The organism is Streptomyces barkulensis, assembly GCF_002843305.1.
GTDB lineage: Bacteria > Actinomycetota > Actinomycetes > Streptomycetales > Streptomycetaceae > Streptomyces > Streptomyces barkulensis.
Window position 1 is genome coordinate 1 of sequence record NZ_PGSG01000061.1, and the last position, 57,671, is coordinate 57,671.

The 57,671-nt window shown below is 74.7% G+C and carries 42 protein-coding genes and 2 pseudogenes (1 of these 44 running past the window's edge); 23 read left to right on the forward strand and 21 right to left on the reverse strand.

Annotation, left to right across the window (positions count from 1 at the left end; translation table 11 throughout):
- Nucleotides 1-388 precede the first annotated feature (388 nt).
- Together CUT83_RS12295 and ptsP are read left to right on the forward strand one after the other, a co-directional pair.
- Nucleotides 389-838 carry a PTS sugar transporter subunit IIA gene (locus CUT83_RS12295; RefSeq protein WP_093850224.1) on the forward strand — a complete coding sequence of 150 codons (450 nt, stop codon included), beginning with the start codon at nt 389-391 and terminating at the stop codon, nt 836-838.
- Between the two features lie 111 nt (nt 839-949).
- Nucleotides 950-2,620: a phosphoenolpyruvate--protein phosphotransferase gene (gene ptsP / locus CUT83_RS12300; RefSeq protein WP_101256020.1), complete on the forward strand. Its 1,671-nt coding sequence runs from the start codon at nt 950-952 to the stop codon at nt 2,618-2,620.
- A gap of 71 nt (nt 2,621-2,691) precedes the next feature.
- Here ptsP and CUT83_RS12305 read toward each other — a convergent pair whose 3' ends face one another.
- Together CUT83_RS12305 and CUT83_RS12310 are read right to left on the reverse strand one after the other, a co-directional pair.
- Complete coding sequence (locus CUT83_RS12305; protein WP_101255891.1) at nt 2,692-3,618, reverse strand: DUF8829 domain-containing protein; 927 nt, start codon at nt 3,616-3,618, stop codon at nt 2,692-2,694.
- A gap of 78 nt (nt 3,619-3,696) precedes the next feature.
- A complete protein-coding gene (locus CUT83_RS12310; RefSeq protein ID WP_101255892.1) occupies nt 3,697-5,730 on the reverse strand; it encodes an acetoacetate--CoA ligase in 2,034 nt (677 codons plus the stop codon).
- A 251-nt stretch (nt 5,731-5,981) separates the two neighbouring features.
- Between CUT83_RS12310 and CUT83_RS12315 the strand changes: the two genes are divergently transcribed.
- The 5 genes and pseudogenes from CUT83_RS12315 (at nt 5,982) to glpK (ending at nt 13,557) form a co-directional block, all read left to right on the forward strand.
- The gene (locus CUT83_RS12315) at nt 5,982-8,363 is read left to right on the forward strand and encodes a glycoside hydrolase family 31 protein (protein ID WP_101255893.1); all 2,382 of its coding nucleotides are present in this window, start codon (nt 5,982-5,984) and stop codon (nt 8,361-8,363) included.
- Between the two features lie 164 nt (nt 8,364-8,527).
- Nucleotides 8,528-9,322 carry a M15 family metallopeptidase gene (locus CUT83_RS12320; RefSeq protein ID WP_420882403.1) on the forward strand — a complete coding sequence of 265 codons (795 nt, stop codon included), beginning with the start codon at nt 8,528-8,530 and terminating at the stop codon, nt 9,320-9,322.
- A 310-nt stretch (nt 9,323-9,632) separates the two neighbouring features.
- A pseudogene (locus CUT83_RS12325) lies at nt 9,633-10,817 on the forward strand (EAL domain-containing protein); the annotation flags it as partial.
- Nucleotides 10,818-11,193: 376 nt separating this feature from the next.
- Nucleotides 11,194-11,928: an MIP/aquaporin family protein gene (locus CUT83_RS12330; protein ID WP_101255896.1), complete on the forward strand. Its 735-nt coding sequence runs from the start codon at nt 11,194-11,196 to the stop codon at nt 11,926-11,928.
- A gap of 108 nt (nt 11,929-12,036) precedes the next feature.
- Complete coding sequence (glpK, locus tag CUT83_RS12335; protein ID WP_101255897.1) at nt 12,037-13,557, forward strand: glycerol kinase GlpK; 1,521 nt, start codon at nt 12,037-12,039, stop codon at nt 13,555-13,557.
- Between the two features lie 75 nt (nt 13,558-13,632).
- Here glpK and CUT83_RS12340 read toward each other — a convergent pair whose 3' ends face one another.
- The gene (locus tag CUT83_RS12340) at nt 13,633-14,298 is read right to left on the reverse strand and encodes a GTP-binding protein (RefSeq protein WP_101255898.1); all 666 of its coding nucleotides are present in this window, start codon (nt 14,296-14,298) and stop codon (nt 13,633-13,635) included.
- Nucleotides 14,299-14,506: 208 nt separating this feature from the next.
- On the opposite strand from CUT83_RS12340, the gene CUT83_RS12345 reads away from it, so the two are divergent.
- A complete protein-coding gene (locus CUT83_RS12345) occupies nt 14,507-15,496 on the forward strand; it encodes a Rieske (2Fe-2S) protein (RefSeq protein WP_101255899.1) in 990 nt (329 codons plus the stop codon).
- Nucleotides 15,497-15,581: 85 nt separating this feature from the next.
- Here the strand turns inward: CUT83_RS12345 and CUT83_RS12350 are convergent, their stop codons facing one another.
- Both CUT83_RS12350 and CUT83_RS12355 read right to left on the reverse strand, forming a co-directional pair.
- Nucleotides 15,582-16,004: a DUF742 domain-containing protein gene (locus tag CUT83_RS12350; protein ID WP_101255900.1), complete on the reverse strand. Its 423-nt coding sequence runs from the start codon at nt 16,002-16,004 to the stop codon at nt 15,582-15,584.
- 125 nt (nt 16,005-16,129) lie between these two features.
- Entirely contained in the window at nt 16,130-18,724 is a 2,595-nt protein-coding gene (locus CUT83_RS12355) for a sensor histidine kinase (RefSeq protein ID WP_420882404.1), read from the reverse strand.
- A gap of 235 nt (nt 18,725-18,959) precedes the next feature.
- Here CUT83_RS12355 and CUT83_RS12360 point away from each other — a divergent pair, with 235 nt between their 5' ends.
- On the forward strand, nt 18,960-19,274 hold the full coding sequence (locus CUT83_RS12360; RefSeq protein ID WP_101255901.1) for a hypothetical protein: 315 nt from the start codon (nt 18,960-18,962) through the stop codon (nt 19,272-19,274).
- Between the two features lie 17 nt (nt 19,275-19,291).
- Here CUT83_RS12360 and CUT83_RS12365 read toward each other — a convergent pair whose 3' ends face one another.
- The 5 genes from CUT83_RS12365 to CUT83_RS12385 all read right to left on the reverse strand — a co-directional run bounded on the left by CUT83_RS12365 (nt 19,292) and on the right by CUT83_RS12385 (nt 30,007).
- Complete coding sequence (locus CUT83_RS12365; protein WP_101255902.1) at nt 19,292-24,061, reverse strand: coiled-coil domain-containing protein; 4,770 nt, start codon at nt 24,059-24,061, stop codon at nt 19,292-19,294.
- 44 nt (nt 24,062-24,105) lie between these two features.
- Nucleotides 24,106-25,032 carry a hypothetical protein gene (locus tag CUT83_RS12370; RefSeq protein ID WP_240957802.1) on the reverse strand — a complete coding sequence of 309 codons (927 nt, stop codon included), beginning with the start codon at nt 25,030-25,032 and terminating at the stop codon, nt 24,106-24,108.
- A complete protein-coding gene (locus CUT83_RS12375; protein ID WP_240957804.1) occupies nt 25,029-26,552 on the reverse strand; it encodes a hypothetical protein in 1,524 nt (507 codons plus the stop codon). The genes CUT83_RS12370 and CUT83_RS12375 overlap by 4 nt, the downstream gene beginning before the upstream one ends.
- A 123-nt stretch (nt 26,553-26,675) precedes the next feature.
- Entirely contained in the window at nt 26,676-28,220 is a 1,545-nt protein-coding gene (locus CUT83_RS12380; protein ID WP_101255903.1) for a hypothetical protein, read from the reverse strand.
- 278 nt (nt 28,221-28,498) lie between these two features.
- Complete coding sequence (locus CUT83_RS12385; protein WP_101255904.1) at nt 28,499-30,007, reverse strand: DNA-binding protein NsdB; 1,509 nt, start codon at nt 30,005-30,007, stop codon at nt 28,499-28,501.
- 268 nt (nt 30,008-30,275) lie between these two features.
- Here CUT83_RS12385 and CUT83_RS12390 point away from each other — a divergent pair, with 268 nt between their 5' ends.
- Both CUT83_RS12390 and CUT83_RS12395 read left to right on the forward strand, forming a co-directional pair.
- Nucleotides 30,276-31,379 (forward strand): aminoglycoside phosphotransferase family protein, encoded by a 1,104-nt coding sequence (locus tag CUT83_RS12390; protein ID WP_439144999.1) that lies wholly within the window; start codon nt 30,276-30,278, stop codon nt 31,377-31,379.
- A gap of 332 nt (nt 31,380-31,711) precedes the next feature.
- Nucleotides 31,712-33,649 carry an N-acetylmuramoyl-L-alanine amidase gene (locus CUT83_RS12395; protein ID WP_101255906.1) on the forward strand — a complete coding sequence of 646 codons (1,938 nt, stop codon included), beginning with the start codon at nt 31,712-31,714 and terminating at the stop codon, nt 33,647-33,649.
- A 101-nt stretch (nt 33,650-33,750) separates the two neighbouring features.
- Here CUT83_RS12395 and CUT83_RS12400 read toward each other — a convergent pair whose 3' ends face one another.
- Entirely contained in the window at nt 33,751-34,248 is a 498-nt protein-coding gene (locus CUT83_RS12400) for a glycosyltransferase family protein (RefSeq protein WP_093850208.1), read from the reverse strand.
- A gap of 151 nt (nt 34,249-34,399) precedes the next feature.
- Nucleotides 34,400-35,227 (reverse strand): hypothetical protein, encoded by an 828-nt coding sequence (locus CUT83_RS31505; RefSeq protein ID WP_101255907.1) that lies wholly within the window; start codon nt 35,225-35,227, stop codon nt 34,400-34,402.
- Nucleotides 35,228-35,502: 275 nt separating this feature from the next.
- On the opposite strand from CUT83_RS31505, the gene CUT83_RS12410 reads away from it, so the two are divergent.
- The 3 genes and pseudogenes from CUT83_RS12410 (at nt 35,503) to CUT83_RS12420 (ending at nt 39,450) form a co-directional block, all read left to right on the forward strand.
- Nucleotides 35,503-36,636: an isoafricanol synthase gene (locus CUT83_RS12410; protein ID WP_194074707.1), complete on the forward strand. Its 1,134-nt coding sequence runs from the start codon at nt 35,503-35,505 to the stop codon at nt 36,634-36,636.
- Nucleotides 36,633-37,399 (forward strand): annotated as a pseudogene (locus tag CUT83_RS12415) (leucine-rich repeat domain-containing protein). Before CUT83_RS12410 ends, CUT83_RS12415 begins: the two are co-directional and overlap by 4 nt.
- Before the next feature lie 122 nt (nt 37,400-37,521).
- Nucleotides 37,522-39,450, forward strand: coding sequence for a serine hydrolase domain-containing protein (locus CUT83_RS12420; RefSeq protein WP_101255908.1), 1,929 nt, complete (start codon nt 37,522-37,524; stop codon nt 39,448-39,450).
- A 51-nt stretch (nt 39,451-39,501) separates the two neighbouring features.
- On the opposite strand, the gene CUT83_RS12425 is transcribed toward CUT83_RS12420, so the two are convergent.
- Nucleotides 39,502-39,795 carry an STAS domain-containing protein gene (locus CUT83_RS12425; protein ID WP_101255909.1) on the reverse strand — a complete coding sequence of 98 codons (294 nt, stop codon included), beginning with the start codon at nt 39,793-39,795 and terminating at the stop codon, nt 39,502-39,504.
- Complete coding sequence (locus CUT83_RS12430; RefSeq protein WP_101255910.1) at nt 39,792-43,913, reverse strand: SpoIIE family protein phosphatase; 4,122 nt, start codon at nt 43,911-43,913, stop codon at nt 39,792-39,794. Before CUT83_RS12430 ends, CUT83_RS12425 begins: the two co-directional genes overlap by 4 nt.
- A gap of 284 nt (nt 43,914-44,197) precedes the next feature.
- Here CUT83_RS12430 and CUT83_RS12435 point away from each other — a divergent pair, with 284 nt between their 5' ends.
- Nucleotides 44,198-44,554, forward strand: coding sequence for an STAS domain-containing protein (locus CUT83_RS12435; protein ID WP_093850201.1), 357 nt, complete (start codon nt 44,198-44,200; stop codon nt 44,552-44,554).
- On the opposite strand, the gene CUT83_RS12440 is transcribed toward CUT83_RS12435, so the two are convergent.
- Nucleotides 44,512-45,609: a serine/threonine-protein kinase gene (locus tag CUT83_RS12440; protein WP_101255911.1), complete on the reverse strand. Its 1,098-nt coding sequence runs from the start codon at nt 45,607-45,609 to the stop codon at nt 44,512-44,514. The two genes, CUT83_RS12435 and CUT83_RS12440, sit on opposite strands and share 43 nt — an antisense overlap.
- A gap of 245 nt (nt 45,610-45,854) precedes the next feature.
- Between CUT83_RS12440 and CUT83_RS12445 the strand changes: the two genes are divergently transcribed.
- From CUT83_RS12445 to CUT83_RS12460, 4 genes are all read left to right on the forward strand, one after another.
- Entirely contained in the window at nt 45,855-46,556 is a 702-nt protein-coding gene (locus CUT83_RS12445) for a phosphodiesterase (RefSeq protein ID WP_101255912.1), read from the forward strand.
- 132 nt (nt 46,557-46,688) lie between these two features.
- A complete protein-coding gene (locus CUT83_RS12450) occupies nt 46,689-47,096 on the forward strand; it encodes a DUF4383 domain-containing protein (protein ID WP_439145000.1) in 408 nt (135 codons plus the stop codon).
- Nucleotides 47,097-47,213: 117 nt separating this feature from the next.
- Nucleotides 47,214-48,077, forward strand: a complete 864-nt coding sequence (locus CUT83_RS12455) for an MBL fold metallo-hydrolase (protein ID WP_101255913.1) — start codon at nt 47,214-47,216, stop codon at nt 48,075-48,077.
- Between the two features lie 104 nt (nt 48,078-48,181).
- A complete protein-coding gene (locus CUT83_RS12460; RefSeq protein ID WP_101255914.1) occupies nt 48,182-48,445 on the forward strand; it encodes a hypothetical protein in 264 nt (87 codons plus the stop codon).
- Between the two features lie 32 nt (nt 48,446-48,477).
- Here CUT83_RS12460 and CUT83_RS12465 read toward each other — a convergent pair whose 3' ends face one another.
- From CUT83_RS12465 to CUT83_RS12490, 6 genes are all read right to left on the reverse strand, one after another.
- Nucleotides 48,478-49,773: a PP2C family protein-serine/threonine phosphatase gene (locus CUT83_RS12465; RefSeq protein ID WP_101255915.1), complete on the reverse strand. Its 1,296-nt coding sequence runs from the start codon at nt 49,771-49,773 to the stop codon at nt 48,478-48,480.
- Nucleotides 49,774-49,780: 7 nt separating this feature from the next.
- Entirely contained in the window at nt 49,781-50,791 is a 1,011-nt protein-coding gene (locus CUT83_RS12470; protein ID WP_101255916.1) for a SpoIIE family protein phosphatase, read from the reverse strand.
- The gene (locus CUT83_RS12475) at nt 50,788-51,234 is read right to left on the reverse strand and encodes an anti-sigma regulatory factor (protein WP_101255917.1); all 447 of its coding nucleotides are present in this window, start codon (nt 51,232-51,234) and stop codon (nt 50,788-50,790) included. The genes CUT83_RS12470 and CUT83_RS12475 overlap by 4 nt, the downstream gene beginning before the upstream one ends.
- A 7-nt stretch (nt 51,235-51,241) precedes the next feature.
- Nucleotides 51,242-51,655, reverse strand: a complete 414-nt coding sequence (locus CUT83_RS12480; RefSeq protein WP_165869426.1) for an STAS domain-containing protein — start codon at nt 51,653-51,655, stop codon at nt 51,242-51,244.
- Complete coding sequence (locus CUT83_RS12485; protein WP_101255918.1) at nt 51,652-52,524, reverse strand: STAS domain-containing protein; 873 nt, start codon at nt 52,522-52,524, stop codon at nt 51,652-51,654. The genes CUT83_RS12480 and CUT83_RS12485 overlap by 4 nt, the downstream gene beginning before the upstream one ends.
- 407 nt (nt 52,525-52,931) lie before the next feature.
- Entirely contained in the window at nt 52,932-53,438 is a 507-nt protein-coding gene (locus CUT83_RS12490; RefSeq protein ID WP_101255919.1) for a MarR family winged helix-turn-helix transcriptional regulator, read from the reverse strand.
- Nucleotides 53,439-53,539: 101 nt separating this feature from the next.
- On the opposite strand from CUT83_RS12490, the gene CUT83_RS12495 reads away from it, so the two are divergent.
- From CUT83_RS12495 to CUT83_RS12510, 4 genes are all read left to right on the forward strand, one after another.
- Nucleotides 53,540-54,709 carry a PP2C family protein-serine/threonine phosphatase gene (locus tag CUT83_RS12495; protein WP_101255920.1) on the forward strand — a complete coding sequence of 390 codons (1,170 nt, stop codon included), beginning with the start codon at nt 53,540-53,542 and terminating at the stop codon, nt 54,707-54,709.
- Between the two features lie 350 nt (nt 54,710-55,059).
- Nucleotides 55,060-56,025, forward strand: coding sequence for a sensor histidine kinase (locus tag CUT83_RS12500; RefSeq protein WP_101255921.1), 966 nt, complete (start codon nt 55,060-55,062; stop codon nt 56,023-56,025).
- 224 nt (nt 56,026-56,249) lie between these two features.
- Nucleotides 56,250-56,606 (forward strand): rhodanese-like domain-containing protein, encoded by a 357-nt coding sequence (locus CUT83_RS12505; RefSeq protein ID WP_101255922.1) that lies wholly within the window; start codon nt 56,250-56,252, stop codon nt 56,604-56,606.
- Nucleotides 56,603-57,671 carry the 5' portion of an MBL fold metallo-hydrolase gene (locus tag CUT83_RS12510; RefSeq protein ID WP_101255923.1) on the forward strand. The gene runs 311 nt beyond the window's last position, so 1,069 of the gene's 1,380 nt are visible here — the first part of the coding sequence; the start codon lies at nt 56,603-56,605; its stop codon lies off the right edge, out of view. Before CUT83_RS12505 ends, CUT83_RS12510 begins: the two co-directional genes overlap by 4 nt.

A 57,671-nucleotide genomic window follows, 5' to 3' on the forward strand; every position in this document is an offset into this window, starting at 1 on the left:
TGTTGAGTTCTCAAGGAACGGACGCTTCCTTCGGCACCCCTTCCGGGGCCCCTCCGGGCGCTTCCCTTCGGTGTCTCCGACACTATCAGCCTCTCCTCCGAATTCTGAAATCCGGTCTTCTCTGCGAGCGTGCAGAACCGAACCGGATTCTCGGGAGAGATGAAGGTCGGACGTCACTGGCGCCACTGGCGCCGGACGGAGGTACGAGAGTACAGGCGGGTGGGTACGGAGGCAAATCGCTTCGGCTGCTCCGGACAGGCCGCCACGCGCGCGCTCACCGGAACCGGCGGTTCCCATGTCATACGCTTCAGACCAGCTCGCCGATTCAGGACAACTCAGGACACAAGACGACGGTGACCACTCGGTCTCCGCGCCTGGGAGGCTTTCCATGACCACCGTGACGTCCCCGCTGGCCGGACGTGCCATCGGCCTCGCGGCCGTGCCGGATCCGGTGTTCTCCGGAGTGATGGTGGGGCCCGGTACCGCCGTCGACCCGGCCCGTGGACCGTCCGTCGCCGTGGCCCCGGTCGACGGCATCGTCGTCTCACTGCACGCGCACGCCTTCGTCGTCGTGGACGCTGAGGGACACGGGGTGCTGACGCATCTGGGTATCGACACCGTGCAGCTGAACGGCCAGGGCTTCGAACTGCTGGCCGCCAAGGGCGACACCGTGCGGCGCGGTGACCCGATCGTCCGCTGGAATCCGGTCGAGGTGGAAGCCGCGGGGAAGTCTCCGGTGTGTCCGGTCGTAGCGCTGGAGGCCACCCCGGACGCACTCGCCGACGTGGCCGAGAGCATCGACGTACCCTCCGGCGGCACGCTGTTCACCTGGCGGTGACCCACCGCCCTCCCGCCGGCCGCGGGATCTTCGCGGGCGGCGGGCAGGAGGCGGGTGCGTCCCGCCCACAAGACGGAACCGGCCGGAGATCCGGAGACGGGTGAGGGTGAGATGGAGACAACGCTTCGAGGGATCGGGGTCAGCCACGGGGTGGTGATCGGCGAGGTGCGGCACATGGGCACCGCCGAGCTGGAGCCGCCGACCCGGCAGACCACCCGGGACGAGGTGCCGCACGAACGGAGGAGGGCGCGTCAGGCGGTGGAGGCCGTGGCCGCCGATCTGACCGCGCGGGGAAACCTGGCGGGCGGTGAGGCCCAGGCCGTGCTCGAGGCACAGGCCATGATGGCCCGGGATCCGGAGCTGATCGCCGATGTCGAACGGCGCATCGCCGTGGGCAGCACCGCCGAGCGTGCGGTGTACGACGCCCTTGCCGCCTACCGGGCGCTGCTCGCGGGGGCCGGCGACTATCTCGCCGGGCGGGTCGCGGATCTGGACGACGTGCGGAACCGGATCGTCGCCCGGCTGCTCGGTGTCCCGATGCCGGGGGTGCCGAACAGCGACAGGCCCTATGTGCTGGTCGCACGTGATCTGGCGCCCGCGGACACCGCGCTGCTGGATCCGTCGCTCGTTCTCGGTTTCGTGACCGAGGAGGGCGGCCCCACCAGCCACAGCGCCATTCTGGCCCGGTCGCTGGGGGTGCCCGCGGTGGTGGCTCTGCGGGGCGCCGTCGAACTGGCCGAGGGGACGGTCGTCGCGGTGGACGGCAGTACGGGTGTGGTCACCGTGGACCCGGACCCGGAGCAGCGGGAGGAGATGCTCAGGATCGCCGGGGAGCGCAGGGCCGCGCTCGCTTCCGCCACCGGCCCGGGCGCGACCTCCGACGGGCACAAGGTGCCGCTGCTGGCGAACATCGGCGGCCCGGCGGATGTGGCGGCCGCGGTGGAGGCGGGCGCGGAGGGGGTCGGGCTGTTCCGCACCGAGTTCCTGTTCCTGGACTCCGGTGGGAAGGCACCGTCGGAGAAGAAGCAGGTCGAGGCGTACCGGCAGGTGCTGGAGGCGTTCCCGGAGGGGCGTGTCGTGGTGCGGGTGCTGGACGCGGGCGCGGACAAGCCGCTGGAGTTCCTCACTCCCGCCGAGGAGCCCAACCCCGCGCTGGGCGTGCGCGGGCTGCGCACGCTGCTCGGCCATCCCGAGGTACTGCGCACCCAGTTGCGGGCGCTTGCCAGGGCCGCCGAGGGGCTGCCGGTGTATCTGGAGGTCATGGCGCCGATGGTCTCCGACCGGGCTGACGCCGGGGCGTTCGCCGACGCCTGCCGGGACGCGGGACTGCGGGCGAAGTTCGGCGTGATGGTGGAGGTCCCCTCGGCCGCGCTGAGGGCCCGGTCGGTGCTGCAGGAGGTGGAGTTTTTGTCTCTGGGCACCAATGACCTGGCGCAGTACACCTTCGCCGCCGACCGGCAGGTGGGCGCGCTGGCCCGCTACCAGGATCCGTGGCAGCCGGCGCTGCTGGATCTGGTGGCCATGGCCGCGGAGGCGGCCGGGGCCGAGGGCAAGGGCTGCGGTGTCTGTGGTGAGGCCGCCGCCGATCCGCTGCTGGCGTGTGTGCTGGTCGGGCTGGGTGTCACAAGCCTGTCCATGGGTGCGAAGGCCATTCCCTACGTGCGTGCGGAGCTGTCCAGGCGGACCATGGCCCAGTGCGAGCGCGCGGCGTCCGCCGCGCGCGCCTCGGACGGCGGTGAGCAGGCGCGGGCGGCCGCGCAGTCGGTGCTCTTCGGAGAGTGAGCGTTGCTGTCCGCCTGCGTGTGGGGTTCCGGCCGCCCCGCGGCGGGACGGCCGGAACCGGAGAGCGGGAGTCAGTGGTCGTCCTTCCGCCGCTTGTGCCGTCGGTCCTCCGTCGTGTGCTCCGGCAGCGGGAAACCGGCCCGGTGGACGAGACCGGGCTCGGGTGGGACCGGGTCTCCCGTACGGGCGTCGGTGCAGTAGGCGGAGAAGACCTCCGCCTCGGTGAGGGGGCGGAGGCGGCCGTCGTTCAGGCTCCAGCCGCGCACCTGCTCGTTCCCGTCGCGGATGGTGCGCATCACCACTCCCCCGGGCCGTCCGGTGGCCAGCCCCGCGGCGAGGACCGCGCGGAAGGCCGACTCCTCGGCTGTGGCCGGCTCCTTACCGCCGCGTGGTGTGCGCCCGGTGTGGAGGACGGCGACCAGGGGCCCGGTGGCGCCGGTGACGCTGCACACCAGATGGTGGGTGCCCGGGCCGGCTCCGGCGGTGAGCCGGTCCAGGATGTCGGTCGCGGCGTCGAGGGTCTCCTGCCCGAGATCCTTTCCGCAGCCGGGGCAGGGGCCGAGGCCGGCGAGGGTGTCGGCGGCGCGTTCCCCGGCCTCCCGGCGCTCCCAGCCGTCGAGCAGCAGGGGCAGCAGCCGGTCCAGGGGCTGGCCCCGGTAGCGGACGGTGGCGCCGGTCGCGGCGATCTCGGCCACGTAGCGCGCACGGCTGTCGGAGGTGTCGGGGTCGATCCGCTCCTGGGCGCAGAAGTGCGCGTAGTCGTCCGGTTCGAAGAGACCGACACGGGTGTGGACGCCCTGGGCGGTGAGCGAGCGCAGCAGTCCTTCCGTCTGCCGCAGGTAGTGGTGGTGGTCGTCGAAGGTGAACGTGGTGTAGCGGCGCATGGCCGCGAAGCCGGCCGGGTCGGCCACGACTGCGACCGTGCTGGGCGCCTCTCGGCGCAGGGCCCGTCGCGCCGTCTCCGGCCCGCGGCGGTCGCGCCTTTTGTGGTGTGTCATGTCGCCAGCCCCCTCGATTGCGTGTTCGCTTGGTGACTCAACGTAATCGATGGGGCTGACAACGGGCCTCGGAAAGGCTCAGGAGGCGCTGCGCTCCTGGGCCAGGCGTTCGTAGAAGCGCAGGAGTGCGACGTCGTCGACCGAGCCGGGGTTGACCGCCTTGTCGAGTTCGGCGCCCTGGAGGAGGCGTTTGACCGGGACCTCCAGTCGCTTGCCGGTGAGGGTGTGGGGGACACCCTCGACCTCGATGATCTCGTCGGGGACGTGCCGGGGTGAGAGCTGTTCGCGGATGGCCCGCCTGATCCGGTCGCGCAGGGCGTCGTCGAGGCGGGCGCCCTGGGCGAGGTGGACGAAAAGGGGCATCCAGTAGCCGCCGTCGGGCTGTTCCGCACCGATGACGAGGGACTCTCGGATCTCCGGGAGGCGTTCGACGACCTCGTAGATGTCGGCCGAGCCCATGCGGACGCCCTGCCGGTTGAGGGTGGAGTCGGAGCGGCCGTGGATGACGACGGTGCCGCGCGAGGTGAGGGTGGTCCAGTCGCCGTGCCGCCATACGTCGGGGAACATCTCGAAGTAGCTGTCACGGTAGCGGGAGCCGTCCGGGTCGTTCCAGAAGCGGATCGGCATGGACGGCATGGGGCGGGTGACGACCAGTTCGCCGACCTCGTCGACCAGCGGCCTGCCGTGCGGGTCCCAGGACTGCAGGTCGGTGCCCAGGCCGGGGGCCTGGAGTTCGCCGATGTGGACGGGGAGGGTGGGGACGGCGCCGGCGAAGCAGCTGCACACGTCGGTGCCGCCGCTGACGGAGGCGATCCACATCTCCTGGGCGACCTCGTCGTGGATCCACCGGAACCCGTCGGGCGGGAGGGGGGAGCCGGTGGTGGCGACGCACCTGACGCGGGAGAGGTCGAGGTCACGGCCGGGGTGGACGCCGGCCTTGCGGCAGGCCATGACGTAGGCGGCGGAGGTGCCGTAGAAGGTGGCGCCGGTGCGTTCGGCCACGCGCCACTGGGCGTCGGTGCCGGGGTGGCCGGGGCTGCCGTCGTAGAGGACGACGGTGGTGCCGGTGAGCAGGCCGGAGACGAGGAAGTTCCACATCATCCAGCCGGTGGAGGTGTACCAGAAGAAGCGGTCGCCGGGACCGAGGTCGCAGTGGAGGCCGAGCTGCTTGAGGTGTTCGACCAGGATGCCGCCCTGGGACTGGACGATGGCCTTGGGCAGTCCGGTGGTGCCGGAGGAGTACAGCACCCACAGCGGGTGGTCGAAGGGGACGGGGTCGAAGACCGGTTCGGCCTGCGTGCCGTCGGCGGTGGTCAGGGCGTCCCACTCCAGGGCGCCCTCGGGGGCCGGGGTGCCGAGCAGGGGGATGTGGACGACGGCGCGCAGGGAGGGCAGTTCGCGGCGCAGTTCGGCGACGGTGTCGGTGCGGTCGTGCTGCTTGCCGCCGTAACGGTAGCCGTCGACGGTGAACAGGACGACCGGTTCGACCTGCTGGAAGCGGTCCAGGACGCTGCGGGCGCCGAAGTCGGGGGCGCAGGAGGTCCACACGCCGCCGACGGCGGCGGTGGCCAGCAGGGCGACGGCGGCCTGGGGGATGTTGGGCAGGTAGCCGCTGACGCGGTCGCCTGGGCGCACCCCGAGGCGGCGCAGTTCGGCGGCGAGCGAGCCGACCTGGCGGCGCAGCTCCGCCCAGGTGACGGGGACCGGATCGTGGGTCTCGTCGACGTACAGCAGGGCGGGGGTGTCGGCGCGGTCCGGGTCCTCGCCGGCGCGCAGGGCGTGCTCGGCGTAGTTGAGGGTGGCGCCGGGGAACCAGCGGGCGCCGGGCATGGCGGGGTCGGCGAGGACGGTCTCGTACGGGGTGGTGAGGCGTACGTCGAACCACTCGGCGACCGCCTGCCAGAAGGCCGCGAGTTCCTCGACGGACCAGCGGTGCAGTGCGGCGTAGCTCGCGGCCGGGTCGCCGGGGGTGGCGGCCGGGGCTCCGAAGCGTTCGGCGGCCCACGCCTGGAAGCGGGTGATCCGGGCGCCCTCGATCCGGTCGGGGCCGGGGCTCCACAGGGGCTCCGGCTGGTCTGCGGTCGTCGGTGCGGCGCTGTGCGCGGCGGTCATGGCGGCTCCCGGGCTGTTTTCACGCTTCGTGTGCGTTCGCCTCCCCGCACCGCTCGGCCCCTGGGATGGTGGCCGGGGGCGTGCGGGTGCGCGGCGGCTGTGCAGGACTGTGCCATGTGATCGGTTTCCGCACCAGGGCCGCTCCCCCATACCGGGGGGCCGGACGGTGTGGTGCAACCACGGGGGGACGTCCGGTGAACGGCGGTTGAACGCGGCACCGGCCGCTCACCGGTGATGGCACTCTGATCAGCATGGATGCACGTGACCTGGTGCGGTCGGTGAGGTTGGTCGGTGCGGCGCGGGGGTTGCGTGCGGCCCGGGCCGCGTGGCGGGTGCGGCGTACGGACGCCCGGGCGCTGCCGCGCGGTGGTCGGGAGCGGGCGCGGGTGCCGGGTCCGGCGCGGGGGGCCGAGCCGCGGCCGGGCGGTGGCGTGGTGCACTTCGAGCGGTCGTCGCTGCGGGTCCGGGTGACGGCGGGCGGGATGGTGTTCTGCGGCTGGGACGGCGCGGCGCCCGAGCCGTCGTACGCGCTGGCGGGCGCGTATCCGCAGGCGGATCCGCGGGCGGTGCTGGAGCCGGACAAGGACGGCGGCTGGCGGGTGGTGTCCGAGCGGGTGCTGGTGACGGTGACCCGGATGGGTGCGGTGGAGGTGCGCACCCCGGGCGGTGTGGTGCTGCGCCGTGATCTGCCGCCGCGCTGGTGGGAGCCGGTGGACGGCGCGGAAGGCGGTGCGCGGGGCGGTGCGGGAAGCCGCTGGACGCAGCGCTCGGAGGTGCCTGCGGACGCACGGTTCTTCGGCCTGGGCGGGCGGGCCCCGGGGCCGAGGCTGCGCGGCGGCCCGTACCGGTTGTGGAACGCGGGGCCGGTTCCGTTCGGGGCGGGGCGCGATGCGCGGTCGCTGACGATGCCGGTGCTGTGGGTGGTGGCGGACGCGGGCGGCCATCTGGTCTTCCACGACAACTCCTGGGACGGCCTGGTGACGCTGCGCGAGGGCTTGGAGGGCGCGGGTTCCGGTCACGACCGGCCGGGCCGGTGCGAGGTGCGGATGTCGGGCGGTCCGCTGCGCTACTGGGTGCTGACGGGTGCGCCTTCGCGGGTGCTGCACGGCTGGCGGGCGCTGACGGGGGCGCCCGTACTGCCGCCCCGGTGGGCGCTGGGCCACCAGGCGGGCCTGTGGGGGACGGGGGGCGAGCGCGAGGTGCGGCGGGTGGTGGCGGGGTACGCCGAGCGGGGACTGCCGCTGAGCGCCGTGCATCTGGGGGCGGGCCACCACCGGGGGAGGCGGGGGTTCACGGTGGACTCCGGGCGGTTTCCGGATCTGCCGGCCCTGGCGGCCTCGCTGCGCGGGCCGGACGGGAGCGGGGTGCGGCTGGTGTCGTGCGTCGACCCCGCGGTGCGGGCGGAGCCGGGGGAGGCGGTGTACGACGGCGGGCTCGGCGAGGACGCCTTCGTCCGGGACCCGCTGGGCGGGCCGGTGCGCGGGCTGGGTCCGGCGGGCGAGGCGGTGTACCCGGACTTCACCGATCCGCGGGTGCGCAAATGGTGGGGAGGTCTGTACTCCGAGCGGCTGGCGCGGGGGTTCGCCGGGTTCTGCCACGAGATGAACGATCCGGTCTCCCTGGCGGCCTTCGGTGACGCGACGCTGCCGCGGTCGGCCGGGCACTGCCTGGAGTCGCGCGGCGGCGACCACCGGGAGGCGCACAACGTCTACGCCCTGACGATGGCCCGTGCGGGGTTCGAGGGGTTGCGGGGTCTGCGGCCCCACGAGCGGCCGCTGCTGCTGTCGCGCTCGGGCTGGGCGGGTCTGCAGCGCTACGGCGGCACCTGGACGGATCAGACGTCGGCCGGCTGGGAGGGGCTGCGGGACGCGCTCGCCCAGGTGATCGGCCTGGGGCTGTGCGGGGTGCCGTACTGCGGTGCGGACGTCGGGGGCCCGGCGGGGTCGCCGCGGCTGTCGCCGGAGCTGTATCTGCGCTGGTTCCAGCTGGCCGCGTACCTGCCGCTGTTCCGCACCCGGGCCGTGCCGGGTTCCGGGCGGCTGGAGCCGTGGGAGTTCGGTCCGGAGGTGCTGGAGCACGCGCGGGCGGCGCTGCGCGAGCGGGAGCGGCTGCTGCCGTACTTCGCGACGCTGGCCCGGCTGGCGCACCGCTCGGGGGCTCCGTATGTGCGCCCGCTGTGGTGGGCCGCGCCGAAGGACCGGGCGCTGCGGGAGTGCGAGGACGCGTTCCTGCTGGGGGACGCGCTGCTGGTGGCGCCGGTGCTGGAGCCGGGGGTGGTGCGCCGTACCGTGCGGCTGCCGCGCGGGTGGTGGTACGACACGGCGTCGGGGCGGTTGCACAGGGGCCCGGGCCGGGTGGTCGTCGAGGCTCCGCGGGCGCGTATCCCGGTGCTGGCCCGGGCGGGATCGGTGGTGCCGGTGGCCGGGCCGGAGGGCGGGATCGAGCTGGAGGTGTGGGCTCCGCCGCCCGGGCGTACGGGCGGCGGGGTGGTGGCCGCGGATCCGGGGGACGGTTTCGGGCGGGTGGAGCTGGAGCGGTTCTCGGTGCGGGTGCTGGGCCGGGAGGTGGTGGTGGCGCGGGAGGGAACTTCGGAAGTGGGGTACCCGGTGCGGGTGCGCGGCTCGGGGGCGTGAGCGGACGGGGCGCGGGCGTACCCGCGGGGCGCGCGGGCGGTCTTCCGCGACGCACCGGGCACCTGGTAGACGGAGGGGTCATGCCGATCAGGGAACCGATCACTTCGCCGTCCGCGCGGCCGGACGGGAAATCCTCCGGGCGAAGGCCCGGGGCGCGTGTGCCGGTGGCCGCGGTCCTCCTCGCGCTCACCGTGCTCCTCGCTCCGGCCGTCCTCGTCGCCGCGGCGCCGTCCGCGCGGGCCGAGCCGGAGCCGAAGGCGCCGCCGGAGTTCGTGGCCCTCTCCGAGGTGGATCCGACGATCCTCCAGGAGATCCGCTACACCACGGCGCACAACTTCGTCGGCGATCCCGTGGACGGGTACCGCAAGCCGATGTGCCTGCTGACCCGCGACGCCGCCGAGGCACTGCGCCGGGCGCAGTGGAAGCTGCTGTGGCGGGGGTACTCGCTGAAGGTCTACGACTGCTACCGCCCGCAGCGGGCCGTGGACCACTTCGTGGCGTGGGCCCAGGACCTCGGCGACCAGCGGATGAAGGGGGAGTTCTACCCACGGGTGGACAAGACGCGGCTGTTCTCCGACGGATACATCGCCGAACGCTCCGGGCACAGCCGGGGCAGCACCGTCGATCTGACCCTGGTGCGGCTGCCCGCCTGGCCGACCCGGCCGTACACACCGGGCGAGCCGCTGACGCCCTGCTTCGCGCCCCGGGAGGAGCGCTTCCCGGACAACTCGGTGGACATGGGGACGGGCTACGACTGCTTCGACACCCTCTCGCACACGCTGGACCCGCGGATCACCGGCGAGCAGCGGGCCAACCGGCTGCTGCTGAAGGAGTCGCTGGAGGAGGTGGGCTTCGTGAACTACGAGGCCGAGTGGTGGCACTACTCCTTCCGGCGGGAACCGTTCCCCGACACCTACTTCGACTTCCCCGTGCATCCCAGGTCGCTCACCGGGCGCTGAGCGGCATCCACCGCGGCCTCGTGTGCCGCCCGGTGCCGGTGTGCCGGGCGGAGCGGGGCGGGGCGGAGCCGGGCGGGGCGGAGCGGAGCGGCGGTACGGCACCACCCCCGTGGGTCCCGTACCGCCGTCGTCCGGTGATGGGGACGCGGCCCGCCCCAGGACGGTTCTGGATTCGGTGCGCTGTCACCCGTTCGCCACGTTTCCCGAGCCTTCCGCCGTCGCCCGGGGCGGCGGGCCCGGGCGCGGAAGTGCTCGTGAACTCTGCGCGAACACCCCCTCCCGGCGCCTTCGGTGGCAGCATGCTGGTGTCGTGCATGCCTGGACGAGCCAACTCCGATTCGCCTACCAGCCGGTCGTGGACCTCGGGACCGGTTCCGTGACGGCCCTGGAGGTCCTGGCCCGCTGCGGGCGAGGCGATGTCGTGGCCGAGGCGTGCCGTGATCCGGAGCTGGACGCCGAGCTGGCCGCACTGGCCCTGCGGTCCGCCGCGCGCCGGGAAGGACTGCTGCCCCTCCACGTCAACGTCTTCGCCGCCACCCTCGCCGGCCTCGGCGACCTCGCCGCGCTGCGCCGGGCCGTGCGGGAGGCCGGCCGCCGGCCGTGGGAGGTGACGCTCGACATCACCCCGCGGCCGACACCAGCGCCTCGTGGGGCGTCGGCGCCCCGGGAGGCGCTGGTGTCGGCGGTCGGCGCGTTACGCGAGGACGGCTTCCGGATCTGCGTGGACGGGATCGGCGCCGGGGACCCTCCGCTGCTGCTGCTCGCCGACCTCTCCCCCGATCTGGTCAAGGTGGACGCCGCCGTCGTGGCCGGGCTGCCGCACCGGCCCGCCTACCGTGCGGCGGTCGCCGGGCTGCGGCGGTTCTGCGACGGCGTCGGGGCGCTGCTGGCCGTGGAGGGGGTGGAGACCGAGCTGCAGTACGCGTCCGCGCGGGCGGCCGGCGCGCATCTGGCACAGGGGCATCTGTTCGCCCCGCCCGCGCGCCGTCCGGTCACCGAGGTCCGTGTGCCGGTCTGCCCGCCCGCCGCTCCGCCGGAGGGGAGGGGCTCGCAGGGGCCGCCGGTCTCGGAGTTCCTGCACCCCGCGGCCCTGCTGCCGCTGTCGGCCTCCGCCTCCCAGGTGCGGGCGCTGCTGACCGGCTCGCCGGAGTTGACCGGGGTGATGCTGGTGGATCCCGACGGGGTGCCGGTGCGCGCGGTGGACCGGGACCGCTTCCTGCTGGCCATGTCGGGCCGGTACGGCCACGCCCTGTACGCCGACCGCCCTGCGGTCCGGCTGGCGGACCGGCCGCGCACGGTCCGGGTGGGCGCCACCGCCTGGGAGGTGCTCGACGTGGTGGCCGCCGGGGACAGCGGCCGTACGGCCGACGACGTGGCGGTCGTGGACGAGGCGGGACGCTGCGTGGGAGTGGTGCGGCTGGCCGAGGTGGTCAGGGCACTGGCCGACAGCCGTATGGAGGACGCCCCGGAGTTGGACCGGCTCACCCGGGTGCCCCGTCCGGGCGCGGGCTGAGCCCCGACGGGCTGGACGCCGGGCCGTCGGACCGCCCGGCCGGGAAGGCCGGTGACCCGCCCCGTCCGCCTCTGAGACGTGCCGCGGGGCGCGGGACGGGAACGGGCCGCCTCGCCCTGCGGGTTGCCTTGACGGTCCTTCTCACCGGGGGAACACTTCCGATTATCAGACGGTATCGCCGCACGTCGGTCTCCGTGACCGGATGCTCCCCGGGGCGGTTCCGCCGGACACGCACGCTCGTCGCGGACGCCGGGCAGGGCGCGGTCGCGCCCTGCCGCCGGGTCCGCCCGCACCGCACAACGCACCCCGCAGGGACACCCGGGGCCGCTGCCCGGGGTGAGGGCACGGAGGAGCGGCAATGAACCTTCCCAACAGCGACATCTTCATCGGCGAGATCATCGGAACGGCACTCCTGATCCTCTTCGGAGCGGGGGTCAACGCCGCCATCACGCTCAACCGCTCCAAGGCGCAGAACGCGGGCTGGATCGTCATCGCCTTCGGATGGGGCCTCGGGGTACTCACGGGCGCCTACACCGCGGCGCCCCTGTCCGGGGGGCACATCAATCCCGCCGTGACCATCGGCATCGCCACCCAGACGGGTGAGAACTGGGACAAGGTCCCGGTCTACATCGCGGGGCAGATCATCGGTGCGATCCTCGGCGCCGTGCTGGCCTGGCTGGTCTACTACGCGCAGTTCGCGCTGAACCGCGACAAGGAGACCGCGATGCCGACCCTCGGCATCTTCTCGACGATTCCGGAGATCCGCAGCCCGGTGGCCAACCTGGTCACCGAGATCATCGCGACCGTCGCCCTGGTACTGCCGATCCTGGCCTTCGGCCTGACCAAGGGGCTGGGCGAGTCCGGCACCGCGCTCCTCATCGTCGCGCTGCTGGTCGTCGGGATCGGCCTGTCCCTCGGCGGCCCCACCGGTTACGCCATCAACCCGGCCCGCGACCTGGGCCCCCGCATCGCCCACGCGCTGCTGCCCATCCCCAACAAGGGCACCTCCGACTGGGGGTACTCCTGGGTTCCGGTGGTGGGGCCGGTCATCGGCGGCGTCCTCGGGGCACTCGTCTACAACCTCGCCTTCTGATCCGGGCCGCGAGGACCGGGAACAAGGCCGGAGAACAAGGCCGGAGAAGGACCGGGAAGAGCGGGAAGTACCGAGGACGACCAGCACAAGGGGACCGGAGGAACCGCCATGACGGACACCGCAGCCACCTACGTCGCCGCGATCGACCAGGGCACCACGTCGAGCCGCTGCATCATCTTCGACCACGACGGCGCGATCGTCGCCGTCGACCAGCGCGAGCACCGGCAGATCTTCCCCAAGCCCGGCTGGGTGGAGCACGACGCCACCGAGATCTGGTCCAAGGTCCAGGCCGTGGTCGCGGGAGCGCTCGCCAAGGCGGGACTGCGCGGCCGCGACCTGAGCGCACTGGGCATCACCAACCAGCGCGAGACGACCGTGCTGTGGGACCGTGCCACCGGCAAGCCGGTCCACAACGCCATCGTCTGGCAGGACACCCGCACCTCCGCGCTCTGCCGGGAGCTGGGCGGCGACGTGGGGCAGGACCGGTTCCGGGACCGGACCGGGCTCCCGCTGGCCAGTTACTTCTCCGGACCGAAGGCCGCCTGGCTGCTGGAGCACGTGCCCGGGCTGCGCGAGCGCGCCGCCGCGGGCGAGATCGCCTTCGGCACCATGGACTCCTGGCTGATCTGGAACCTCACCGGCGGTACCGAGGGCGGTGTGCACGTCACCGACGTCACCAACGCCAGCCGGACCATGCTGATGAATCTGGAGACCCTCCAGTGGGACTCCTCGATCCTGGAGGCCATGGGCATCCCCGAGGCGATGCTGCCGGAGATCCGCTCCTCGGCCGAGGTGTACGGAACGACCTCGGTGGGGACGAGCACCGGGGTGCCGGTGGCCTCCGCGCTCGGCGACCAGCAGGCGGCCATCTTCGGCCAGACCTGCTACGAGGTCGGCGACGCCAAGAACACCTACGGCACCGGTTCGTTCCTGCTGCTGAACACCGGCCACCGCCCGGTGGCGTCCAAGAGCGGACTGGTGACCACGGTGGGCTACCAGCTCGGCGGCGAGCGGCCCGTCTACTGCCTGGAGGGGTCGATCGCCATCACCGGCGCCCTGGTGCAGTGGTTCCGCGACCAGCTCGGGATCATCCGGGAGGCCTCCGAGATCGAGCCCCTGGCCGCGAGCGTGGAGGACAACGGCGGCGCGTACATCGTCCCGGCCTTCTCCGGCCTGTTCGCCCCGTACTGGCGCTCCGACGCACGCGGCGTCGTCACCGGTCTGACCCGCTACGTCACCAAGGCGCACCTGGCACGGGCCGTGCTGGAGGCGACGAGCTGGCAGACACGTGAGGTCGTCGACGCGATGTACCAGGACTCCGGGGTGGAGATCACCAGCCTCAAGGTGGACGGGGGCATGACCGCCAACGGGCTGCTGATGCAGCACCAGGCGGATGTGCTCGGGGTGCCGGTGATCCGGCCGGTGATCTCCGAGACCACCTGTCTGGGCGCGGCGTACGCGGCCGGTCTGGCCACCGGGGTCTGGTCGGACCTGGAGGAGCTCAAGGCGCACTGGAGGAAGGACGCCGAGTGGACCCCGCGGATGGACGCGGAGGTCCGTGAGCGGGAGCACCGCAACTGGCGCAAGGCCGTCGAGCGCAGCTTCGGCTGGGAGGAGGACGGCGACTGAGCGGCCCTCCGCGGCGGGCCCGGCTCCGGGCCGGGCCGGACCCGCCGGACCCGCCGGACGCCGGGGCGCGTGAGGTCAGGGGCGCGTGAGGTCAGGGGCGCTCCCGCGGCGCCCGGGGGCGCCGGCGGCCATGGCGTGCTCGACGACCGAGGCCAGCACCTCGCGCACGGAGCCGCGGTCACGCGCGTCGCACCGCAGGACCGGCACCGCCGCCTCCAGCCCCAGCGTGGCGCGCACCACCTCCGTCGGAGGCCGGCGGGCGCCGTCGGAGCGGTTCACGGCCACGGCGTACGGAACGGCGTGCCGCCGAAGGCGGTCGAGTGCGCCGAGGCAGTCCCGCGGGCGGCGGGGGTCGGCGAGGACCACCGCGCCGAGCGCCCCCTGCGCCAGCTCGTCCCACAGTGACCCGAACCGCTCCTGCCCCGGAGCCGCGAGGAGGCAGAGGGTCAGCCGTCCGCTCAGGGTGATGCGGCCGAAATCCATGGCGACGGTGGCGGCTTTCCGCTCGCCGGGGCCTTCCGCTTCCGCCGCTCCCCGCCCCTGCCCGGGTCCGCCGGACGGGGGAGGGGACCCGGCCAGGAACTCCTCGGTGCGCAGCGGCCCGACCTCGCTGGCGGAGCCGACCAGGGTGGTCTTGCCCGCTCCCGGACCGCCCGCCACCAGCACCTTCAGCGCCACCGGCGAGGCGACGGGAACGCTTTTCCGGTGCTTCCGGCAGGCGCCGGAGTCCGCGAAGACCATCGGTTCTTCCTCCGCATCTCGCAGTGCGGCCCGCGCTGTGCGGTGCCGCCCGTCGGAGCAAGAGATCGTTCCGTACCCGCGCGGTGACGACAAGTCCCCGAAGCGGCCGGGACGTGATCAGGCCAAGTACCGCCCAAGGCCGCCCAGTACATCCCCGCGCCACCTCCGCGGGTCGTTTATGGCCGGTATCGCCAGGGAACTGGGCGGTATGCCTGTTTCTCAGAACGTCCGCACAGCATTCTCAGCCGCCCGGTCCGCCGCCCGGTCCGCGCTTCCGGATTCCGAGCGTCCGGGGCGGATCCTGACCGCGGTGGAGAAGCTGGAGAGCACTCCGCGTCTCGACGCCGCACTCGGGCCACTGCGGCGCGCCGTACACGCGCTTCCGCTGGGCGGTGCGCGCGACGCCCTGCACGGCCGCTGGCTGGGCCACGCGGTGCACCCGCTGATGGTGCAGGTCCCCATCGGGACCTGGATGTCCGCCGCCGTGCTCGACCTGCTGCCCGGACAGCGCCGCGGCGCCGACGTCCTGGTGGGAGTCGGCCTGGCGGCCGCCGCCCCGGCCGCCCTGACGGGCTGGGTGGACTGGGCCGAGCTGCGCAAGCCGCAGATGCGGGTCGGCCTGGTGCACGCCGCGGCGAACGCCGCGGCCGTCGGCCTGTACTCGGCCTCGCTGGGCGCCCGGCTGCGCGGCAGGCGGGCCCGGGGCCGCCTGCTGGGGTTCGCGGGGCTGGCCGTGGTGAGCGCTGGTGGGGCTCTGGGCGGCCATCTGGCCTACCGGCAGGCCGCCGCCGTCAACCACGCCGAGCAGGTGCCCGCCGTGGTCGAGCCCGGCTGGCATCCCATCGGCGACATGGCCGACCTGCCGGTCGGCGAGCCGGTCCGGCGGTACGTGGGCGAGACGCCGGTGGTCGTCGTCCGCGAGACCGGCGGGCAGGTGCACGCCCTGGCCGACCGGTGCAGCCACATGGCCGGACCGCTGTCGCAGGGCACGGTCGCCGACGGGTGCGTACGGTGCCCCTGGCACGGCAGCGTCTTCCGCCTGGCGGACGGCTGGAACGTACGGGGCCCCGCGACCTCCCCCCAGCCGGTCTTCGAGACCCGGCTGGTGGACGGCCGGGTGGAGGCGCGCCTGATCCAGGATCCGGACCGGGCGCACCGCGCCGTGGCCGGATCGGCCGGGCCGGCCGGCCCGGCCTGAGCGGGCTGAGCGGGCTGAGCGGGCACCCCGAGGCCGCTTCGAGACGCCCGGGGTGTCCGGGGTGTCCGGGGTGTCCGGAAGGAGTTCAGAGCGCCCGCAGACCGTTGATCACGTCGCGCAGGATACGCTCGTCCGGCAGCTCGGCCGGGGGCACGGGACGGCTCACGCGGACCAGCTCGGCCTCGACGAGATCCCCGACCAGAACGCGTACGACGCCCACCGGCAGATCCAGTACGGCCGCCAGTTCGGCGACCGGCTGAGGGGCCCGGCGGCACCGGGCGACGATGTCGAGATGCTCCGGGCCGAGCACGCCGGTGCCGCCCGCGGTGCCGGCGGTGCCGGGGAAGGCCGGGGGCCGGGCTTCCCCGGCGGCGTCGGCCGGCGTCTCGGCGACCACCAGCGCGACCGGGTCGATACGGCTTCCGGTCGCACTGCGGGTGCGGCCGCGCGTCATGGCGTACGGCCGTACCACCGGCCCTGCGGCGTCGTCGAACCAGCGGTCCGTCATGGCGGGCTCACCCCGCGCCGGTCACGTCGTGCCGGATCTGCCCCTCCGGGGCGGCGCCGATCCGGCCGGACCGCGGCGTCCTGTCACCGGCCGGGCCCACCGAACCGTCCGGGAGCCGGTCCGGCTCACCCGTCGCCCGGATGGCGCCCTCCCCTGTGCCGTGCACTGCGGTCATCGGCCGTCCCCCTCCAGTGTGTCGGTCGCGGTGCCGTGTCCTCCGAACCGGTCCCACCGTCCGAGCCGTTCCCGTCCTTCGGGCCGTCCACACCCGTGCCGCCGGGGGAGTTCACGCTCTGCTGTCGGCCGCGCCGCAGTCCGTGCTGGAACGAGGCCATCCGGGCGCGCGCCCGGTCGGCGTCCGCTCCCCGCTCCCGGTTCCCGCCCTGGATCCGGTCCTGGCCCTGGATCCGGTCCTGGCCCTGGATCTGGTTCTGGCCCTGGTCCCGCTCCGGGGTCCGGGTAGCGCCGGGCCGGAGTTCCCGCACGAGCCCGGTGCCGCCGCCGGGCGGGCGGCGGGAAGGGGACCGCGGCACCGGATCGCCGCGGTGGCCAGCGGTCTGCCCGCGCAGCAGGGTCCCGACGTCCGCGCCGGTGCCCCTGGCCTCCTCGGCGGGCGGTTCTGGTTCCGGCCCGTCCGGGCCGCTCCGGCCCGCTGCTATGGCGGGCCGGGCGCCGCGCAGTGGGAGTCCCGCGGCGGTCCGGACGTGGTCGCCGGCGCGGTGCTCCCCGGTGTCCGCCTCCTCCCCCGGCGCCACGGCGCTTGGGGAAGCGCCGGGGATCTCGGTGAGCAGCGCGCCGGGGACGAGCACGACGGCGGTGGTGCCCCCGTAGGGCGAGGGCTGCAGGGAGACGCGGACGTTCTGGCGCCGGGCGAGCCGGGAGACGACGAACAGACCGAGCCTGTCGGTGTCGGAGAGCCGGAAGTCGGGCTTCTCGGAGAGCCGGAGGTTGGCCTCCAGCAGCGCGTCGGGGGACATGCCCAGGCCCCGGTCGTGGATCTCCAGGGCGAAGCCGCTGGGGACCCGCTCGCCGAGCACCTGGACCGCGGTGTGCGGTGGTGAGAACACCGTCGCGTTCTCCAGGAGTTCGGCGACGAGGTGGGTCAGGTCGGCGATGGCGGTGCCGTCGACCGCGAGCGGGGGCATCGGCCGCACCTCGATGCGCTCGTAGTCCTCCACCTCGGAGACGGCGGCACGGACGACGTCCATCAGGGGGATGGGCTTGCGCCACTGGCGGGAGGGCGTGGCGCCGGAGAGGATGACCAGGCCCTCCGCGTGACGGCGCATACGGGTGGTGAGGTGGTCGAGCCGGAAGAGGTCGGCCAGTTCCCCGGGGTCCTCGGTACGCCGCTCCATCGCGTCCAGCAGGGTGAGCTGGCGGTGGAGCAGCACCTGGCTGCGGCGGGCGAGGTTGACGAAGACCTCGGAGACGCCGCGGCGCATGTCCGCCTGTCTGACGGCGGCCTCGACGGCGGCCCGCTGGAGGGTGTTGAGGGCCTGTCCGACCTGCCCGATCTCGTCGCGTCCGTACTCCAGACGCGGCGCCTCGGTCTCCACGTCGACCTGCTCGCCCGCGGCGAGCCGCCGCATGACCCCGGGCAGCCGTACGCCCGCCGCCTCCCCCGCCTCCCTGCGCAGGGTGCCGAGGTCGCGGACCAGACCGCGGCCGATGCGCAGGGAGACGGCCACGGAGACGAGGACGGCCGCGAAGCCCAGGATCCCGACGACGGCGGCGCGCAGCAGCACGGAGGCGGCCTCCGGTTCGACTCGCCGGTGGTAGCGCTCGCCGGTCTCCCGGTCCATGCGTCGCAACTCCTCCAGGACGGTGCCGGAGGTCTTCTGCCAGCGCTCCGCGTCGAAGGCCTTCACCGCTCCCGCGGCGCCGGCGGCGATGATCTCGTCCTCGGCCGCGCGCAGGGCCCGGCCGTCGGTGCCGGACCAGAACGCCTGATATCTCTCCCGGTCCTCGGCGGGAAGCACCGACAGGTGCGTGCGGTAGGTGAGTTCGCGTTCGGCCACCCGGTCGGAGACGGCCCGCAACTGGTCCCCGGTCATCCGGCCGGCGGTGAACGCGGCGGCCAGCAGGGCATCCTGGCGGGAGAGGTGCTCGCGGGCGCGGGAGAGGCCGATGAGGGCGCGGCCCTCCCTCTCCAGCCGGACGTCGTCGACACCGCGCATGCCGGTGAGGAAGGCGTGGCACGGGTCGATGAGGGCGTTGTACGCGTCGTAGGCGTCCTGGCGTTCGACGGCGTTGTCCGTGACCCGGGCACGCACTTTCTCCAGCCGGTCGAGCGCGGCGAGGAGTTCGTCCAGGCGCCTGCGGGGATCGTCGTCCAGCTCGCCGCGGATCCCCTCGCCCCCGGCCCGGGCGCGCAGGGCCGCCACCGCCTCGTCGGTGGCCTGCCGGCCGTCGTGCAGGGCGGTCAGGGAGTCGGAGCGGCGCGGGTCGGCGAGGTGGACGAGGGTGTGGCGGCGCTCGGTCTGGAGGGCGCGGACGGTTTCCTGGACCGGTTCGCCGAGCTCGCCCATGACGGTCGCGGCGTCCAGCAGCCGGTCCGCCTCACGGCCGGTGATCACAGTGGCGAACGCCCAGATCGAGGTGAGCGCCACCAGAGGGACCAGCAGCAGCGCCACGATCTTCCGCCGGATCGACTTGCCGCGAAAGCGCATGGCCTCCCCTGTGTCCGTCCCGTCGAACGGGAGCATGGGTCCCCTCAGCAAACGGCGCGAGCCTACTACTGGCAACGGGCCGGCCGTGGGCGCGTCCGGGACATCGGGTACCCGTACGGCGCCTGTCGGGCGCTGTTGTGACGCTGTGTTGTGATACGCCGGATGCCGCACGGTGCGCGGGGAACGCGCGCACGGCAGGGCACGGGGAGACCGCATGGAGCTGAGCAGGGCCGACTGGGGACCGGGTGGATTCGATCAGTTCCGATCGGACCGGGATGAGGATGTGATGTACGAGGAGAGTGGAGATCCCGTGGGCGCCGGGCCGGGGCTGCCCGACCCGGTGCGGGCGGCGGCCGTGCGCGCGGTCGTTCTCGTGGCCGTGACCCTGGTGCTGGTGATGGTCGCCGTCCTGTGCTCCCTGGCGCAGGTGTGGCTGGCCCTGCCCATGGTGCTCGCGGCGGTGGCGGGCACGGTGGTCACCACCTGGGGGGTGCTGGACGTGTGGGTCACCCGGCAGATGTGGAACCAGCGCAACGGGGTGGTCTCCACACCGAGCAGCGTGGCGCGCGAGCGCGGCGCCTCCCGCCGAAGACACGGCTGAGGCCCCGGCCCGGGGCCTCAGCCGGAGGCGCCGGGGACGCTCGCCGTGGTGGGCTCCTCGCCGGGGGTGGCGGGCGCCGGGACGGAGGGCGCCGCCTCCTGCGCCCGGCCGGCGACGTCGGGGCGGCGGAACATCCGGGTGGCGGTGATCTCCCCGTGGACCGGTTCGGATTCCGGATCCCTCCTGGGCAGCCCGGGCCGCAGGTGTTCCTCGACGCTGATGTACTTCAGCCCCGCCCTCAGGTCGGCGTCGTTGCGCAGCCGGATCACCAGGGGGAACTCCGCCAGCGCCGTGGTGTCGAACAGACCGGTGGTGTAGAGGAGCTGGACGCCCAGCGCGTCGGCCACCGCACGCTGGAGCTCCAGCAGATAGGTGGCGTTGGCCCGGCCGATGGGGTTGTCGAGGAAGAGCGTGCCCGCGTGCCGGTGCCGGTCGCGGCCCCGGTCGTTGCTGCGCAGCGCGGCCATCGTGCAGTACAGGGCGATGGCCGCGGTCAGCAGCTGGCCGCCGGAGAAGACGTCCCCCATCTGCCCGACCGGCACCCGCTCGGCGCGCAGCACCGCATCGGGCTTGAGGATCTCCACCGACACCCCGCGCGGCCCAAGGGCGGCGTGCACGCCGCGCAGCAGCAGCGTCATGCCGTCCCGGCGCAGGTCTGAGTTGCGGCGCACGGCCGCCCGGGTGGCCTCGTCGATGACCTCTCCCAGCCACTCGGTGAGGGCGGCCTGGTCGGGATCTTCGAAGCGGATGCGCAGGAACTCCTGGCCGGACCACTCCCCCAGCCCGCCGGGGAGCCTGGACAGGCGCTGCGCGGAGCGGAGGGTGGCCAGTGAGGACTCCACCAGGCCGCGCAGCCGGTCCACGATGCTGTCCCGGTTGCGTTCCAGTTGCTCCAGCTCGTCGGTCAGGACGCGCAGCCGGGGCTCGAAGGCGGCGGCCCAGGAGGCGGCGTGGTCGGGCAGGGCGGCGGCCGGGAGTTCGCGGATCTGCTGGCGGGCGGGGGTGTGCACCTGCTCGTAGCGGGTGGAGTTGGCGTGCCGCACCAGGATGTCGCTCGCCTCGCGCACGGCCGACTCGGCGGCGGTGAGGTCGGCGGCGCAGCCGCGCAGGGAGCGGCGGGCCTCGGCGGCAGCCTGCCGGGCCTGGTCGAGGGCGCCGGCGTACGGCTCGGGACGCTCTCCGCCCTCCTCCGGGCCCGTGCCGCCCGCGCCGGACGTGCCGTGCGGGTCGCGCAGCAGGTCGCGGAGCATGGCGGCCAGCTCGTCGAAGGCCCCGGCGGCGTCCTCGGCGGCGCGCTGGGCGCGCAGCAGCTCGGCGTGGGCGGCGCGGGCGGCCTCCAGTTCGCCGGTGCGGGCGGCCAGTTCGGTGTTGGCGCCGCGCAGCAGGGTCTGGGCCTGCTCGGCGTCGGCGGGGACCAGTTCCTGCGGCAGGTCGGTGTAGGCGTCCCGGTCCTCGCCGGGGGCCAGGCGTTCGGCCTCGCCGCGCAGCCGGCCGAGCTGCTCGCTGGCGGCCGAGGCACGGGACTCCAGCATCTGGACCAGGGTCTCGGCGCGGGCCGCGGCGGCCTGCCGGGAGGGGCCGTCGGCGCCGTCGGGGCCTTCCAGGAGCTGGGCGGCTCGGGTGCGGACCTTGTTGGTGAGCCGGTCCAGGGCGGCGCGCGCGGCGCTCTCGTCGCCTTCGGCACGCGCCTGCTCGGCGCGCAGGTCGGCGCCGACCCCGACCTTCTCGTAGAGCTGGGAGGCCGCGCGGTACGCCTCGCGCAGGGCGGGCAGGGAGGCGGGGGGACCGGCGGACGGTGCGTCGGTGTCCGGGCCGTCGGCCGTGTCGAGCGTGTCGGGGGCGCCCGCGATCTCGGCGCGCTCGGCGCGCAGCGCGCGGGCGGTACGGCGCGCGTCGTCGGCGGCGCGCTGGGCCGCGCGCCGGTCCTCGTCGGCGGCGCGGGCCCGCTCCAGACAGGCGCCGGCCCGGGCCTCGGCCTCGGCCGCCTCGTCGGCCAGTTCCCGCAGCCGGGCCTGCCACTTGGCGCGCTCGCGCAGCCGGAAGGCGAGTCCGGCCAGGGCGTCGGCGGAACGGCGGGCCCGCTGGGCCCGTTCCTGCCTCTCCTCGCGTACGCGGGCGGCCTCGGCGGCGCTCTCCTCTGCCTCGGCGGCGGCGGCGCGCATCTCCTCCAGGTGCTGCCGGGCGGTCTCGGCGGCCTCGGCCGCGGCCCGGGCCCCGGCGGCCAGCTCGGCCAGGCGGCCGGGCGGGCAGCCGGTGCGCCAGGAGGCGATCCGCGCGGCCAGGGAGCGGTCGGCGGACAGCCTCGCGGCCAGGGAGCGGATCTCCTCGTCGCGGGCGGTGGCGCGCTCGCGCAGCCGGCGGCGCTCGTCGTCGGCCGCGTACTCGTCGTGCATGGCCGGGTTGGGCGGTACGAGGAACACGCCGGAGTCGTCCAGGGCTCCGGCGCTCTCACCGCCGGGCGCGGGGACGGGTGCCAGCAGCGCGGCGGCGGTGCCGACGGCGACGGCCGAGCGGGGCAGCAGGGCCGCGCCCGCCAGGACCTCCCGGGCGCGGGTGTGGCTTTCGGGGTCGGTGATGACGACACCGTCGACCAGCTCGGGCCGGGCGGCCAGGACGGCGGCGTGGTCGGCCGGGTCCACGGACTGGGCGAGGTAGCGCCAGCCGGGCAGGGCGGGAATGCCGTGCTCGCCCAGGTACTCGACGGTGGCCAGGACGTCGGGGCCGGGGGGCAGCAGTCCGCCGTCGCCGAGGGCGCCGAGGATGCGGGAGTCGTCGGCGGCGGCCGTGCGCAGGTCGAACAGCTGGCGCTCGGCGGTGGCGACCGACTCCTCCAGCAGCTCGCGCAGGGTTTCGGCGTTGCGGTCCAGTTCCTCGGCGTCCAGCGCGCCGGAGGGGCCGGGGTCGGCGGGACCGGGCTCCGGGGAGGCCGCCGACCGCTGTCCGCCGGGCAGTCCCAGCAGTTCGGCCGGCCGTTCCTCGGCGCCCAGGGCCTCGGCGGCGCGCCGCTCGGCGGCGTACGCGCTCCCGGCCGCCTCGGCGGCGTCCGCGGCGCGGGCCGCGGCCAGTTCGGCGCGGGAGCGGGCCGCGGCCGTCTCCCGGGCGCGGTCGGCGGCGCGCCGGGCGCTCTCGCGCGCGGTCTCCCACGCGGCGACGGCGGCCTTCTCGGCGTCGCTGGCGGCCAGGGCGGCGCGGGCCGGGTCGGCGTCGGGCGAGGAGCCGTCCAGCCAGCCGGCGCGTACGGCCTGGGCCGTCTCCTGCTCGACCTCGGCCAGGCGCTGTCGCAGATGCTCGCCCTCGCTGCGGGCTCGCTGGGCCTCGGTGGCGGCGGCGGTGGCGTCGCGGTGGGCGGCCTCCCCCTCGCCCTGCAGGGCGGTGGAGCGCTCCTCCTCCTCGGCCGCGAGGTGCTCGGCCTTCTCCGCGGCGGCGTGCAGGGCGCGTACCAGGTCGGTGGCGGCCCGGGCGCGGGCGGCCAGCGCGGGGGCGGCGTCGCGCTCGGCCTCCCGGATGGCCGCGGCGACCCGGGCGGCGCGGTCGGCCGCGGCGCGGTGCGCCAGCACCGTCTCGGCCGCCTGCCAGGCGGCGTGCAGAGTACGGGCGTCGCTCAGCTCCCGGCGCTGGGCGGAGGCGCTCCTCTCGCCGGCGGCCAGCGCCAGACAGGCGTGGCGGTAGGCGAGTTCGGCCGCGATGAGCCCGGCGCGCTCGCGTTCGCGTTCGGCGGAGGCGGCGGACCGGGCTGCGTGGTCGGCCCGCTCGGCGAGTTCGGCGGCTCGGCCGCGCTCCTCGGTGCCGCGGGCGGACAGCCGCCGGGCCAGGGTGCGGGTGCGCTGCTCGGCTCCGGCGTGGACGGCGCGGGCCTGCTCCCGGTGCCGGGCGGCCTCCTCGATGCGGCGCAGCAGGTCCAGCGACCCGGCGGTGAAGTCCTTCTCGGCGGTGAGTTCGGCGCGGCGGCCGAGCTTGTGGGCGAAGCCGTGCACCAGGTCGGCCAGCCCGTCGGTGTCGCGGGTGTCGGTGACGGCGCGCAGCAGCAGATCGGTGAAGTCGGAGTCGTTCTTGACGGCGAACAGGCCGGCGGCCTCTCCCTCGTCGGCGTTCATCTCCCGCTGATAGCGGAAGAGTTCGGGGTCCAGGCCCAGATGGCCCAGGTGCTCGTTCCAGCGCTCGTGGACCTCCTCCCAGACCACGTCGAGGTTCGGGTAGGTCTTGCCCGTCTCCACCAGGACGTCCCGGAAGCCCTTCATGGTGCGGCGCCGGCCGCGGGCGGCGGAGGCGCCCTCGGCGACGGGCCGCAGCGCGGTGGACTCGGCCACCGGCAGGGAGTCCAGGTTCATGCCCGGCCCGGGCCGGAAGCTGTACCAGGCCTCGGCGAACTTCCGCGGGTCGCTGGAGACCTGGCGGCCACGCCACTCGCTGACCTTGCCGACGACGACGGTCTCCCCGGTGAGGGTGTGCTGCCACTCCAGGGCGACGTGCCCGCAGTCGTCGGCCAGCAGGAACTTGCGCAGCACGCCGGAGCTGGCGCCGCCGAGGGTGTTGCGGTGGCCGGGCAGCATCACCGAGAAGATCAGCTTGAGCAGGACGGACTTGCCGCCGCCGTTCTCCAGGAAGAGCACACCGGCGGGCGCGGGGCGGCGCGGCGGGCCGATCGGCTCGTCCTCGAAGAAGTCCGCCTGGGCGGGGGCGGGGCTGGGCACCGGCTCGCCGACCCCGCGCAGGTCCAGCACGGTGTCGGCGTAGCGCGCACCGGCGGGCCCGATGGAGTAGAGGCGGATCCGGGACAGCTCGTACATGGCGGCGGGGCTCTCGTTGCTCTGGCGTCGCTGGGGACGGGGATTCAGCTGTGGAAGGGCAGTCCGGCGTCGGCCGCCGGTTCGAGGGCGTCGGGGTCGGGGGGCGGCAGCAGGGTGGCGCTGCCGTCGCCGACGGGCACCACGCCCAGCTCCAGCAGCTCGGCCATGGCGGCGCTGCCCGCCATGTCGCGCACCTGGAGCTGGTAGCGGGCGGTGGTGCGGTAGGTGCCCCCGGCGTCGTCGCCGGTGCGCTGGAGGAAGCCGGAGTCGGCGAGGAAGGCGGCGGCCTTGGCGACGATCCCGGTGGTGGAGCCGGCCAGCCGTCGGGAGTCCTTGGTGGCCCCGGTGGCGCTGCGCCGGGTGTACACCCGCCAGGCGGCCTCCAGGCCGGGCGCCTCGCTGGCCGGGTCGGTGTTCTCGCCCTCCTTCTCGGCGCGCTCCTCCAGTCTCCGGCAGGCCTGGCGGACGAAGGCGTCCACGCCGTTGACGGAGATCCTGCCGACGTAGCTGTCGTCGGCCAGGTCCTCGGGGCGGGGGAAGGCCAGGGCGGCGATGGCCAGATGGGCCAGGCCGTGCAGGAAGCGGTCGGTGGAGTCGGAGGTGGCGCGGCGGGCGTAGTCGCCCATGCGCACGGCGAAGACGGAGTCCTCGGCGGCGGTGACGGCCATCCCCGCGCGCGGGGAGACCTCCAGCACGACCAGCCCGAGGCCGGTGGCGACGGCGTCGGCGAGCCGGGCGAAGGCGGGCTCCTCCCGGTAGCGGCGCAGCAGCTGCGCGTACTCGGCGTCGCGGGCGGGCAGCAGCTTGGGCTGGAGGCCGAAGGAGACCAGCCGGGCGGCGTCGGCGGCGTCCGGCGGAGCGAGGGCGGCGGGCCGCTGCGCGGACTCCGGCGGGGCTTCCGTTCCGGGCCCGCCGGGTCCGTCCGGCCTCTCCTGCTCGCCGTGACCGCCGTATGGGCCGTACTCGTTCACGATGCCACCTCCGTACGGTCGGCCGCCATGCCGGCGGCGTCCAGCAGGGCCGTCCCCACCACGAGGTCGGCGCCGCCGAACTCCGGGTCGTCCAGTTCCGTGCCGTCGTCCACGGCGAACAGCAGGCGCCGCTCGCCCTGCCGGTAGGCGGTGCCGACCGGCGGGCTGGCGGCGTGCACCGCCAGCAGGGCCACCAGATAGGGCAGGTCCGGGTCGCGGCGGCGGGCCTCGGCCAGCAGGCCCGACAGCCGGCGCGGGGCGTCGGCGGGCAGCTCCAGCAGCTCCCGGGCGGCCTCCATCTGCTCCTCGCTGAACCGGCTGTCGTCGGGGGTGGCGACCAGGTCCGGCTCGGGCATCTCGGCGCCCAGGTGCTCGCGGGGCGCGGGCGGGGTGAGCAGCATCTCGGTCAGGTCCCCCAGCCGTACGGCCGCCGGGGTGCGCAGCCCGGTGCCGCGGGCGAAGAAGGCGTCGGTGACCTTGCCGGCCCGCTCCACCGGCAGCGGCAGCAGGGGCGCCAGCAGCTGCCCGTACAGATCCAGGCCGAAGGCGGTGGCGGGCGGGGCGAACGCCTGCCGGTCCTGCTCGGCGCGGAAGAGCGGTCCGGCCTCCAGCAGCCGTGACTGGAGCTGGGTGTGGCGCCGGATGCAGTCCTTGACGATGTCGACCAGTTCGGCGGCGCGCAGCTTGTGGCCGGGGTTCTTGTCGGCCGGGGCCTCGTCCCGTGCCCTGCGGATGTTGGTGAGGATGGCGTTCTCGTGGCGGTAGCGGTCGGCGACGTGGTCGAGCGCCTCGGCGATCATGTCGGGGACGGCGTTGAGCCAGTCGACCGCGCGGACGTTGCGCCGGGTGGCCTCCAGGGTGCGGCGCAGCGTCTCGGCGTACTGCACGGTGCGGTAGCGGGCCTGCTCGGCGGCGAGCTGGGCGTCGGCGAGGCGGCCCCGGCTGACCAGCACCTCCAGCTTGACCTCGGCGGCGATCTGCGCGCTGGTGACGTCGGTGTCCAGGGCGCCGACCAGGACGTTGACCGCCTCGTCGGTGGTGCGCAGGTACACGCCTCCGCCCGGCCCCGGCACCTCCTCGATCAGCTTGAAGTCGTAGTCGCGCCGTACGTACTCGCCGTCGGGGCCGAAGGTGCCGTAGACGGCACGGAAGCCCCGGTCGACGCTGCCGACGTTGATCAGGTTCTCCAGGACCCAGCGGGCGACGCGCTCGTGCTCGGCGGCGGGCCGCCGCGGGGCCTGGGCCGCGACCCGCGGCAGCAGCCGGGCCACTATCTCCTCGTGGTCGGCGCCGGTGTCGAAGTCCATGTGCAGGGTGACCAGGTCGATGGCGGCCAGCGCGACCTCCGCCATCGAGTATGTGCCGTACTCCCCGGCCAGGTTGGCCTTGCGCGCGTCCAGGTCGTGCAGGGGCGCGGTGCAGGCCAGTGCCCGCAGACGCCGGGCCAGGCCCTCGTCGGCGGCAGGGCCGGGGGCGGGCCGCCCGGGGCCGGGGGACGATGCGGATACTGCTGTGGTCACACGGCACAGATTAGGCGCTGGCACCGACAAAGATCGAAACGGCGGGTATGCGCCCGGCCCGCGCGGGTCTTCCCGGCCGGGGCGGTGCGCCGCGCCCCGGCCGGGAAGGCCCGCGTCGCCGGGTCAGCGGGCCGCGGCGCCGTCGGAGTCGAGCCGGCCGCGCACCGCGCTCTGCACGCCCTCCTCCTCCGCCGGGTCGGCGGCCAGCCGGCGCAGCCGCTCGACGACCCGGGTGTCGCCGGTGGCGGCGTGGCGGGCGGCGATCTCGCGGGTGGACTCCTCGCAGTCCCACAGGCACTCGATGGCGAAGCCCGCCGCGAAGGCGGGGTCGGTGGCGGCCAGGGCGCGGGCCGCCCGGCCGCGCAGCTGGGAGGAGGCGGTTTCGCGGTAGACGTGCCGAAGAAGGGGGGCGGCGCGGTGCAAGGCCAGCCGGCCGGCGCCGTCGACCAGCGGCCGCAGACCGTCGCAGTCGGGTCCTTCGGCACACACGGTGCGGCGCAGCGCGGCCAGCACCAGGGGGGCGTCCCGCTCCGTGCCGTGGCAGGCCAGCAGCGCGGCGGCCGCCGTGCCCAGGGCGTCCTCGCGCCGTGCCCACCGGCGGGCGCGGTCCAGCGCGGCGGCACCGCGCATCCGGGCGAGGGCCTCCAGCGCGGCCCGGGCGGCGGTGCCGGAGGGGACGCTCGCGGGGGTGGAGGGGCCCTGCTCCGCCACGGCGGCCTCGATCAGGTCGAGCGCGGCGGGGTCGCCGCGCTCGGCGAGGTGGCGCAGGGCGACGGCGCGCGCGATGTCGGGGCCGAACCGGGCGGCGTCGAGCAGTTCGGGGCGGTCCTCGGGCCCGGCGACGGCGGCCAGACATCGGGCCGCGGCGGCCTCACGGTGCCGCGGGTCGCGGCCCGGGGCCTCTCCGGGCACGGCGGACCCCGCGGGTTCGGCGGCGAGCGGTCCGCCGTCGGGGCCGGCGGAGAGGATCCGGTCGCCTTCCTGTGCCCAGTCGAGCACCGCGCTTACGCTCCAGCCTGGGCGTGGCCCGGCCGGCCTCATCTGGCGCTGCCAGCGGCCGAAGGAGCCCTGCTCACGGGCGTGCGCGAGGCGTTCGCCCTGTTCGGGGCGGGTCGGGTCCTCGGCCCACAGCCGCCAGGGCCTGGGTTCGAAGGCGTCGCGGACGGCCGCCGCGAGTTCGGCGTCGCCCTCGGGGGTGCGCGGGAAGCGCGCCAGGACTGCGGGGCCCAGCGGACGCAGGCCGGCGTCGTCGTCGCGGACGGCCAGTTCGTCCAGGGCCCAGCGCCAGTTGGCGCCGTGCGCGGCGTAGCGGCGCAGCAGCAGCAGCGCACGGCCGTCGCCGTAGGAGGTCAGGTGCCCGAGGACGGAGAGGGCCAGTCCGGTGCGTTCCTCGCCGGTGTCGGTGAGGTCGTCGGGGCCGAACAGGTGCTCCTCGATGTCGTCGAGCCCGGCGTCCAGCTCCACGTGGAGCCGTGCGTAGTACAGGGAGCGGTGCTCGAGCCGCCAGTCGCGCCGGGGGTCACAGCGCAGGCAGTGGCTCAGCGCGGCGAGCGCTTCGGCACGCGGGGCCGCGAGAGCGTGCAGCGTGCCGTCGCCGCGGCCCCTCTGGAGGAGGCCGAGCAGCGTACCGCTGGGCGCTATGTCGGAATCGACGGAATCGGCGAACATAAGGTCAGCATCCGGTGCGGGGCGAGGGACTGGCAACGGGATTTCCGCTCTCCGGCGTTCCGGCCGGTCACCGCGGGTTCGTCCCCCGTTCGTCCGGGGTCCTCCCGCGGGTTCCCGGCACCGTGCGGAAAGCGGTCACCTCCGGCCGCCGAAGGATACCGGGACCGCGGCGCCGCGCCGAGTCCGCGCGCACGGGCGGTACGCGAAGCGGCGGTCCCGGGGCGCCCGGGCATCCCCGCGGCCGGAGGACCGCCGGGCGCCCCGGGACCCGTCCGCCGCTACACCGCCGCGCCGCCCCCGGCCCGCCGGGGCGCGGGCACCGCGGCTCCCCCACCGGGGGTCCCGGGAGCCGCGGGCAGGGCGAGTGCGATCTCCTCGCGCAGGTCCTCGACCTTGGGATACCCGGCGTACCGTCCGGTGAGCCGGTACATCTCCCGCAGCCGGTCCCAGGTGCGGTGGGAGGAGGTGTTGCCGATGGTGACCAGGGCCAGCCGCGCGTAGCGGTCCGCCTGCTCGGGGTCGTCGGCGATGAAGCAGGCCGAGGCGAGGGAGATGTAGTCGAGGATCTTGGACCGCTCGCGGCCCTTCTCCCGCAGCCGCAGCGCCTCCTTGGCGTGCTTCTCGGCCGTCCCCGCGGCCGAGGGGTCGTGCTCGGCCAGGGTGCGGTACGCCAGTGCCTGCATCCCGTGCAGATCGGCCTCGTCGAACAGCTGCATCCAGCTGGGCGGCGGCACGTCCCCGCGGTCGGAGACGAACAGGTCCTCGGCCCGGCCGAGGGTGCGCCGCATCGCCTGGCCGCGCCCCATCGAGGCCTGGGCCCAGGCCTCGATGGTGTGCAGCATCGCGCGGGTGCGCGGCAGGGTCTCCTCGCCGCAGCCGGCCTTGGCCAGCTTCATCAGGTCCAGGGCCTCGTCGGGTTTGCCCAGGTGCACCATCTGGCGCGCGGCCCGGGAGACGGCCTCCCCGGCGCGGGGCCGGTCGCCGCCCTCACGGGCCGCGTGCGCGGCGATGACGAAGTACTTCTGGGCGGTGGGCTCCAGGCCGACGTCGTGGGACATCCAGCCGGCGAGCACCGCGAGGTTGGCCGCCACCCCCCACAGCCGCCGCTGGATGTGCTGCGGGTGGCGGTAGGTGAGCATGCCGCCCACCTCGTTGAGCTGGCCCACCACCGCCTTGCGCTGGAGGCCGCCGCCGCGGGCCGCGTCCCAGGCGCGGAAGACCTCCACGGAGTGCTCCAGGGACTCGACCTCCTCCGAGCCGACGGGCACGGCCTCGTAGCGGTCGAAGGAGGCGGGGGCGGCGGGCGGGGGGCCACCGGGCCGGAGGGCTCCCGCCGGAGCCGGGTCGACCCGGAGCCAGTCGTACAGAGCGCTGCTGAGCGCCGGTCCTGCGGTGAGCGCGGCGCCCGCGCCCACCAAGCCGCGTCGGTTGAGCATGAGGTCCATTCCCGTGAATTCGGTGAGGACCGCGGCGGTCTGTTCGGGGGCCCACGGCAGTCCGTGGACGGGCTGCCGTCCGCCTGCCTGCCCCGATCGGCCGAACCCGAGGTCCTCGATGGTCACGACACGGCCGAGTCGCTCGGTGAACAGGGTCGCCAGTACCTTCGGCACCGGATCGCGCGGGGTCTCCCCCATGTCGATCCAGCGCCTCACCCGGGAGGTGTCGGTCGCCAGCTGCGGGTGGCCCATGGCCGCCGCCTGCCGGTTCACGCGCCGGGCGAGTTCGCCCTTGGACCAGCCGGTGAGGCCGAACAGGTCCGCCAGGCGGGTGTTGGGTCCCTTGGTCACGTCGAAGCCCCCAGGTTCTCGGCTGCCTCGACAGTAGCCCTCGCGGATCGCCCCCGAAGGGGCGCGCGGGCATTCGCCAGGGTTCGCCAGGGTCCGCCAGATGGTGTGCCACCCGTGTCCGGGTGTGCTGTAGGAACGCGCCACCCCGTCCGGCCCCACGGGCTTCCGCATTCCCCAGGGTGCAGCACGCCCCGGCCGGCCGGGTGGCGCGGCAATCCGTCGGCGCACGAAGGGATCCGGCTCGTCCATGAATCCAACACCGTCTCCCGTGCCGGCCCCGGTCCGGCAGCGTCCGCGACCGCAGTACGGCATGGTCCGCCCCGAGCCGGTGCGCACACCGCCCGCGGTCGCCGCTCTGCCCCGGCCGCGCCGGGCGCCGGGCGCGGGGGGACCGCCGGCCGCCGGGAGGCCGGCCCCGGCCGGTCCGCAGGACGGGCGGCTGCGCACCGCCATCGCCTCGGTGCACCGGGTCTGCCCGGAGTTCCAGCCGGTGCAGGTGCTGCGCCGCGGCGGGCGCTCGGTGCTGCTGGCGGGCACCGTCGGCCGCGGCACCGCGGTCGCCAAGTGCCTGCTGGACCACTCGCCCGCGCGGGTCGAGCGGTTCCGGCACGAGATAGCGGTCTACCGCACCTTCGTGCGCCACCGGCCGCCGGTGCGGGTGCCCCGGCTCATCGCCGCCGACCCCGACGGCTGCGTCCTGGTCGCCGAGCGGGCTCCGGGCCGCCCGATGGCGTTCCAGCGGCATCCGCTGGAGCCCCCGTCGCCGGCCGATCTGCGCGCGGTGCTGGGCGCGGTGTGCCGGGTGAACGCCTGGCAGCCGCCCGCGGGCCGTTTCGGGGCTCCGGTCGACTACGGTGTGCGGATCGCCCGCTACCACGGGCTGGGACTGCTGACGGACCGCGACCTGGGCGATCTGGGCAAGCTGCTCCACGGTCTGGCGCGCGGCGGTGGCCGCGCGCAGTTCTGCCACGGTGACGCCCTGCCGGCGAACATGCTGCTCTCCCCGGCCGGCCCGGTGCTGCTGGACTGGGAGCACGCGGGCTGGTACCTGCCGGGCTACGACCTGGCCACCCTGTGGTCGGTGCTGGGCGACAGCCCGATGGCCCGCCGCCGGATCAGCCGGCTCGCCCAGGCCGGGGGCCCCGACGCGCGGGACGCCTTCCTGGTGAACCTGCTGCTCGTCCTCACCCGGGAGGTCCGTGCCTGCGAGACGGCCGTGCAGCGCGCCATGCGGGATCCGGGACCGGCCCCGGGCTGCGACCGCACCGGTCTGCTGAGCGCCGGCGAGGAGCAGCGGCTGCTGCTGCGCCGTCTGCACGACGACTGCGCGATGGCCCGGCGCGCGGTGCGGGCGGCGGTGGGCACCCGCTGACGGTCCGGCCCGCGCGGCGCCGCGCGGGCCGGGGGCCGGGGGCCGGTCCGGGGCTGTACGGGGGGCGGAGCGTCACCGGGCTGGACCTGTGACGCCGCGCAGGTCCGGGCCCGCCTCAGGGTGAAGACTCCCCCACATGGCCCCTGACGTGGGGAAACCCATCAACGATCCCTTGCCTCCCGGTCGTTGACGGATCGTCGGCCGACCGATACCCCTGTGGGCAGTCCCGTGCCGCTCGGACGCGGCGTACCCCTCAGGAGGCCGTCTTGCCAGGACCCGTCCCCGCCCATCCGCAGGCGCCACCGCGCGGTTTCGTCCGCCGGCGACTGCGGGTGCTCACCGCGGCCTCGGTCGCCGCCCTGCTGCTGCCCCTCCTCCCGGCCACCGCCGACGCCGGCGGGCGGGAGCCGGATTCGCTGCAGGAGGCGTTCGCCCGCGCCGCCGACCGCTACCAGGTACCCGAGAGCGTGCTGCTGGGGGTGTCGTACCTGCAGTCCCGCTGGGACGGCCACCGCGGTGCCCCCAGCGTCTCGGGCGGCTACGGTCCCATGCACCTGACCGACGCGCGCACCGCTCTGGCCGAGGATCCCCACCACAGCCACGGCACGGAGGACGCCCGCGGCGACACCGCCCGCGACACCCGGCGGGTCGCCGGCGCGCTGCCCGGTCCCGCCGAACTGCCCGGCCGGCTGCGCACCCTGGAGCGGGCGGCCGAACTGACCGGGCTGGACGAGGAGGAGCTGCGGCGGGATCCGGCTGCCAACGTCGCCGGCGGCGCGGCGCTGCTGGCCGCCGCCCAGCGGGAGCTGGGGCTTCCGCCGAGCGACGACCCCGCCCAGTGGTACGGAGCCGTGGCACGCTACCCGGGCTCCGGGGACGCGCGGGCGGCCGGGGTATTCGCCGACGAGGTCTTCGACGTGATCCGCGAGGGCCAGCGGCGCACCACCGACTCCGGCCAGCGCGTGGTGCTGGAGGGCGACCCGGACCTGGCCCCGAGGACCGCCCAGCTGGACGGCCCGGGGCTGCGCCCGGCGTCCCCGGTGCGCGACGAGCGCGTGGAGTGCCCGAAGTCCGTCTCGTGCGAGTGGATCCCGGCGCCTTACGAGGAGTACGCCAACCCCGACGGCTCGCCGAACTACGGCAACCACGACAAGGCCGACCGCCCCGCGTCGCAGAAGATCGACTACATCGTGGTGCACGACACCGAGGCGACCTGGGACACCACCCTGAGCCTGGTGCAGAACCCGAAGTACGTCTCCTGGCACTACTCGCTGCGCGCCTTCGACGGCCACATCGCCCAGCACGTCCCCACGAAGGACGTGGGCTGGCACGCGGGCAACTGGTACGTCAACGCCAAGTCGGTCGGCCTGGAGCACGAGGGCTTCCTGACCGCCCCCGACGCCTGGTACACCGAGGCGATGTACCGCACCTCGGCGCGGCTGGTGCGGTATCTGGCCCACCGGTACGACATCCCGCTGGACCGGCAGCACATCATCGGGCACGACAACGTGCCGGGCGTGACCTCCGCCCACATCCCCGGGATGCACACCGATCCGGGGCCGTACTGGGACTGGCAGCACTACTTCACGCTGCTGGGCGCGCCCTTCCACCCCACGGCCGGGCCGGGCTCGGAGCTGGTGACCATCCGGCCCGACTACGAGAAGCACAAGCCCCCCTACACCCGCTGCGACGGCTCCGGGCAGCCCTGCCCGCCGCACGGTTCGGGCGCGGTGCGGCTGCACACCGGGCCGAGCGCCGACGCGCCGCTGGTGAAGGACGCCGGGCTGCGGCCGGGCGGCGGTGACTCCACCACCGGTGTCAACGACACCGGCGCCCGCGCCTCGACCGGCCAGCGGTACGCGGTGGCCGAGCGCCGGGGCGAGTGGACGGCGATCTGGTACCTCGGGCAGAAGGCGTGGTTCCACAACCCCGCCGACGCCCCGGCCGCGGTGCCCACCCGGGGCCCGGTCGTCACCCCGAAGGAGGGCGCGGGGCCGGTGCCCGTCTACGGCCGCGCCTACCCGGAGGCCTCCGCATACCCGGAGGGGGTCCCGGCCCAGGCGATCTCGCCGCTGCCGTACACGTTGGAGGCGGGCCAGGCGTACGCGCTGGGGCTGCGGACGAAGGGCGAGTACTACTACGCCAAGACCTTCGACCCCGCGAACCACGTGGTGGTCCGCGGCGAGGAGGAGTACTACCAGATCCAGCTCGGGCACCGGGTGGCCTTCGTCAAGGCCGCCGACGTCACGGTGCGGCCCGCCCGGCGGTGAGATGACGCCGGCGAGCGCACGGCACAGGGGAGGGGCGCCGCGAAGCGCCCCTCCCCTGTGCCGTGTCCCTCATGCCCCCGGCCGTCCGCGCCGCCGGTGCGTCAGCGCTGGAACAGCTCCGCGGGCAGCGGCTTCAGCAACTGGTAGAGGTCCTCGGTGATCGGCCGGTCCCAGCTGGCGATGGTGACCAGCACGCCGTCGCTGCGGTCGAACTGGACGCAGGAGATCCGGCTCTCCGAGCAGATGATCCGCCGCACGATCAGGAGGTTGTCGTCCAGCATCACCGGACTCTCCTCCGTCCCGGTGACGGTGACCTCCTCGTCGTTCTCCAGCGCCGCGAGCAACTGCGCGACCTCGAACGGGATCTGTCCCTCGGCCGTCTCGCGGGCCGGGGAGCCCTCCGGCAGGTTTCCGATGACCATGGCCGGTCCGCGTCCGCCGAACAGGTCGTAGCGCAGGAAGACGCCCTGGCAGCTTCCGTCCGGCGCGGGCAGCAGTCCGGCCCCGAGGTTGCCCGGCCAGTCCCCCGGGTCCATGGCCAGCACGTCGAAGTCGGGTCCGGCGGGTGTGGCGGCACTGCGGCGGCGGAGAAAGGACATGCGGCCATGGTACGGGCCCGGTGCCGCCGCGGGGCTTCGGCCCGCACCCCTCCCGCACGGCGGTGAGGCGGGCCTTCCGGCCCCTTCCTCGCCTTCCTCGCCTTCCTCGCCGCCGGTCGCCCGCCGGAGCCGCCCGGGTCCGGCGGGCGTCCTACCGCCGTCCGAGGGCCCGCACCGGGGCGGCCCGCGGACGGCCGGCGGCAGTGGCGGCTGCGGCGGGCGACCGGGCGGGGAGGGTGGAGCGGCCCAGTTCGTGGAGGACGGCGGCCCTCTCCCTGGGCCCCGGCGGCTCGCGCAGGGCGCGTTCCAGGCAGCGCCGGGCCGCCTCCGGCGCTCCGGCGCTCAGGTACTCGGCGGCGGCCTCGCGCAGGGTGGCGACGACGGCCGGGTCGCCCTCGGGGTGGACCTCCAGCAGATGGCGCGCGGCGGCCGTGGGGCCGTACCCCGCGCCCACGACGACCGCGGCGGCCTGGCCGTGGAGGGCGACGCGCAGGGCGGGCGGGATGGACCGGTGGACGGCGGTGGCGGTCAGCGGATGGGAGAAGCGCAGCGGCCGCCCCTCCTCACCGCCGGTGAGGACACGGGCGGCGGTCAGCCGGGCACGGGCCCGGGCCGCCTCCCCCGGCCCCAGGGCGGCGACGTCCGCGGCGAGCGAGGGGGCCGCCTCGGTGCCGAGCACCGCGGCGGCCCAGGCCAGCCGTACGGCGGGGGCACCCAGGCGTTCCAGGTGCTCGACGAGTCCGCTGTCCCGGCCGGTTCCCGCGGCCGCGGGAACCGGCCGGACGGGCCGTGCGGCGGTGCGGGAGGGCGCTTCCCGCTCCTGCTCGTCCCCGCGCGCCGGCCGTACGGTGCGGCCGCGCGCGACGGCGCGTCTTCGGGCCCCGGCCGGCCCGGTCGGCGCGTCGTCCGGCTCCCCGAGCCCGGACTCCCTGTCGAACATCGCCCGCTGCATGCGCCCCTGCTCTTCGTCCGCCGCCACGGCTGCCGCTTCACCACTTCCGCGGCAGGTGGTGGAGAGCGTACGCCGGTGTGAACCGGATGCGGTGCTCCTGACCGATTTCCCTTCCGGAGGAGCGCCGTTTCGGGTAATGACGCTCGACGCCCCCGCGCACACTCCCCGTGCCGGAGGGAGCACGGAGTGTCCCCGGCACTCTTGACCGGCAACTGCCTTTGTCCAAGGGTGGGTCGGCGTGTGCGCCCGTCATTCTCACCACCGCGCTCACCACCGCGCTCACCGCTCGACAGGGAGGCGTCATGCCCGTGACCGAAGCCGGCGCCGACGGGGACACCGCCGGGCGGGAGGGCCTGCTGCGGCGGACGGCTCGCCTGGAGATACCCTTCCGCGGCGCCGTCAGCCCCGCTGTCGGCAAGGCCAGGCTCCACACTCTCCGGTGGCTCAAGGACTTCGGACTGCTCACCGGGGAAGCGGCGCTGGAGGAGTACGACGCCCTTCGGCTGGAGCGGGCGATGGCCCGCTTCTATCCCCGGGCCGCCGAGGAGGATCTGATGCTGGCCACCGACGTCAACGGCTGGTTCTTCGTCTTCGACGACCGGTTGGACGCGCCCTTGGGGCGGCGGCCGCACGAGGTCACCCGCCTCGTGGAGCGCCTGACCCGTGTCATGGACGGGCGGGAACCGCCGTCCGGAGCCCCCGCGGACCCGCTGGCCGAGAGCTTCCGCGACCTGTGGCACCGGATCACCCAGGGGATGCCGCCGGTGTGGCGGGAGCGCTTCCGCAGGCACTGGCACGGCTATCTGCTGGCCCACCGCAGGGAGGCCCTCAACCGCTCCGGGGACCGGCTGCCCACGGTGGAGGAGTTCCTGACGGCCAGGCGGCACACCATCGGCATACAACCCTGCCTGGACCTGGCCGAACGCTGCGGCCACTACACCCTGCCGTCCGCGCTGCACGGCGGCCACCCGCTGGAGGAGATGCGGCGGATCACCGGCGACGTGGCGATCTTCGTCAACGACATCGTCTCGCTGGACAAGGAACTGGCCGCCGGCGACGTCAACAACACCGTCGTCCTCCTGCGGCACGACACCGGTCGCCCGCTCCGGGACTGCGTACGGGAGATCAGCGCCGCCGCCAACGGGCGGGTCGCCCGTTTCCGGGAGCTCGCCACGCGCCTGCCCGGCCTGCTGGAGGCCGCGGGCGTGCCCCGTAGGACACGAGCACATGTGGAGGACTACGCCGACGGCATGCGCAACGTGATGCGCGGCAACCTCGACTGGTCCCTGGAGAGCCGTCGCTACGACGACGCCGGGGTCGCCGCCGTCAGCGGCGGACGCCTGCGCCCGTGGGCCCGCCCGCCGGAGGCGGGTGCGCCGGAACACGAGACCGGTGCGGGGGCCGGGGCCGGGGCGGCGGACACGGTGCGGTCATGACGGATGCGACGGGGCGGCCGGACGGCGGGGCGACGGTCGATCTCTGGCGCGCGGGCCTGACCCGCGTTCCCGAACAGGTGTGGGAGCGCCGGGAGTCGCGTGTGCTGATCCTCGCGGACAACGCGCTCACCGGCCTCCCGCCGCGGACCGGCCTCCCGCCGCGGATCGGCCGGCTGCGGCGCCTGCGCACCCTCGACCTCGGCCACAACGCGCTCACCTCCCTGCCCGAGGAGATCGGGAGCTGACGGATCTGGACGGCTGCCTCTAACTCCACGACAACCGGCTCACCGCGCTGCCGCGCTCACTGGGGCGGCTGCGCTCGCTGACGTATCCGAACGTGGGCGACAACCCGCTGGGCGCGCTGCCCGAGGAGTTCGGCGGCATGGCGGGGCTGGTGGAACTGCGGGCCCAGCGGTGCGGGCGGCGGGAGCTGCCGGCCTCGCTCGGGCGGCTCACCGCGCTGCGGGAGCTGTGGCTGCGCGGGAACGCCCTGGTCTCGCTGCCCGCCTCCTTCTCCCGGCTGCGGGAGCTGCGCGAGGTGGAACTGCGCGAGAACGCCCTGGAGGAGGTGCCCGGGGCGTTGCGCGGCCTGCCGCGGCTGCGCCGCCTGGACCTGCGGGGCAACCGGCTGCGCACGGTGCCGCCCTGGCTGGGGCGGGAGCTGTCCGCGCTGGAGAAGCTGGATCTGCGCTGGAACGGGACGGTGGTCGATCCGGGGCTGGTGGGGGAGCTGGAGCGGCGTGGCTGCGTGGTGCTCCGTTAGGCGGGCGGCCCGCCCGGAACGCCCGTCCGCCATGCCGCGGGGGTTGACGGACGGCACGCCCGGGAAGAAGGTTCCAGCGTTCTCCCGATCCGCTGAAAGATTCTTTCCCGAAGGGGCGCGGTATGACAGGTTCGGCACGGGATCGCACACCGGGCCCGGCGCCCGCTTCCGGCCCCGACGCGGGCGGGGGCGGGGCCGGGGGTATCGGCCGGCGGCAACTCGGTCTGAGAGCGCTCGCGCTCGGCGGCGGCCTGGCCCTGGCCTCGGCTCCCGTGGCGGCGGCCCGTGCCCGGGGCGGGCGCACCCTCGCCGCCGGCGGGCACGCGCCCGTCCTGCGCCGCGGCTCCGCGCGGCGTGCCGGACTGCTGGAGCCGCACCTGCGGCATCTGGTGGAGGACGCGCGGGCCTTCCTGGGCCCCTCCCCCGAGCACCCCTGGTACGCGGGCGCGGTCCTGCTGGCCGGACGCGGCGGCACCGTCGCCCTCCACGAGGCCATCGGCCACGCGGTGCGCTACTCGGCCTACGACGAGGCCACCGGCACCGGCGTGGAACTCCCCGCCGGCGAACAGCTCCCCGCCACCCCGGAGACCGTCTACGACCTGGCCTCCGTCTCCAAGCTGTTCACCGCGATCCTGGCCGTGCGGCAGATGGAGCGCGGCGCCCTGGAGCTGGAGGGCAAGGTCGCCTCCTACCTGCCGGAGTTCGGCGCGGCGGGCAAGGACAAGATCACCCTGCTGCACCTGCTCACCCACACCTCCGGGCTGGCCGCCTGGCTCCCGCTGTACGCCGAGCCCACCCGGGAGGACCGGCTGCGGCGGCTGTGGCGGGAGGAGCCCCTGGACCCGCCGGGCACGGTCTACCGCTACTCCGACCTCAATCTGATCACCCTTCAGCTCGTACTGGAGCGGGTCACCGGCAAGGGGCTGGACACGCTGCTGCGCGAGGACGTCACCGGACCGCTGGGCATGCGGTGGACCCGCTACAACCCGCCCGCCTCCTGGAGGCCGCGCATCGCCGCCACCGAGGACGCCCGCCGCCCCTGGTCGGGCCTGGACCGGGGCATGGTGCACGGTGAGGTCCACGACGAGAACGCGTACGCCTTCGGCGGTGTGGCCGGCCACGCCGGGGTCTTCTCCCGCGCCTGGGACCTGGCCGTGCTGTGCCGCACGCTGCTGAACGGCGGCGCGTACGGCAGCGCCCGGGTCCTGGAGCCGGAGTCGGTGGACCTGCTCTTCCGCGACTTCAACACCGCATTCCCCGGCGACGAGCACGGCCTGGGTTTCGAGCTGTACCAGCACTGGTTCATGGGCGCCATGGCGACCCCCCGCACCGCCGGGCACACCGGCTTCACGGGCACCTGCCTGGTGCTGGATCCGACCACCGACACCTTCCTGGTGCTGCTGGGCAACTCCGTCCACCCGGTGCGCACCTGGCGCTCCGGCAGCGCACCGCGCGTGGCGGCGGCCACCCGCCTGGCCCGGGCCGTGCCGGTGCGCCCCGCCGACGGGCGCGAGGCCTGGTTCTCGGGGATGGCGAGCGGCGCCTCGGCCGTGCTCGCCCTGCCCGAGGTGACTCTCGACGGGAGCGACGGGAGCGACGGGAGCGGTGGAGCGGAGGACGGAGCGGGCGGAGCGGGCGGAGCGGGCGGAGCGGGCGGCGGTACGGGTGCCCGGCTGAGCTTCTCGGTGTGGTGGGACACCGAGCGCGCCTTCGACGTCCTGCGTCTGGAGGCGTCCGGCGACGGCGGCGCATGGGAGCCGGTGCCGTTCACCACCTCCCGCCCCGGCCAGGCCCCGGTACAGCGCCCGGAAGGGGCGCTGCACGGCTTCTCCGGGCGGGTCTGGCACCGGGCTCTGGCGGATCTGGACGCCTGGCGCGGCCGGGCGGTGCGGCTGCGCTGGCGGTACACCACCGACGCCCGCTACGTGGGGCGCGGCGCGTACGTCGACGGCGTCCGGATCGAGGACGGCGGGCGCACCGTGTTCGACGGCTCGCGGCGCCGGGACGCCGGCCGTGTCACGGCCGACGGCTGGTCGCTCTCGGCGGACTGACGCCCCGTCACCGGCGTACCCGCCGGAACCCGCCCGGCGGGCCGGCGGCCGTCAGGTGATGTGCACGGTGGCCAGGTCGGCGAGCCCCGAGACGGTGAGGACGGGGTCCAGCAGCGGCGGGGCGATCAGTTCCAGGCGGTCGGCGTGGGCGAACAGTGCCGCCAGCCCGGCGCTGTCCAGGTAGTCCACGGCGGTGAGGTCCACCACCAGCCGTCCGCCTCCGGCGGCCCGGTCCACCGCGGCCCGGAACTCGCCGACGTTGCTCATGTCGATCTCGCCCTCGGCCACGAGGACCGGGGTGCCGTCGGGACGCCGCTGGTCGGTGAGTGTCAGGAGAGTGGTCAACGTGTGGTCCTCACATGCATGTCTACGGTGGTTCCGGCCTCGTCGGTGACGATGTCGACCTGGTCCATGAGCGCGTGAATCAGGATCAGGCCGCGGCCGCGGTGGGCGCTTGCCCCGGACTGCCGGGGCTTCCAGCTCCCGGTGTCGGTGACGGTCAGGTGCAGTGCGTCGGCGCCGGCGACGGCCCTCAGGCGCACGGTCCGGCCGGGATTGTGGCGGTGGCCGTGCTCGATGGCGTTGGCGCAGGCCTCCCCCGCCGCGACCAGGACCGCCTGTGTCAGGCGTGGTCCGGCGTCCAGTCGCTCCAGCCAGTCGCGCAGGGCGCCGCGGACGCGGGCGAGCTGGGCGGACTCGGCGGGGAAGGCCACCTCCAGGGGCGCGGGGTGGCGGTAGAGCAGCAGCGCCATGTCGTCGTCGTAGCCGCCGGCCGGTTCCAGGCCGGTCCGGATGTCGTCGGCCAGCTTCTCCAGATCCGCGCCGCGCCCGCGCCGGGCGGCGGCCGAGGCCTCGGCGATGCCCGCGTGCAGCGGGCGGCTGCGGCGCTCGATCAGACCGTCGGTGTACAGCAGCAGGACGGAGGCCGGCGGCATGGTGCGCGTTCCCGTGGGCCGTGGAAGGCCCGGCCGCACCGCCAGGGGGATGGAGCGGCCCTGGTCGAGCAGTTCGGTGGTGCCGTCCGGGTGGGTCAGGATGCCCGGCGGGTGGCCGGCGCTGCTGTAGGCCAGCCGGCCGGTCGCGGGGTCGAGCACACCGCAGAAGACGGTGGCGCACAGCGCGCCGGGGATCAGGGCCGCGAACCGGTCGAGCGCGCTCAGCACCTGGGCCGGGTCGGCGAACTGCAGCAGCAGGGCCCGGCAGGCGCTGCGCAGCTGGCCCATGACGGTGGCGGCCTCCAGACCGCGGCCGACGCAGTCGCCGACGACGATGCCGATGCGGCCGTCGGGCAGCTCGACGGTGTCGTACCAGTCCCCGCCGACCTCCAGGGGCCGGGCGGCCGGCTCGTAGCGGACGGCGAACCCCCGCGGGAGGCGGTCGGGTCCGAGAATGGCCCGCTGTAGGGCCAGGGCGGTCTCGCGCTGCTGCTCGAAGGCGTGGACGCGTTGCAGCATCTGCCCGAGGTAGCCGCCCAGCACGGCCAGCAGGGTGTGGTCCTCGCCTATGAAGGGCCGCTCCCGGCCGGCCTCGACCCACAGCGCCAGCGGCCCGCCGGGATGCTCCAGGGTGATGCCGATTCCGGCCGGTTCGGCGGTGGCCACGGGGTGCAGGGGGTTGCGTCCGCGCAGGGACTCGACGGCCTCGCGCACCGGGTCGTCCGCCCGGCCCCACGCGGTGCCGGGCACCGCGGCGACCGGCCGGGGGGCCCGGTCCGGGCCGTCCCAGGCGACGGCCAGGGCGCGGGGGGCCCGCCACACCCCGCGCAGTTCGTCCAGCGCGGCCCGCAGGGCCTCGGGGACGCTCCCGGCCTCGGACAGCCGCACGCTCAGCGCCGCCAGGGCGGTCTCGCGCTGGGCGGTGAGCCGTTCGGCGGTGATGTCCCGGAAGGTGCCGACCACCATGCGCCTGCCGGTGTCGGGGTCGCGGACCTCGTTGAAGGAGGCGTACACCCACAGCCGGTGCCCGTCGCGGTGTTTGACGGGGGTGACGTAGCTGCCCTTCTGCTCGCCCACGACCTGGGCGAAGGCCTTCCCGATGGCCCGGTGGGCCTCGGGGTCGGTCTCCTCGTCCGGCCACCAGGGGTGCTTGGGCCGGTAGGGGAGGTCCTCCGGTCCGTAGCCGAGGACGTCGGTGAAGGCGGAGTTGATCTCGACGACGGCGCCCTCCTCGTCGCAGACGAAGAACGCCTCCTGGAGCGAGTCGACCAGTGCGGTGCGCCACTGCGCATGGTGGTTGCGCAGCCTCGACAGCTTCACCGCCGCCCGCACCCGCGCCAGCAGCTCCGCGGCGGAGAACGGCTTGACCAGGTAGTCGTCGGCGCCCGCCTCCAGCCCCTCGATCGAGGCCTCCTGGCCGGCCCGGGCCGACAGCAGCAGCACCGGCACCCCGGCGGTGCGGGAGTCGGCGCGCAGCGCCGCCACCAGCTCCAGGCCGCCCATCCGGGGCATCATCACATCGCTGACGACCATGTCCGGGGCGTCGGCGCGGACCGACTCCAGGGCCGCCCGCCCGTCGGCGACCGTCGTCACCCGGTAGCCGGGGGTCAGGATCCGCCGCAGGTACTCGCGCATGTCGGCGTTGTCGTCGGCGATCAGCACCCGGGCCCGCGCCGCCCCGGTGGCCGGCGGCACGGGCTCCTCCCGCCCTGCCTCCCCCTCCTCTTCCTCGTCCGGCAGCCACCGCAGCGCCTCCTGCAGGTACGGGTCCGCGGCGGACACCGGGAACGGTTCGGCGCCCCGGTCCGCCGAACCGGCCGGCAGACGGTCCGTCCCGAAGGGCAGGCGGACGGTGAGGACGGTGCCCTCGCCCTCGGTGCTGTCGGCGGTGATGGTGCCGCCGTGCAGGCCGACCAGCTCCTTCACCAGCGCCAGTCCGATGCCGCTGCCCTCGTTCGAGCGCGCGCGGGCGTTCTCGATGCGGTGGAACCGCTCGAACAGCCGCGGCAGCTCGTCTCGGGGCACCCCGATGCCGGTGTCGGACACCCGCAGCACCGCCTGTCCGCCCTCGGCCCGCAGCGTCACGCCGATGGAGCCGTCGAAGGTGAACTTCAGCGCGTTGCTCAGCAGGTTGAGGACCACCTTCTCCCACATGTCGCGGTCGATGTGGACCGGTCCGGGCAGTGCGGGGCAGTCCACGTCGAAGTCCAGACCGGCCCGCTCCACCGCGGAGCGGAAGACGCTGGCGAGTTCCGCGGTGACGGCCGCCAGGTCCACCGGCTCGAAGCGGGCCCGCATCCGTCCGGCCTCGATGCGGGAGAAGTCCAGCAGGGTGTTGACGAGCTTGCCCATGCGCAGCGCGTTGCGGCGGATGACCTCCAGTTCCCCGCCGACCCTCTCACCGGCTCCGGCCAGCTGCCCGCGCAGTTCCTCCAGCGGGCCCGTGATCAGGGTCAGCGGGGTGCGGAACTCGTGGCTGATGTTGGAGAAGAACGCGGTCTTGGCGCGGTCCAGTTCGGCGAGCTCCTCGGCCCTGCGCTGCTGGACCTCGTACGCCACGGCTCCGTTGACCAGCGCGGCGGTCTGCCGGGCCACCAGGTCCAAAAAGGCCCGGTAGCCGTCGTCCAGGACGCGCCCGGCACCGGCGGCGAGGACGATCGCCCCGACCGGCCCCGCCCCGGTCTCGCCCGGCAGCGGCAGGACCACCGCCTGGGTGGGCGGCCTCTCCCATCCTCCGGACGGCAGCCGCCCGAACCGGCGCACGACGTCCTCCACGACCACCGGCTCGCCGGTGGTCAGCACCTGTTCCAGCGGCCAGTCGCCGTGGCCGTCCGGCGAGGGCCCCGGGGCGGTGCCGGGCGGGCTGACGGCGGCCGGGACCAGCCCGCCGCCCGGGTCCCGCAGATGGACCGCGGCGAACGGCACGTCCCGCTGCGCGCGGCCCAGCACCCGGGCGACCAGCCGGCACGCCTCCCCCACGCTGCGGGCGGTGCCCGCCTGGGCGCCCAGGTCCTGCAGCACGGCGAGCCGCCGCTCGCCCACGACGCGCTCGGTGGTCTCGTTGCACGCGGTGAACACCCCCCGCACCCGGCCCTCGTCGTCGTGCAGGGGGCTGTAGGAGTACGTCCAGTACGTCTCCTCCAGGTAGCCGTGCCGCTCCATCCTCAGCAGCAGGTCCTCCGACCAGGTGGCCTGCCCGGTCTCCGTCACCGACCGCAGCATCGGGCCGATGACGTCCCAGATCTCGCCCCACACCTGCCGGCCCGGCCGGGCCAGCGCGGGGTGCTTGTTGCCCAGCAGGTGCTGGTAGGCGTCGTTGTACAGCAACCGCAGGTCCTCGCCCCACCACAGGAACATGGGGTAGCGGGAGGTCAGACAGATGCGGCAGGCCGTGCGCAGACTCGCCGGCCAGCCGGCCGGGTCGCCCATCGGGGTGCCCGCCCAGTCGAAGGCGCGCATCCTCCCGGCCATCTCGCCGTGCCCGGGGAAGAGCAGCTCCGGCGGCCCGGTCCCGTCAGCGTCGCCCATCGCCTCTGCCCTCCTCGCCCGCCGCGCGCCCCGCGGTCCCGCCTCACCGGTGCGCATATCCACTGGCACGGCGACGATGCGCCGTGACCGGTCCCGTAGGATAAACGCGGCCGGTCACGGCCTGCGGCGCGGTCGGGCCGCAGGGTTCACCCGCTCCTGGAGCGGGCAGTCGATCAGCGTCCCCGCGGATCCACGCCCCGGGGAAACCCGCCTCCGGCGCCGCCCCGCCCCTCAGGCCGTGCCGGGGAGAACGACCGGACCGACCAGCGCGTACAGGAGAACGGGTGCCCGACCGAGATCTGACCGTCACGCTGCGCTCCCACCCCGCAGGCCCCTGTCTGCTGGAGGTGTCCGGCGAGCTGGACCACCACACGGCCGACCGGATGCGCCAGGCGCTCAACGAGCTGCCCCGCGACCGCGGAACCGCGGTCGTCATCGACCTGTCCGGCCTGGTCTACTGCGACTCCAGCGGCATCACCGTGCTGATCACGGCCTACCACCTCACCCAGGCCGTCGGCGGCAGCCTGGCGCTGGCCGGTCTGGACGAGGACATCATGCGTGTCTTCGGGATCGTCGGGCTGGACCAGATCTTCGACTTCTACGGCGGCGTCGAGGAGGCGGTGGCGGCCCTCACCGGCTGATCCCCGCCCTGTCCGGCCTCCGCTCCGGGTCCGGTCCACGGGCCGCTGAGCGCCTCTCCGTGCCCGAAGAGCGGCGAAGGACCGGAACGCGGCGGCCGGCCGGCGACGGCCACGGCGCCGGCGCCCATACCGTGGGTCCACACCGGGAGCCGTCCGGGGGATCCCGGCTGCTCCCCGAGCGGGGCCCGCCGCCCGCCGGGGCTTCCCGCACGGCGTGCCTCGGCGGTACGGCGGCCGAGCTCCGCCGCGTCCGCGGGACGCTCGTCCGGATCCTTGGCCAGCAGGTCGAGGATGAGCCGTTCCAGGGCCCCGGGCAGGTCGGGACGGAGTTCGCTCGGCGGCCGGGGGGCTCTCTCGCGGTGGCCGACCAGGACGCCCCAGGTGTCCTCCAGATCGAAGGGCGGGACGCCGGTGGCTATCTCGTACAGCATGCAGCCGAGGGAGTACAGGTCGCTGCGGTGGTCGAGATGGGCCCCGGCTATCTGTTCGGGCGACATGTAGTGCGGGGTGCCCATGGGGAAGCCGCCGGTGGTTGCGGCGGCCGGGCCCGTACAGCGGTCGGGCCGGGCGATGCCGAAGTCGCAGATCTTCACGGTGCCGTCGGCGGTACGCATCACGTTGGCGGGTTTGAGGTCGCGGTGGACGATGCCCCGGTCGTGGGTGTAGGCGAGGGCCGCGGCCGTCTGCTCGGCGATGTCGAAGAGGTCGGGCACGGGCAGCGGCCGCCGTCCGCCCAGTTCCAGGAGCCGGCCGAGATCGTGCCCGCTGAGCAGCTCCATCACCAGATAGAGCACTCCGTCGTGCTCCCCGAAGTCGTGGACGACGGTCACGCCGCGGTGCTGGAGCGAGGCCGCGACGCGCGCCTCGCGGCGGAAGCGCTCGCGCAGTGCCCCGATCGCGTGCGGGTCGTCCTGGCCGCCCAGCGGCTTGAGGCACTTCACGGCGACCTCGCGGTCCAGCGACTCGTCGTGCGAGCGCCACACCTGCCCCATGCCGCCGCGCCCGACGAGGTCCAGCAGCCGGTACCGGCCCTGGATCAGTGTGTCCTGCCTCATCGCGCGCCGCCGCCCCCTCTCGCCCGTGCCGCCCCCCGGCCCGTCCAGTATGGGCCCTTCCCCGGCCGGGCGGTAAGGCGGTGGTCCGCTGCCGGGGCGTGCCGGGGCATACCGGGGTACGCCTGAGCGCTGCCGCGGGGCGCGCCGGGGTTTCGGCACGGGCGGTGCGGCAACTGCGGACCGGGACGGTTCGCCCCGAACGTGCCGGCGAGCCGGGCCGGTCCGTCCACCACCAGGAGGCGCCGATGTCCCGACCCGTGCCCCTGCGGGTACGCGGCACCCGGGCGGGTTTCCGGCAGCTCGCCCGGCTGCGTCACGCCCCCGCTTTCCACCCCGACGGCCTGACCTGCGCCGGTGAGCTGGTGATGCCCGGTCCCACGGGGACCGCCTGGGGCGTCCCCTGGCTGGACGGGCTGGGCCGGTACGAGTGCGTGGTACGGCTTTCCCGGGGTGCGGGCCTGCCGCGGCCGCTGCCCGACTGGCTCGGACTCGCCGTCCGGGCACTGGACGCCGGCGGCCCCGGCCGGCCCGTCGACCTGCTGCTGACCAGCAGCGCCCGGCCTCCCGTACTGCGCCGGCTGCCCCTGCCGCGCGGCGACGCGCTGGGCGGCCCGTACAGCAGTCTGCTCGCCTACCGGGTGGGCGGGCGCGGCATGGTGCTGGCCGCCTTCCCGCGCCGCCGGCTGCGCCCGGTCCACGGCAGCCCTCCCGCCCTGCGGCGGGCGCTCGCCGACGGTCCGCTGGTGTTCGACCTGCGGGCGGCCGAGCCGCTGGGCCGGTGGCGGACCTTCGCGGTGCTCACCGTCCGCTCGCCGCTGCGGGAGCCGCCCCGCTCCGCTCCGGGCTTCGACGTCCACCGCAACAGCCTGCCGGAGCTGGCTCCGGGCACGGCCTTCGCGGCGGTGCGGCCCGCCGCGTACGAGGGATCCAGGGAGGGCCGCGCCTGAGGAAGCGTCACCCGCTCCGTTTCCGCCCTGGAGGCGGGGGTACCACGTACCGGCCGTCAACCGACCCGAGTGGAGATGATGACGATGGCCAGCACAGGTCCGAGGGCTGCGAGCACGGCGCGTCGTGCTCCGGTGAGCACCGCGGCCATGGCGGTGTCGTTGGTCTTCCTGCTGGTGGGGGTTTTGGGGTTCATCCCGGGAATCACCACGGACTACGGCGAGATGCAGTTCGCGGGGCACGAGTCGCAGGCCCAGCTGCTCGGCCTCTTCCAGGTGTCGATCCTGCACAACCTGGTGCACCTCGCCTTCGGTGTCGTCGGCCTGGCCATGGCCCGGAGCGTCTCCGGGGCCAAGGCGTTCCTGATCGGCGGCGGTGTGATCTACCTGCTGCTGTGGATCTACGGGCTGATCGTGGACGAGGACAGCGGCGCGAACTTCGTCCCCCTGAACGCGGCCGACGACTGGCTCCACCTCGTGCTGGGCGCGGGCATGATCGTCCTCGGCGCGGTCCTGGGCGGCCGCCGCACCACGACCGCCTGATCCCGCCGCTCGCCCGGGCCCCGGCCCACCGGAAGCCCGGGCCTCCCGGAACCCCGGAACCCCGGTCCCCGGTCCCCGGTCCCCTGGAAACGATGACGAAGGCGAGGAGGCCCCGTCATGCAGCCCGCGCCGCCCCCGGGAGCCGCCGAGCTCCTCTTCGTCGGCAACGCCACCCTCCTGATCCGTTACGGCGAGCTGACGCTGCTGACCGATCCCAACTTCCTCCACCGCGGCCAGTACGCCTACCTGGGCAAGGGACTGCTGTCCCGGCGGCTGAGGGAGCCGGCCCTGCGTGCGGAGGACCTCCCGCCGGATCTGGACGCGGTGGTGCTGTCCCATCTGCACGGCGATCACTGGGACCGGGTCGCCCGCCGCGACCTGCCCCGCTCCCTGCCGATCGTCACCACCCCGCACGCCTCGCGGCGGCTGCAGGGGCTGCACGGGTTCAGCCGTGCCACGGGTCTGCCCACCTGGCACGACCACGTCCTGGTGCGCGGCGGCAGCCAGGTGCGGATAACGGCGCTGCCCGGCCGCCACGGCCCCGGTCCGGTGGACTTCCTGCTGCCGCCGGTGATGGGCAGCCTGCTGGAGTTCGGCGCCCCGGGAGGGGCGGTACGGCTGCGGCTGTACATCTCCGGCGACACCCTGATGTTCCCCGGCGTCCACGAGATCGCGCGTCTGTGCCCGGACATCCACCTGGCGGTGGTCCATCTGGGCGGCACCACGCTGCCCGGAGGGCTGCTGGTGACCATGGACGCCCTGCAGGGCGCCGATCTCGTCTCCGCGCTGCATCCGCGCCGCGTGCTGCCGGTGCACTACGACGACTACACCGTCATGAAATCCCCCTTGTCGGACTTCCTCCGGGAGGCGGAGCGGCCCGGTTTCCCCTCCGGCGTACTGCACTGCCCGCGGGGGGAGCGGGTGACCGTCGACGCCGCCGGACCGGTCGGGGCCGGCGCGGCGGGGCCGGGGCGGTCCTGAGACGCCCTGCCGCGCGGCGGCGGGCGCCCGGAGGAACGGGAGGACACGCCGGAGGGGCCCAAAGGAGCGAGAGGACCGGGAAGACCGAGAGGAAGGCCCGCAAGGTGCCGAGCACGAACACGATCACAGCCCAGCACGTACGGGAGCTGCTCAGCTCCTCCGACCCCGATCCCCGGCTGGTCCTCCTGGAGGGCCGCCCGCGGGTGGTGCCCGCCGCCGAGGCCGGCGCCGACCGCTACCGCGGAGCCGTGGAGGTCGTCTCCCGCGACGATCTCGCCGCCCGGATCGGTCCGGGGACGCCTTCGGAGCAGGAGCTGGAGGCGCTGGCCTCCAGGCTGCAGAGCGTGGTCTCCGAGCTGGGCGGCTGAGGCGCCCCGCCCGTGCGCGTCCCGCCCGCCGCTCAGGCGGGCGGGACGCGCACGGCCAGCGCCAGTGTGTCGTCGGGGTGCAGGATGACCGTGTGCATGTCCTCGGCGATGGCGCCGGGGACCTCCGCGATGGACCTGTCCGCATGGCGGCGGGACGCCTCGACCAGACGCTTCTCGCCCTCGCGCGGGTCCTTGCGGCTCTCGGTGAGGCCGTCGGTGTAGAGGATGAGCATGTCCCCGGGGCCCATCCTGGCGTGCAGCAGGCGCTCGCTGCCCGGCAGCGGGTAGCCGATACCCCGGCCGCGTACCTCCAGGTACTCGGGCTCGCCCCCGGCGGGCAGCAGCAGCGCGGGGGGATGGCTGCCGTTGGCCAGGAACAGATCGCCGGTGGCCGGGTTGATCCGGGCGAGCAGCACGGTGGACATCAGCTCGCTGTCGAAGGGCATCAGGATCTCGGCGGTCCGGGCGATGATCGACTCCAGCGGATGCCCCTCCAGCGCCAGGGTCCGTACCGCGTGGGTGACGTTGAGCGCGCCGCGCGTGCTGGTCACACCGTGGCCGAGGGCGTCGACGACGGTGATGTGGACGGTGCCGTCGGGAAGCTGGAGCCAGTCGTACAGGTCTCCGCCGGTGGGCGCGTCGGTGCCGGCCGGCGCGTAGTGGACGGCCATCTCCAGGCCGTCGACCTCGATCGGGGCGGGCCGCAGCGCGTCCTCCAGTTCCCGCAGGGTCTGGCCGTGGGCCTTGCGCAGCTGCTCGTCGCGCTCCTCCAGCTGGACGTAGAGGGCGAGGGTGCCCCGGTTGGTCTCGGCGAGTTCGTGCTTGAGCCGCCGGTGTTCGGCGGTGAGGGCGTCCAGGCGGGCCAGTGCCGCGCGCAGTTCCTGCTCCACCGCGTGGATCTCCGACGTGGGACAGCCGCTCCCGGCATCCGGCCCGCCGCCGTTGCGGGCGGACGGGACCGTGCCCGCGTCGCCGCTGCCGCCGTCACCGCGCGGCCCGGGCAGCGGCATGCGCCAGGTGACCGAGCCTCCGGAGGCGAACTGGGCGGGGAGGGGGAGGCCGGCGATGCCGTCGCGGTCGGCCGTCAGATCGCTGAGGGTGTCGAGCGTGACGACGAGCTGCCCCGTCGATCCGCCGCCGGACGGCTCGGCGCACGCCTCCAGCCGTACCGGCCGTCCCGCCGCGATCTCGGTACGCGCCAGTTCCACCACGGACATCACCAGCCGGGCCCTGGTCTCCACCGGCAGCCGGTGGACGCGCGCGATCCCGCGCACCGCGTGTCGCAGGCTCGGCAGTGTGTGGTGGTGGGAAGTGGTGTTGTCGGTCATGGAACCTCTAGGCCGCTTGGACGGTGAGCACGGTGGCGTCGTCGCGGATGCGCCGGTGCCCGTGGGCCAGGGCCGCCGCCAGCAGGGGCGGCGGAAGTCGCAGCAGAAAGGTGGGCGGGCTGTGCGACCAGCGGGACTCGATGCCGTCGCTGTGCAGGACGACCGCCGCTCCCCGGGCCAGGGGAACGGTGCGTGGCCGGGGGGTGGGGACGTTCCAGCCCACGATGCCGGGCTGGCCGGCCATCCGGTGGGCCACCTCGCCGCCCGAGAGCACCGTGGCGCGGATGTTGCCCGTGCCGCAGTACTCGGCGCGGCCGGGGTGCAGCCGCACCACGCCCGCCGCCGCGCCGCGGGTGTGGCGCAGCGAGCGGTGCAGCGAGGTCAGGATGTCTGCCAGGGGACGGTCGGGTGCGGTGTGGAAGGACCGCAGGGCGCAGCGGGCCGCCTCGGCGGCCGCGGCGCCGTGTCCCAGTCCGTCGACGACGAGGCCGGTGAGGGCGTCGCCGGTGCCGGCCACGGTGCAGGCGTCACCGCAGTGCTTCTCCCCGTGGGCGGGCAGACACACCGATCCGACGCCGTACCGGGCCTTCGGCCGCTCGCCGGGAGCCGACAGCCGTGCGTTGACCAGGGTGCCCGAGCCCGGCTGGGTGCGGATGGTGAACCCGGTGGCGATCCGGCGGACCGCCCCCAGTCCCGCTCCGAGGGAGCCGGTGGTGGTGTAGCCGTCGGCCATCGAGCGGTCCAGGTCGCGGATGCCGGGGCCGCGGTCGACGGCGGTGATCTCCACTCCGTCGCCCTGAAGCGTCGGCTGTACGTACACCGTTCCGTCGGCGGCGTGCTTGACCTGGTTGCTGGCCAGTTCGCTGGCGACGACGGCCGCCTGGTCGGGCATGGCCCCGGGCAGTCCGCACCGCTGTGCGCAGCCGCGCGCGGCCGAGGCCGCCACGTGGATCGCGCTCTCGTGGTCGATGCGGATCTCTTCGGTCAGGCCCTCCGCGGCGGGGGACGGCCGGCTCACTGCGTGTTCCAGCGGGTCACGCTGATGGTGGTGCCCCGGCCCGCTTCGGTGTGCACCTCGAACTCGTGCATGAGGCGGCGTGCGCCTCCCAGACCGTGCCCCAGGCCGGAGCCGGTGGTGAAGCCGTCGGCCAGCGCCGCCTCCAGATCGGGGATGCCGGGCCCCTCGTCCCTGACGGTCAGCCGCACGCCCCGGCGTCCGGCGTTCCTGGGGAACTCGATGGTCACCGTGCCGCCCCCGCCGTGGATGTAGGCGTTGCGCGCCAGTTCGCTGGCGGCGGTGACGACGCGGGTCTGGTCGACGAGCCCGAAACCGGTCTCGACGGTGGCGGCCCGCACCGCGTGCCGGACCGTGATGAGGTCCTCGTCGGTACGGACCGGGTAGGTGGCCCGGGCGCTCGCGGCGCCGCCGCCTCCTTCCGCAGAGGCCGTGGGGGCGCCCATCGTCCTTTCACCCGAGAGTTTCACGCCGGGTCACCCCTTCCGGGGGCCGCGGGGCGTGGTGCCAGCCCAGTGCGGCCATCCCCTGCTCCGCGTTGAGTGCGGTCTCCACTCCGGTGAGCTGCAGGCCCAGCTCGACGAGGGTGATCGCCACGGGCGGCCGCATGCCGGCCACGATCACCCGGGCGCCCAGCAGCCGGGCCATGGTGCTCAGCTCGGTCAGAGTGCGCGCCACGAACGAGTCGATGATCTCCAGCCGGGAGATGTCGATGAGGACTCCCGTGGCCCGCTCGGCGGCGATGCGCTCGGTCAGCTCGTCGGCGAAGACGGTGGCCGTCTTGTCGTCGAGCTCGTTGATGAGCCCGGTGACCAGTACGTCACCGAGCCTGAGGATGGGGATGTCCATGGACTGGCGGCCGGTCATCGGTTCGTCGTCGTCCCGGTGGCCGGTGAGTCCTGTCCCGTCATGTCGACCGCCGCGGCCAGGGCGTCGGCGAGGGTGGCGCGGGTGAGGATGGTGGACAGGTCGATGCCCAGCTGGGCGATGGTCTGCGCGATGGAGGGCCGCACGCCGCTGATGAAGCAGTCGGCGCCCATCAGGCGCACCGCGTTGACGGTCTGCATCAGGTGCTGGGCGACGGCGGTGTCGACGGTGGGCACACCGGTGATGTCGATGATCGCCACCCGGGCGTCGTGGGTCTGGATGGACTGCAGGAGGTTCTCCATCACCACCTGGGTGCGCGCGGTGTCCAGGGTGCCGATCAGCGGCACGGCCAGGATCCGCTTCCACAGGTGGACCACGGGGGTGGACAGTTCCAGCAGCTGGCGGCTCTGCCGCTGGATGATCTCCTCGCGGCGCTCCACATAGGCGTTGAACGACAGAGCCGCGGCCTCGTCCAGCAGCCGGTTGATCGTCAGGGCCGCCGGGAACAGCTCCCGCGGGTCGTGGTTGTCGCGCTCCACGGCCTCCAGCAGGGCGTCCTTGAGTGCCAGGATGGCCAGGGACGTGGCCGTCGGGGTCGCACCGCTGCGCTCCCTGCGCAGGGACAGCTCCATCACCGCGTCGCGTAGTTCGTGGTGGGCGTCGACCACGTTCTCCATGCCGTAGTCGCTGTTGAGGGCCCCTCCCAGCAGGACGAGGAGCGCGTCGGCCTCCTCGCGCAGTTCGCCCTCGTCCATCCCGATCGCCGCACGCTCCTGCTGCAACTGCACCCACCGGTCGGCGATCTCGTCGCCGCGCTCGCGGATTGCGGTTGTCAACCGGTCTCGTACGGCTGCATCGCTGGCGTTCACTGACAAGCCCTCTCACAGTCGTTCGCCGCCGGCCCACGCCCGTGACGTCGGCATCCGGCTGGATGTGCGGGGTGAGGAGACAGCACCGTTCACCCCTTTTGTTGCCGTCCGGCAAATGTTAGCAGCGGCCGCGGAGCCCGCCGACCCCAACTGACGGTGCATCAGGACATGGTGGAACTCACCGACCCCTGACGGGACCTTCCCCGAAACCGGCCACTGATGCATCCCCGATCAATTGTTTCCATTTGACAACTGTATCCACGGCACAACAATCTTTCCCTGTCGCACCCGCCCCGACCGGCCAACGCCAGGAGTCCCCCGCGGTGCGGCGCTCCGCGGCGGCCACGAGGTGTGTGATGTATCGGTGAGGCAGAATGGCGATGCACATGCCACCCAGGGCGGCGGCCTCACGCCGATCTCACGCCACCGCCCGCCCCGGCCTCCCGGCGGCTGGGCAACGCTTCGTCCACCGCCGCCCGGAACCCCCGCAACCCCTCGGCGAGCGCCTTGCGTGCCGCGGGCGACATCGCCGCCATGGCCGTAGCCAGCGCCTCCTCCCGCAGGTCGCGCAGGTCTCGCAGATACGTCCTGCCCCGGCCGGTCAGCCTCAGTTCGAGTTCCCGCCGGCTCGCCGGACTGGGAGCGCGTTCCACGAACCCGACCGCCTGCAGCCGGTCGCACAGCCGGCTGACCGACGACGGGGCGGAACCCAGCGTCTCGCTGAGCGTGCGCAGATTGATGCCCTCATCCCGGTCGAGGGTGTACAGGACCCTCAGCTGGGAGGCGGAGACGGGCGCGGGCGACGCGGCCTCCCGGCCCCGCTCCCACAGCACCTCCAGGAGCTCTATCACCTCGGACGCGGCATGAGCCGCCTCTGCGGAGTGGCGCTGGGAGGGTCCGGAATTCACGACCATAACTGTGACACTCCGCGTCTGCGTTGTCAGCCCGAGCTCCGAGCGACACTTAACTTCCCATATCGGATTTTTCTGCGGAAACAGAAAGTAGTTGTGACACGGTGGACAGATTCACGGCCGTGGAGCGCGCCCTGCGCGATGCCGCTCCCCACGCACTGCTCGACGCGCTCCGCGCCTCACTGGCACGGCACTTCGGGGCGCTCACCGTGGACCTGCTGATGGCCGACTACGGGACGACCATACTCCAGCCGGTCGGTCCTCTTCCCTACCCGACGGAGCCCGTCCCGGTCCACTCCACCGAACCCGGAAGGGCGTTCGCCTCCCAGCAGCCCCGCCTCTTCCCCGACGAGCGCTCCGGCACCGTCGCCGCGCACCTGCCGGTCACCGTCCGCGGCGACCGGCTGGGCGTGCTGTCGGTGACCCTCCCCGCCGAGGGGGCCTCACCCGAGGCGCTGGGGGAGCTGCGGCAGTTGTGCGAGGCGCTCGGCCGGGAGATCCTCGTCGCCGACCACAGCACCGACGTCTACCTGAAGGCACGGCGGGCCGAGCGCCTCACCCTCGCCGCCGAGATGCAGTGGCAGCTGCTGCCCGGCCGGTCCTGCTCCGGCCCCGAGTACGAGCTCGGCGCCCAGCTCGAACCCGCCTACGCCGTCTTCGGGGACAACTTCGACTGGTCCGTCTCGGCCGACCACCTCACCGTGACCCTGACCGACGGAATGGGCGAGGGCGTCGACGCCGCGCTCCTGACCAACCTCGCCCTCAGCGCGCTGCGCAACGCCCGCCGGGCCGGGCTGGACCTGGTCGGCCAGGCGGTCCTGGCCGACCAGGCGGTCTACGGGCAGCACCGCGGGGCCGCCCATGTCTCCGTCCTGCTGCTGCGCATCCACCTGGCCACCGGCCGGCTGGAGGCCGTCGACGCCGGGTCGCCGCGCATCTGGCGGCTGCGCGGCGGCGTCGTGGAGCCGGTCGAGCTGGAGGCGCAGCTCCCGCTGGGAATGTTCGAGGACACCCCCTACGCCGTCCAGCACTTCCGGATCGAGGCCGGGGACCGGCTGCTGTTCGCCAGCGACGGGGTCTACGAGGTCGCCTCGCCGTCGGGCGAACGGTTCGGCGAGCGAGCCCTGGCCCGCGCCATGACCAGCACCCGGCTCCTCCCCCCGTCCCAGGTGCCGCGGGCGGTCCTCGCCGAGCTCGCCCGGCACCGCGGCGAGCCGCCCGCGGACGACGACGCCATGGTCTTGTGCCTGGACTGGCACGGCAGGAGGAGCTGACCGGCCGGGCACCCGCCACCTGCGCCCGGACCGCGCCCGGGAGCCGCCGGGACCGTCCGCCTCCGCGCGGCGCGTCCGGCCATGGCCCCGGCGCAGGTCACAAAAGGAGAACAGCGGTGTACGCCGGGCGCCACAGGGCAGACGGGCTCGTGGAGCAGGGCCGAGGACCGAGCGGAGGTGTTCGCCGACGTGCCGACACCGGCACCGTGCCGGTGTGTCCGGCACACCCCCTCCCGGGCTGTCGCCCCGGCGTCCGCCCGCCCGTGCGGGGCCGCGGCCGGTTCCCGGCCGCCGGCGCGTGCGGCCGGCCCTCTCCGGCACGTTCCCGTCACGCCAGAGGTGGTCCTTCGGTGACCAGAAGCGAACACGCCCTCGTCGAACAGAGGAGTTCGGACCCCTTCGTCCATCCCGCGCTGTTCTACCGGAATCCCCGGGAGTACCTCGCCGGGGTGGGCGGGTTCGTCGACGGCGCCCTGGATGCCGGCGATCCCGTACTCGTCGCCGTTCCCGGCCCCCGGCTGGAGATGCTGCGCGAGCACCTGGGGGACGCCGACGCGGAACGCCTCACCCTGGTGGACATGACCGAGTTCGGCCGCAACCCCGGCCGCGTCCTCTCGGGTCTGCGCGACTTCGCCGACCGGCACCCCGGCCGGACCGCCCGTATTGTCGGGGAGCCGGTCTGGGCGCGGCGCTCCCCCGGCGAGCTGGCGGAGGCCACCCGGCACGAGGCGCTGATCAACGCGGCCTTCACCGGCCGCGCCGCGACCGTCCTGTGCCCCTACGACGCCTCCGGGCTCCCCGCACGGGTGTGCGCCGACGCCCGCCGCACCCATCCGGTGCTGTGGGAGGACGGCCGGGAGCGGCCCAGCCCGCACTACACCGATCCCCGCGCCCTCAGCGCCGAGTGCGACGCCCTTCCGCTGGCTCCCCCGCCCCCGCGCACCCGCACCCTGACGTTCACCACCGGCGATCTCGGCGAGGTCCGCCACCGTGCGGACACCTGGGCCGGTGCGGCCGGACTCGGCATGCCGCGGCGCGGTGACTTCGTCCTCGCCGTGGCGGAGGCAGCGGCCAACTCCATCGCCCACGGCGGCGGGCACGGCACCCTGCGCCTGTGGTCCGACGGCCACTCCTGCGTGGCCGAGATCCGTGACGGCGGGCACCTCACCGATCTGCTGGCCGGCCGCCGCCGCCCGACGCTGGACTCCGCCGAGGGCGGACGCGGACTGTGGATGATGCACCAGCTGTGTGATCTGGTCGAGACCCGCGCCGCGTCCGCGGGGCTGACCGTACGGCTGCACATGAACCACTCGTAGGACCGCGCGCGGAACCCTCCCCTCTCCTCTTCTCCCATCACCTTGGCCCCCGCGCCCGCCGCGGCGGGCCTTCGAAGACCGCTCCGGCGGTTCCCGCGGCCCTCCGCCCTGTGATCCACATCACTCCATATACCCCCCGGGGCATAAGGCGACCCCTGTTACGGTTGACCCCAGGCATACCCCCCTGGGTATTTCCCGAAGGCAAGCGAGCAGGAGTCCCCCGCATGGTTCCCGAGATCGACCAGCAGCGGTTCACCGAGGCGCACGCGGCCGGCGCACTCGTCCTCGACGTCCGCGACCGCGGCGAGTACCGCACCGGTCACGTCCCCGGCGCCCGGCCGGCGCCGCTCAGCCTGCTCCCCCTGAAGCTGGCCGAGCTGCCCAAGGACCGCCCCGTCTACGTGATCTGCCAGAGCGGCGGCCGCAGCGCGCAGGCGACCGCACTGCTGCGCGACGTGGGCTACGACGCCCGCAGCGTCAGCGGCGGCACGGCGGCCTGGACCGACGCGGGCCGACCCGTGACCACCGGCGACGAGCCCGGCACCCCCGACGTCACCGCCAACACCGAGGAGACCCGATGATCACCGTTCTGCCCATCGAGACCCCCGGCCTGGGCGACCGCACCTACCTCGCCCACGACGGCTCCACCGCGCTGGTGGTCGACCCGCAGCGCGACTACGACCGCGTCACGGCGCTGGCCGAGGCCGCGGGCGTGCGGATCACCCACGTCTTCGAGACCCACATCCACAACGACTACGTGACCGGCGGCCTGGCCCTGGCCCGGGAGACCGGCGCGCAGTACCTGGTCAACGCCGACGACGAGGTCTCCTACGAGCGCACCGGCATCCGCGACGGCGACATCGTCGAGGTCGGCGCCATGCGGGTGAGGGTGATCCACACACCGGGCCACACCCACACCCACCTCTCCTTCGCCCTGGAGGCCGGCGGCGAGCAGATCGCGGTGTTCACCGGCGGATCGCTGCTGTACGGCTCCACCGGACGGCCCGACCTGCTCGGCCCCGACCACACCGACACCCTGGTGCGGGCCCAGTGGCGCTCGGCGCACCGGCTGGCGAAGGAGCTGCCCGACTCCACCGCCGTCTACCCCACCCACGGTTTCGGCTCGTTCTGCTCCGCGACCCAGTCCGCCGGCCTGTCCAGCACCATCGGCGAGGAGAAGAGGACCAACACCGCCCTGACCGCCGACGAGGAGGCCTACGTCGAGCAGCTCCTGGCGGGCCTGGACGCCTACCCGGCCTACTACGCCCACATGGGCCCGGCCAACTCCGGCGACCCCGGCAAGCCGGACCTGTCCGCGCCCTCCGTCGCCGACCCGGCCGAGCTGCGCCGCCGCATCGAGGCCGGCGAGTGGGTGGTCGACCTGCGCGACCGCACCGCCTTCGCCGCCGGGCACCTGGCCGGCAGCCTCAACTTCGGCCTGGACGGCCAGTTCATCACCTACCTGGGCTGGCTGATCCCGTGGGGCACCCCGGTCACCCTGCTCGGCGAGAGCGCCGAGGACGTGGCCGAGGCCCAGCGCGAGATGGTCCGCATCGGCATCGACCGCCCGGCCGCCATGGCCACCGGCGGGCCCGAGGACTGGGCCGGCGGCGAGCCCCTGGCCGCCTACGAGCGCGCCGACTTCG

What these genes read in the sequence shown, in the direction of transcription:
- CUT83_RS12295 (WP_093850224.1), top strand. Translation starts at nt 389, where the DNA reads ATGACCACCGTGACGTCCCCGCTGGCCGGACGTGCCATCGGCCTCGCG.
- CUT83_RS12445 (WP_101255912.1), top strand. Translation starts at nt 45,855, where the DNA reads ATGTCCCGACCCGTGCCCCTGCGGGTACGCGGCACCCGGGCGGGTTTC.
- CUT83_RS12340 (WP_101255898.1), bottom strand. Translation starts at nt 14,298, where the DNA reads ATGGTCTTCGCGGACTCCGGCGCCTGCCGGAAGCACCGGAAAAGCGTT.
- CUT83_RS12465 (WP_101255915.1), bottom strand. Translation starts at nt 49,773, where the DNA reads ATGACCGACAACACCACTTCCCACCACCACACACTGCCGAGCCTGCGA.
- CUT83_RS12315 (WP_101255893.1), top strand. Translation starts at nt 5,982, where the DNA reads ATGGATGCACGTGACCTGGTGCGGTCGGTGAGGTTGGTCGGTGCGGCG.
- CUT83_RS12410 (WP_194074707.1), top strand. Translation starts at nt 35,503, where the DNA reads ATGCCCGTGACCGAAGCCGGCGCCGACGGGGACACCGCCGGGCGGGAG.
- CUT83_RS12440 (WP_101255911.1), bottom strand. Translation starts at nt 45,609, where the DNA reads ATGAGGCAGGACACACTGATCCAGGGCCGGTACCGGCTGCTGGACCTC.
- CUT83_RS12420 (WP_101255908.1), top strand. Translation starts at nt 37,522, where the DNA reads ATGACAGGTTCGGCACGGGATCGCACACCGGGCCCGGCGCCCGCTTCC.
- CUT83_RS12455 (WP_101255913.1), top strand. Translation starts at nt 47,214, where the DNA reads ATGCAGCCCGCGCCGCCCCCGGGAGCCGCCGAGCTCCTCTTCGTCGGC.
- CUT83_RS12480 (WP_165869426.1), bottom strand. Translation starts at nt 51,655, where the DNA reads ATGACCGGCCGCCAGTCCATGGACATCCCCATCCTCAGGCTCGGTGAC.
- CUT83_RS12305 (WP_101255891.1), bottom strand. Translation starts at nt 3,618, where the DNA reads ATGACACACCACAAAAGGCGCGACCGCCGCGGGCCGGAGACGGCGCGA.
- CUT83_RS12475 (WP_101255917.1), bottom strand. Translation starts at nt 51,234, where the DNA reads ATGGGCGCCCCCACGGCCTCTGCGGAAGGAGGCGGCGGCGCCGCGAGC.
- CUT83_RS12345 (WP_101255899.1), top strand. Translation starts at nt 14,507, where the DNA reads ATGCCTGTTTCTCAGAACGTCCGCACAGCATTCTCAGCCGCCCGGTCC.
- CUT83_RS12360 (WP_101255901.1), top strand. Translation starts at nt 18,960, where the DNA reads ATGTACGAGGAGAGTGGAGATCCCGTGGGCGCCGGGCCGGGGCTGCCC.
- CUT83_RS12310 (WP_101255892.1), bottom strand. Translation starts at nt 5,730, where the DNA reads ATGACCGCCGCGCACAGCGCCGCACCGACGACCGCAGACCAGCCGGAG.
- CUT83_RS12350 (WP_101255900.1), bottom strand. Translation starts at nt 16,004, where the DNA reads ATGACGGACCGCTGGTTCGACGACGCCGCAGGGCCGGTGGTACGGCCG.
- CUT83_RS12430 (WP_101255910.1), bottom strand. Translation starts at nt 43,913, where the DNA reads ATGGGCGACGCTGACGGGACCGGGCCGCCGGAGCTGCTCTTCCCCGGG.
- CUT83_RS12365 (WP_101255902.1), bottom strand. Translation starts at nt 24,061, where the DNA reads ATGTACGAGCTGTCCCGGATCCGCCTCTACTCCATCGGGCCCGCCGGT.
- CUT83_RS12400 (WP_093850208.1), bottom strand. Translation starts at nt 34,248, where the DNA reads ATGTCCTTTCTCCGCCGCCGCAGTGCCGCCACACCCGCCGGACCCGAC.
- CUT83_RS12330 (WP_101255896.1), top strand. Translation starts at nt 11,194, where the DNA reads ATGAACCTTCCCAACAGCGACATCTTCATCGGCGAGATCATCGGAACG.
- ptsP (WP_101256020.1), top strand. Translation starts at nt 950, where the DNA reads ATGGAGACAACGCTTCGAGGGATCGGGGTCAGCCACGGGGTGGTGATC.
- CUT83_RS12490 (WP_101255919.1), bottom strand. Translation starts at nt 53,438, where the DNA reads ATGGTCGTGAATTCCGGACCCTCCCAGCGCCACTCCGCAGAGGCGGCT.
- glpK (WP_101255897.1), top strand. Translation starts at nt 12,037, where the DNA reads ATGACGGACACCGCAGCCACCTACGTCGCCGCGATCGACCAGGGCACC.
- CUT83_RS12380 (WP_101255903.1), bottom strand. Translation starts at nt 28,220, where the DNA reads ATGTTCGCCGATTCCGTCGATTCCGACATAGCGCCCAGCGGTACGCTG.
- CUT83_RS12505 (WP_101255922.1), top strand. Translation starts at nt 56,250, where the DNA reads ATGGTTCCCGAGATCGACCAGCAGCGGTTCACCGAGGCGCACGCGGCC.